Origin of the sequence: Enterococcus sp. AZ109 (assembly GCF_051714625.1) — a bacterium.
Classification (GTDB): domain Bacteria; phylum Bacillota; class Bacilli; order Lactobacillales; family Enterococcaceae; genus Enterococcus_A.
Genome location: NZ_JBIOSF010000001.1, coordinates 1,562,915 through 1,620,585, shown reverse-complemented (window position 1 = coordinate 1,620,585; position 57,671 = coordinate 1,562,915). Strand labels below are relative to the sequence as shown.

General features: G+C 40.9%; 53 protein-coding genes and 1 pseudogene (2 of these 54 running past the window's edge). 42 read left to right on the top strand and 12 right to left on the bottom strand.

Features of this window, described 5'->3' with window-relative positions; genetic code table 11:
- Positions 1–1,229 carry the 3' portion of a signal recognition particle-docking protein FtsY gene (gene ftsY, locus IGI42_RS07630; RefSeq protein WP_438715237.1) on the top strand. 85 nt of this gene lie to the left of the window's left edge, so only the last 1,229 of its 1,314 coding nucleotides appear in the window; the start codon falls outside the window, past its left edge; its stop codon occupies positions 1,227–1,229.
- 42 nt (positions 1,230–1,271) lie between these two features.
- On the opposite strand, the gene IGI42_RS07625 is transcribed toward ftsY, so the two are convergent.
- The gene (locus tag IGI42_RS07625) at positions 1,272–1,577 is read right to left on the bottom strand and encodes an AzlD domain-containing protein (protein ID WP_438715236.1); all 306 of its coding nucleotides are present in this window, start codon (positions 1,575–1,577) and stop codon (positions 1,272–1,274) included.
- The gene (locus IGI42_RS07620; protein ID WP_438715235.1) at positions 1,570–2,331 is read right to left on the bottom strand and encodes an AzlC family ABC transporter permease; all 762 of its coding nucleotides are present in this window, start codon (positions 2,329–2,331) and stop codon (positions 1,570–1,572) included. The genes IGI42_RS07625 and IGI42_RS07620 overlap by 8 nt, the downstream gene beginning before the upstream one ends.
- Positions 2,332–2,439: 108 nt before the next feature.
- On the opposite strand from IGI42_RS07620, the gene IGI42_RS07615 reads away from it, so the two are divergent.
- From IGI42_RS07615 to IGI42_RS07550, 14 genes are all read left to right on the top strand, one after another.
- Complete coding sequence (locus IGI42_RS07615) at positions 2,440–3,315, top strand: LysR family transcriptional regulator (protein ID WP_438715234.1); 876 nt, start codon at positions 2,440–2,442, stop codon at positions 3,313–3,315.
- A gap of 100 nt (positions 3,316–3,415) precedes the next feature.
- Complete coding sequence (gene gshAB / locus IGI42_RS07610) at positions 3,416–5,677, top strand: bifunctional glutamate--cysteine ligase GshA/glutathione synthetase GshB (protein WP_438715233.1); 2,262 nt, start codon at positions 3,416–3,418, stop codon at positions 5,675–5,677.
- 371 nt (positions 5,678–6,048) lie between these two features.
- Complete coding sequence (locus IGI42_RS07605) at positions 6,049–7,734, top strand: transposase (RefSeq protein WP_438715232.1); 1,686 nt, start codon at positions 6,049–6,051, stop codon at positions 7,732–7,734.
- Positions 7,735–8,219: 485 nt separating this feature from the next.
- Positions 8,220–8,699: a helix-turn-helix domain-containing protein gene (locus tag IGI42_RS07600; protein WP_438715231.1), complete on the top strand. Its 480-nt coding sequence runs from the start codon at positions 8,220–8,222 to the stop codon at positions 8,697–8,699.
- On the top strand, positions 8,683–9,588 hold the full coding sequence (locus tag IGI42_RS07595) for an ABC transporter ATP-binding protein (RefSeq protein ID WP_438715230.1): 906 nt from the start codon (positions 8,683–8,685) through the stop codon (positions 9,586–9,588). The genes IGI42_RS07600 and IGI42_RS07595 overlap by 17 nt, the downstream gene beginning before the upstream one ends.
- A gap of 1 nt (position 9,589) precedes the next feature.
- On the top strand, positions 9,590–10,375 hold the full coding sequence (locus IGI42_RS07590) for a hypothetical protein (protein WP_438715229.1): 786 nt from the start codon (positions 9,590–9,592) through the stop codon (positions 10,373–10,375).
- A gap of 99 nt (positions 10,376–10,474) precedes the next feature.
- The gene (locus IGI42_RS07585) at positions 10,475–10,633 is read left to right on the top strand and encodes a hypothetical protein (RefSeq protein ID WP_438715228.1); all 159 of its coding nucleotides are present in this window, start codon (positions 10,475–10,477) and stop codon (positions 10,631–10,633) included.
- Between the two features lie 99 nt (positions 10,634–10,732).
- Positions 10,733–11,179, top strand: coding sequence for a hypothetical protein (locus IGI42_RS07580; RefSeq protein ID WP_438715227.1), 447 nt, complete (start codon positions 10,733–10,735; stop codon positions 11,177–11,179).
- Positions 11,176–11,505, top strand: a complete 330-nt coding sequence (locus IGI42_RS07575) for a hypothetical protein (protein WP_438715226.1) — start codon at positions 11,176–11,178, stop codon at positions 11,503–11,505. Before IGI42_RS07580 ends, IGI42_RS07575 begins: the two co-directional genes overlap by 4 nt.
- Positions 11,506–11,539: 34 nt before the next feature.
- Positions 11,540–11,749, top strand: a complete 210-nt coding sequence (locus IGI42_RS07570) for a hypothetical protein (protein WP_438715225.1) — start codon at positions 11,540–11,542, stop codon at positions 11,747–11,749.
- Positions 11,750–11,759: 10 nt separating this feature from the next.
- Positions 11,760–12,116, top strand: coding sequence for a hypothetical protein (locus tag IGI42_RS07565; protein ID WP_438715224.1), 357 nt, complete (start codon positions 11,760–11,762; stop codon positions 12,114–12,116).
- Positions 12,117–12,246: 130 nt separating this feature from the next.
- A complete protein-coding gene (locus IGI42_RS07560) occupies positions 12,247–12,621 on the top strand; it encodes a GntR family transcriptional regulator (protein WP_438715223.1) in 375 nt (124 codons plus the stop codon).
- Positions 12,621–13,472, top strand: coding sequence for an ABC transporter ATP-binding protein (locus IGI42_RS07555; protein ID WP_438715222.1), 852 nt, complete (start codon positions 12,621–12,623; stop codon positions 13,470–13,472). The genes IGI42_RS07560 and IGI42_RS07555 overlap by 1 nt, the downstream gene beginning before the upstream one ends.
- Entirely contained in the window at positions 13,469–14,125 is a 657-nt protein-coding gene (locus tag IGI42_RS07550; protein ID WP_438715221.1) for an ABC-2 transporter permease, read from the top strand. Before IGI42_RS07555 ends, IGI42_RS07550 begins: the two co-directional genes overlap by 4 nt.
- A 43-nt stretch (positions 14,126–14,168) precedes the next feature.
- Here IGI42_RS07550 and IGI42_RS07545 read toward each other — a convergent pair whose 3' ends face one another.
- A complete protein-coding gene (locus IGI42_RS07545) occupies positions 14,169–14,729 on the bottom strand; it encodes a TIGR00730 family Rossman fold protein (protein WP_438715220.1) in 561 nt (186 codons plus the stop codon).
- A 77-nt stretch (positions 14,730–14,806) separates the two neighbouring features.
- Here IGI42_RS07545 and IGI42_RS07540 point away from each other — a divergent pair.
- A pseudogene (locus tag IGI42_RS07540) lies at positions 14,807–15,094 on the top strand (MazG nucleotide pyrophosphohydrolase domain-containing protein).
- Positions 15,095–15,170: 76 nt separating this feature from the next.
- Here the strand turns inward: IGI42_RS07540 and IGI42_RS07535 are convergent.
- Positions 15,171–15,578 carry a hypothetical protein gene (locus tag IGI42_RS07535; protein ID WP_438715219.1) on the bottom strand — a complete coding sequence of 136 codons (408 nt, stop codon included), beginning with the start codon at positions 15,576–15,578 and terminating at the stop codon, positions 15,171–15,173.
- A 115-nt stretch (positions 15,579–15,693) separates the two neighbouring features.
- Here IGI42_RS07535 and IGI42_RS07530 point away from each other — a divergent pair, with 115 nt between their 5' ends.
- The 16 genes from IGI42_RS07530 (at position 15,694) to IGI42_RS07455 (ending at position 37,608) form a co-directional block, all read left to right on the top strand.
- Entirely contained in the window at positions 15,694–16,593 is a 900-nt protein-coding gene (locus IGI42_RS07530) for a metallophosphoesterase (RefSeq protein WP_438715218.1), read from the top strand.
- 16 nt (positions 16,594–16,609) lie between these two features.
- Positions 16,610–17,962: a hypothetical protein gene (locus tag IGI42_RS07525; RefSeq protein WP_438715217.1), complete on the top strand. Its 1,353-nt coding sequence runs from the start codon at positions 16,610–16,612 to the stop codon at positions 17,960–17,962.
- Entirely contained in the window at positions 17,946–18,395 is a 450-nt protein-coding gene (locus tag IGI42_RS07520; RefSeq protein ID WP_438715216.1) for a YaiI/YqxD family protein, read from the top strand. Before IGI42_RS07525 ends, IGI42_RS07520 begins: the two co-directional genes overlap by 17 nt.
- Positions 18,396–18,484: 89 nt before the next feature.
- The gene (locus tag IGI42_RS07515) at positions 18,485–19,549 is read left to right on the top strand and encodes a D-alanine--D-alanine ligase (RefSeq protein ID WP_438715215.1); all 1,065 of its coding nucleotides are present in this window, start codon (positions 18,485–18,487) and stop codon (positions 19,547–19,549) included.
- A 148-nt stretch (positions 19,550–19,697) separates the two neighbouring features.
- Positions 19,698–21,053 (top strand): UDP-N-acetylmuramoyl-tripeptide--D-alanyl-D-alanine ligase, encoded by a 1,356-nt coding sequence (locus IGI42_RS07510; protein WP_438715214.1) that lies wholly within the window; start codon positions 19,698–19,700, stop codon positions 21,051–21,053.
- A gap of 270 nt (positions 21,054–21,323) precedes the next feature.
- Complete coding sequence (cshA, locus tag IGI42_RS07505) at positions 21,324–22,862, top strand: degradosome RNA helicase CshA (protein WP_438715213.1); 1,539 nt, start codon at positions 21,324–21,326, stop codon at positions 22,860–22,862.
- 467 nt (positions 22,863–23,329) lie between these two features.
- On the top strand, positions 23,330–23,680 hold the full coding sequence (acpS, locus tag IGI42_RS07500; protein ID WP_438715212.1) for a holo-ACP synthase: 351 nt from the start codon (positions 23,330–23,332) through the stop codon (positions 23,678–23,680).
- Positions 23,681–23,696: 16 nt separating this feature from the next.
- A complete protein-coding gene (gene alr / locus IGI42_RS07495) occupies positions 23,697–24,818 on the top strand; it encodes an alanine racemase (protein ID WP_438715211.1) in 1,122 nt (373 codons plus the stop codon).
- Between the two features lie 11 nt (positions 24,819–24,829).
- A complete protein-coding gene (locus tag IGI42_RS07490; RefSeq protein ID WP_438715210.1) occupies positions 24,830–25,210 on the top strand; it encodes a type II toxin-antitoxin system PemK/MazF family toxin in 381 nt (126 codons plus the stop codon).
- 441 nt (positions 25,211–25,651) lie between these two features.
- Positions 25,652–27,112, top strand: a complete 1,461-nt coding sequence (locus IGI42_RS07485) for a helix-turn-helix domain-containing protein (protein WP_438715209.1) — start codon at positions 25,652–25,654, stop codon at positions 27,110–27,112.
- Between the two features lie 326 nt (positions 27,113–27,438).
- Positions 27,439–29,181, top strand: a complete 1,743-nt coding sequence (locus tag IGI42_RS07480; protein WP_438715208.1) for an ABC transporter ATP-binding protein — start codon at positions 27,439–27,441, stop codon at positions 29,179–29,181.
- Positions 29,168–31,051 (top strand): ABC transporter ATP-binding protein, encoded by a 1,884-nt coding sequence (locus IGI42_RS07475; RefSeq protein WP_438715207.1) that lies wholly within the window; start codon positions 29,168–29,170, stop codon positions 31,049–31,051. Before IGI42_RS07480 ends, IGI42_RS07475 begins: the two co-directional genes overlap by 14 nt.
- Before the next feature lie 138 nt (positions 31,052–31,189).
- Complete coding sequence (locus IGI42_RS07470) at positions 31,190–32,134, top strand: NADP-dependent oxidoreductase (RefSeq protein WP_438715206.1); 945 nt, start codon at positions 31,190–31,192, stop codon at positions 32,132–32,134.
- Entirely contained in the window at positions 32,131–32,454 is a 324-nt protein-coding gene (locus IGI42_RS07465) for a hypothetical protein (protein ID WP_438715205.1), read from the top strand. The genes IGI42_RS07470 and IGI42_RS07465 overlap by 4 nt, the downstream gene beginning before the upstream one ends.
- A gap of 158 nt (positions 32,455–32,612) precedes the next feature.
- Entirely contained in the window at positions 32,613–35,360 is a 2,748-nt protein-coding gene (locus tag IGI42_RS07460) for a YhgE/Pip family protein (RefSeq protein ID WP_438715204.1), read from the top strand.
- A gap of 424 nt (positions 35,361–35,784) precedes the next feature.
- Positions 35,785–37,608: an amino acid permease gene (locus IGI42_RS07455; protein ID WP_438715203.1), complete on the top strand. Its 1,824-nt coding sequence runs from the start codon at positions 35,785–35,787 to the stop codon at positions 37,606–37,608.
- Between the two features lie 48 nt (positions 37,609–37,656).
- Here the strand turns inward: IGI42_RS07455 and IGI42_RS07450 are convergent, their stop codons facing one another.
- The 5 genes from IGI42_RS07450 to IGI42_RS07430 all read right to left on the bottom strand — a co-directional run bounded on the left by IGI42_RS07450 (position 37,657) and on the right by IGI42_RS07430 (position 42,215).
- Complete coding sequence (locus IGI42_RS07450; RefSeq protein WP_438715202.1) at positions 37,657–38,319, bottom strand: ABC transporter permease; 663 nt, start codon at positions 38,317–38,319, stop codon at positions 37,657–37,659.
- Positions 38,320–38,324: 5 nt separating this feature from the next.
- Positions 38,325–39,239: an osmoprotectant ABC transporter substrate-binding protein gene (locus tag IGI42_RS07445; RefSeq protein ID WP_438715200.1), complete on the bottom strand. Its 915-nt coding sequence runs from the start codon at positions 39,237–39,239 to the stop codon at positions 38,325–38,327.
- 3 nt (positions 39,240–39,242) lie between these two features.
- Complete coding sequence (locus tag IGI42_RS07440; protein WP_438715199.1) at positions 39,243–39,881, bottom strand: ABC transporter permease; 639 nt, start codon at positions 39,879–39,881, stop codon at positions 39,243–39,245.
- A 2-nt stretch (positions 39,882–39,883) separates the two neighbouring features.
- Entirely contained in the window at positions 39,884–41,062 is a 1,179-nt protein-coding gene (locus IGI42_RS07435; protein ID WP_438715198.1) for a betaine/proline/choline family ABC transporter ATP-binding protein, read from the bottom strand.
- A gap of 265 nt (positions 41,063–41,327) precedes the next feature.
- Positions 41,328–42,215, bottom strand: coding sequence for a VOC family protein (locus IGI42_RS07430; protein WP_438715197.1), 888 nt, complete (start codon positions 42,213–42,215; stop codon positions 41,328–41,330).
- A gap of 163 nt (positions 42,216–42,378) precedes the next feature.
- Between IGI42_RS07430 and queA the strand changes: the two genes are divergently transcribed.
- A complete protein-coding gene (queA, locus tag IGI42_RS07425) occupies positions 42,379–43,410 on the top strand; it encodes a tRNA preQ1(34) S-adenosylmethionine ribosyltransferase-isomerase QueA (protein WP_438715196.1) in 1,032 nt (343 codons plus the stop codon).
- A gap of 298 nt (positions 43,411–43,708) precedes the next feature.
- Complete coding sequence (locus IGI42_RS07420) at positions 43,709–44,662, top strand: tocopherol cyclase family protein (protein ID WP_438715195.1); 954 nt, start codon at positions 43,709–43,711, stop codon at positions 44,660–44,662.
- Between the two features lie 116 nt (positions 44,663–44,778).
- Here IGI42_RS07420 and IGI42_RS07415 read toward each other — a convergent pair whose 3' ends face one another.
- Entirely contained in the window at positions 44,779–45,987 is a 1,209-nt protein-coding gene (locus tag IGI42_RS07415) for a helix-turn-helix transcriptional regulator (RefSeq protein WP_438715194.1), read from the bottom strand.
- Positions 45,988–46,143: 156 nt separating this feature from the next.
- Here IGI42_RS07415 and baiCD point away from each other — a divergent pair, with 156 nt between their 5' ends.
- The 4 genes from baiCD (at position 46,144) to IGI42_RS07395 (ending at position 52,923) form a co-directional block, all read left to right on the top strand.
- On the top strand, positions 46,144–48,072 hold the full coding sequence (gene baiCD, locus IGI42_RS07410; protein WP_438715193.1) for a bile acid Fe-S flavoenzyme BaiCD: 1,929 nt from the start codon (positions 46,144–46,146) through the stop codon (positions 48,070–48,072).
- Between the two features lie 18 nt (positions 48,073–48,090).
- Positions 48,091–48,849: an SDR family NAD(P)-dependent oxidoreductase gene (locus IGI42_RS07405; RefSeq protein ID WP_438715192.1), complete on the top strand. Its 759-nt coding sequence runs from the start codon at positions 48,091–48,093 to the stop codon at positions 48,847–48,849.
- 347 nt (positions 48,850–49,196) lie between these two features.
- Entirely contained in the window at positions 49,197–49,715 is a 519-nt protein-coding gene (locus tag IGI42_RS07400; protein WP_438715191.1) for a helix-turn-helix transcriptional regulator, read from the top strand.
- A gap of 565 nt (positions 49,716–50,280) precedes the next feature.
- A complete protein-coding gene (locus tag IGI42_RS07395) occupies positions 50,281–52,923 on the top strand; it encodes a cation-translocating P-type ATPase (RefSeq protein ID WP_438715190.1) in 2,643 nt (880 codons plus the stop codon).
- A gap of 137 nt (positions 52,924–53,060) precedes the next feature.
- Here IGI42_RS07395 and IGI42_RS07390 read toward each other — a convergent pair whose 3' ends face one another.
- Both IGI42_RS07390 and IGI42_RS07385 read right to left on the bottom strand, forming a co-directional pair.
- On the bottom strand, positions 53,061–53,621 hold the full coding sequence (locus IGI42_RS07390) for a DUF2922 domain-containing protein (protein ID WP_438715189.1): 561 nt from the start codon (positions 53,619–53,621) through the stop codon (positions 53,061–53,063).
- Between the two features lie 59 nt (positions 53,622–53,680).
- On the bottom strand, positions 53,681–54,064 hold the full coding sequence (locus IGI42_RS07385; RefSeq protein ID WP_438715188.1) for a hypothetical protein: 384 nt from the start codon (positions 54,062–54,064) through the stop codon (positions 53,681–53,683).
- Positions 54,065–54,833: 769 nt separating this feature from the next.
- On the opposite strand from IGI42_RS07385, the gene IGI42_RS07380 reads away from it, so the two are divergent.
- The 4 genes in view from IGI42_RS07380 to IGI42_RS07365 are tightly spaced (at most 28 nt apart) and all read left to right on the top strand, a layout consistent with a single transcriptional unit that may run on beyond the window.
- Positions 54,834–55,139: a PTS sugar transporter subunit IIB gene (locus IGI42_RS07380; protein WP_438715187.1), complete on the top strand. Its 306-nt coding sequence runs from the start codon at positions 54,834–54,836 to the stop codon at positions 55,137–55,139.
- A gap of 3 nt (positions 55,140–55,142) precedes the next feature.
- The gene (locus tag IGI42_RS07375) at positions 55,143–56,411 is read left to right on the top strand and encodes a PTS sugar transporter subunit IIC (protein WP_438715185.1); all 1,269 of its coding nucleotides are present in this window, start codon (positions 55,143–55,145) and stop codon (positions 56,409–56,411) included.
- A gap of 28 nt (positions 56,412–56,439) precedes the next feature.
- A complete protein-coding gene (locus tag IGI42_RS07370; RefSeq protein ID WP_438715184.1) occupies positions 56,440–56,781 on the top strand; it encodes a PTS lactose/cellobiose transporter subunit IIA in 342 nt (113 codons plus the stop codon).
- A 13-nt stretch (positions 56,782–56,794) separates the two neighbouring features.
- A protein-coding gene (locus IGI42_RS07365) for a glycoside hydrolase family 1 protein (RefSeq protein ID WP_438715183.1) crosses the window boundary here: on the top strand, positions 56,795–57,671 show its 5' portion. The gene runs 566 nt beyond the window's last position; only the first 877 of its 1,443 coding nucleotides appear in the window; it begins with the start codon at positions 56,795–56,797; its stop codon lies beyond the right edge, outside the window.

Genomic DNA, 57,671 nt, shown 5'->3' with positions numbered 1-57,671 from the left:
AACCTGAAGCTGAGGATACGGATCATTCAGCTGTTGAGGGTCAAACTGCAATGGCTCCTGAAGAAACATCAGCGGATGACCAAGCAGATAGTGAAGAAGCTGGCGAACCATCGGGATCCCTAGAAATTGAAGAAACAGCTCCAATTGAAGAAGTACCTAAAGAGTCCGTGATTGAAGAAGCGACTCAACCAGAAGAAGTACAATCGGTAGAAATTTTACCAGAATCAGAATTGGAAGCCCCAGTTGCTACAGAAGATGTAATGGAAGAAATTTCAGCACCTGCTGAAACGACTGCTCAAGAAAAGTATGACAAAGGGCTAGAGAAAACACGTAAATCCTTTGGTGATCGCATGAATGAATTATTTGCTCGTTTCCGTCGAGTGGATGAGGAATTCTTTGAAGAGTTGGAAGAAACCTTGATTGGTGCCGATGTCGGGTTTGACACGGCGATCAAATTAACCGAATCTTTGCGTCAAGAAGTAAAACTGAAAAATGCTAAGAAACAATCGCAAATTCAAAATGTGATTATTGAAAAATTAGTAGATATTTATGAAGCTGAAGGTGTTGATGAGAACAATCAATTGAACCTGCAGCCTGAGGGATTATCCATCATTCTATTTGTTGGCGTTAATGGTACTGGAAAAACAACGAGTATCGGAAAATTGGCGAATCAATACAAAAATGAAGGCAAAAGAGTGTTATTGGCAGCAGCAGATACTTTCCGGGCTGGAGCAATCGATCAGCTAGTTGTCTGGGGACAACGTTCTGGAGTAGAGGTCGTTCGTGGCAAAGCCGGCGGTGATCCAGCAGCAGTCGTCTATGATGCAGTAGACAAAGCTAAAAACGAAAACTATGATATTTTGTTGATTGACACAGCTGGACGTTTGCAAAACAAAGTTAACTTAATGAACGAATTGAAGAAAATCAAACGTGTGATTCAACGGGAATATCCGACTGCTCCTCATGAAGTGTTGTTGGTAGTAGATGCAACGACGGGTCAAAATGCTTTATCACAGGCGCGGCAGTTTAAAGAAACCACGGATATAACTGGTTTAGTGCTAACTAAGCTGGATGGTACAGCTAAAGGTGGGATCGTCTTAGCGATTCGCAATGAGTTGCACTTGCCAGTGAAATTAGTCGGTCTGGGTGAAAAAATTGATGACCTGGCAGTCTTTGATCCAAACGACTTTGCTATTGGTTTATTCAAAGGACTATTAAAAGAAGAATAAAAAATAAAGCTTATTCGAACATTTCTAGTTCGAATAAGCTTTTTACATTACTAAGGTTTCAATCAAAAGGACTGTGAGGCAACAGACGATCGCTACTTGAAAAAGATTGCCACGATGCCAAGCGGTTAAACTGCCAGTCAACAAAGCAATTAACCCAGCCCATGGAACTTGTGTAACTTCTAAAATAGCTGGAAACGTCATCACTGCCAACGTAACATAAGGTACATAATGCAGAAATGATTGTACAAAAATATTTTTAATCGGCTTACGGAGAATGGTCAGCGGCAACAGACGAATGCTGTAAGTAACGATAGACATTACCAAAATATAGAGATAAATGTTAGGCATGGATGTTCTCCTCCTTGTTAATAGGGAACAATAGAGCAGCAATAGTGCAGATAACAATTGTCAAGATAATCGTCCGTGTTCCGCTAGATATTGTGGCAAAGAGCGGTACATTCGTTGCGATATAACTAGCAGTAAAGCTAATAAGCACCATCACCCCGATGACTTTACTTTTACGAGTAGGAGGAATGATCACGGCCAAAAACATGCCATATAAAGCGACACTTAATGCACTAACCAGCTGAAGGGGCAAGATGTTTCCAGATACTACGCCAATTGCAGTACCAACTGCCCAACAAGGAGCTGCTGCTGCGACAGCACCATACATATAATAAGGATTCAAGTAACCCGAACGAGAAATCACCAGTCCGAAAAGCTCATCTGTGACATCGAAACTAATAAAAAAGCGATGAATAAACGGCATCTCTGGTGATAGACGTTGGCTAAGGGCACAACCCATCAGTAAATAGCGGGCATTAGTAATTAAAGTTACTAAAGCCAGTTCCAAATAAGAGCTTTTGGCTGCAATAACGACTAAGGCAGCATATTGACCAGCAGAGGCATTGTTCAGCAAACTCATTAAAAAACCTTGAAACGCCGACATCCCAGCATTTCTAACTGTGATACCTAACGAAAAAGCTACCGCAAAATAACCGATCCCAATCGGAATCCCATCTTTGAATCCAGATCTAAAAACGCGCCAGTTAGTAACCGTTTGCAATTCTTTTGCTGGAGGCGCCCAGTCTCTTTCTCTCATCCCGTTAACATCCTTCGTGTCTTTTTTTCGTATTATAGCAAGCCCTTTTACATTAGTAAAACAAATGATTATAATGAACCCATAAGAAAACGTAATGGGGGTGTTGGAATGATTTCTCGCTATATGGTTTTTTGCCAAGTAATTGAAGCAGGCAGCTTCACACAGGCAGCTGAAGACTTGGGTTATTCTCAAAGTGCGATCAGTCAAATTATTAAGGCATTGGAACAAGAACTAGGGACGCTTTTGATTCAGCGTAGAAAAGATGGACTAGCTCTGACAAACGATGGGCATCAATACTTTCCCTATCTACAGGCAATTGCGGTCGCTGAAAAAGCTTTACAGCAGAAAAGACGGGAAATAAATGGCTTAACAGACAGTACCATCCGCATTGGAACCTTTACTAGTGTCAGTCGTACGTTTTTGCCACCATTAATCAAAGCTTTTAAACAACAATACCCCGAAGTGAATTTTGTGATTCGTCAAGGAGAGTATACGAGTATTGCGGAATGGGTACGCAACAATCAGGTTGATTTAGGCTTTGTACATACCACAGCAGTTGAGGACATTGAAATGCAAATATTATATCAGGATGAAATGCAGGCCGTCTTTGCTAAAGGTCATCCTTTGGCAAAAAATAGCACCGTTTCGTTATCACAACTAACCAAAGAGCCGCTAATTCTATTAGATGAAGGAACTTATAGTGTGACCTTAGCTGCCTTCACCGCCAGTGGATTGACTCCGAAAATTGAATATGAGGTATACGATGACTATTCAATCATCGAAATGATTCGCCAGGGATTAGGCTTTTCCATCATGTATCAAAGGGTTCTTGCTGGAATGGAGGAGGAATTAGTGATTCGTCCAATCCAAGAACACCCAGTGCGGACAGTGGCCTTAGCATGGCGGAATTGGGACACGCTTTCTTATGCCTCCCGTACTTTTGCCGAGTTTATTTTGCAGGCTTCAGCTGAAAGAATTAAGTGAGAATCTTTAATTTAAAAAAAGTGGGGAAACAATTTAAGCATTTCCATTCTTTTTCCCCTAAATATTCTATATAATAAGCGTGATGAGGAGGGCTGCACAAATGAGAATCAAAGAAATGATGCGCCAAGAAAAAGTAAAGCCGTGGTTATTACAAGCACGTTTTGGAATAGAGAAAGAAAGTCAGCGAGTGGCTATAGACGGTCAGTTGGCCAAGACCGATCATCCTAGTAAGCTTGGGAATCGTAGCTTTCATCCATATATTCAAACCGATTTTTCGGAAACACAATTAGAGTTAATCACGCCGGTTAGTGATTCTGTGGAGGAAGTTCTAGCTACGTTGACTGCAGTTCATGATGTAGCTCAACGTAGTATGTCAGAAAATGAAATGATGTGGCCATTATCCATGCCGCCAGCTTTGCCTGAAAAAGAAGAGGATATCGTCATCGCTAAATTGGAACGTCATGAAGATGTATTATACCGTCGTTTCTTAGCACGTGAATACGGCAAACGTAAGCAGATGGTCAGTGGGATCCACTTTAACTTTGAATACGGTTGGGACTTAGTAAAGGAGCTGCATCAGGCACAGGATGAATATAGCTGCATTGAAGCCTTTAAAACCGAGCTCTATATGAAAATTGCGCGCAATTTCTTGCGTTATCGCTGGTTGTTAACGTATTTGTTTGGGGCGACTCCTCTTAGTGAAGAGAATTACTTTGTTGATGAAGATCGACCAAATGAACCCGTTCGCAGTATTCGTACCAGTCCGTTTGGTTATGTAAATAAACCAGATGTGAAAGTATCGTATGCCTCTTTGGATCAATATAGCAAAGATTTGGCTGAGAACGTTGCTCAGGGACGCCTATCCGAAGAAAAAGAATTCTATGCACCGATTCGTATGCGCGGCGGAAAAAAAGTGGCGGATTTATTCCACACAGGTATCCGCTATGTAGAGTTGCGTAATATTGACTTGAATCCTTTTGAACGTATTGGGATTAATCAAGAAGCGGTTGAGTTCATTCATTTGTTTATGCTGTACTTGCTGTGGACGGATGAAAAATCTCCGGCAGATGAATGGGTAGAAACAGGAAATAAAATTAATGATGAGGTCTCTTTGGAACATCCTTATCACCAAACAGCTTATATCGAAGAAGGTCGTCGTATTTTTGCCGAAATGCAGGAAATGGTGGAAGAATTAGACCTGCCAGTTGATAATCAGTTAACTAACTATCAAGAATGGTTGGAAAAACCAGAATTAACCTTGGCTGCTCGCTTATTAAAGGCAGATGAAGCAGAAGGTCAAGCGGTTTTAGGACAGCAATTAGGTCGGAAGTATTACAACATAGCCTACGCTCATCCTTACCAATTAGCTGGTTTTGCGGAAATGGAATTATCCACGCAAAATATGTTGTTCGATGCAATCCAAATGGGCTTGGAGTTTGATGTAATGGACCGCAGCGATCAGTTTGTCTTCTTGAAGCATGGAGAGCATAAAGAATATGTGAAAAATGGCAATATGACTAGTAAAGATACCTACATCTCCCCTTTACTGATGGAAAACAAAACGGTGACCAAAATGGTCTTGGATCAAGCTGGGTTCCGCGTACCTCTAGGCGAAACCTTCACCTCTATCGAAAAGGCCCGTAGAGCGTATCCACGTTATGCACAACAAGCCTTTGTAATTAAGCCGAAGTCTACCAATTATGGCTTGGGTATTACTATCTTTAAAGAAGGAGCTTCGTTGGAAGATTACATCGCTGGTTTGAAGATCGCCTTTAAAGAAGATGACTCCGTATTGATCGAGGAATTTATGGAAGGAACTGAGTATCGTTTCTTCGTTATCGACCATCAAGTAAAAGCTGTTCTCTTGCGCATCCCTGCTAATGTTGTAGGAGATGGGGTGAAAACGATCAAGGAACTAGTAGAAGAAAAGAACCAAGATCCATTGCGGGGCACGCATCACCGCTCACCGTTGGAACTGATTCAACTAGGAGATTTGGAAAAATTGATGCTGAAGGAGCAAGGTTTCACAATAAACAGTGTGCCGCCTGCTGAGCAACAGGTTTTCTTACGAGAAAATTCTAATATTTCCACTGGTGGTGACTCCATTGATATTACCGATGAGATGCACGAAAGTTATAAAGAAATTGCCATCGCTGCTGTGGAAGCCTTGGGAGCTGAAATTAGTGGAATTGATTTAATTATTCCTGATAAAGACAAGCCTTACAAAGATGAAAAAGATTACGGAATTATTGAAGCTAACTTCAATCCAGCAATGCACATGCATATCTATCCTTACGCTGGAAAAGGCCGTCGTTTAACACTAGAAGTCTTGCATCTATTGTTCCCAGAATTAAATAAATAAATCTAAGCTCTATGTATCTTTAAGATATGTAGAGCTTTTTTGCCAGTCATGCTTTTTGCAGTATGTTAGGGGCGAATGAAATTCACTAATTATGCACCTAAACATTGATTCGTAACGTTTAGCAAGATGGTATGCGTACGACAATAGAACTCATTTTTCCCGGTCTTGGAAAAATGAAACCCGAAAAAGGAGCTAGCTGCCAGTCATGCTTTTTGCAGTATGTTAGGGGCGAATGAAATTCACTAATTATGCACCTAAACATTGATTCGTAACGTTTAGCAAGATGGTATGATTCACACCCCAAAAGTAAAGATGCGACGCTTCCTAACGTAGTATAATAGAGCTAAGAAATGTAGACAGGGGGCTTCATCATGGCTTTTAGACTAAATTCTTCACAACAACTCTCGTTAAATGATCGATTCCAACAAGCACCCGAGCGGACACAGAAGTTCGTCCTTAAATCTTGGGCCAAGGGATTCGGAGATATTGTTTTTCCTGCCATTTGCGAAGAACGTTTTGCCGTTTTGTATAGTTCAGATCCTGCTTCTTGTCCTAACACACCCGTCAATATTTTAGTTGGCTCATTGTTGTTAAAAGAATTACTACAAATGACGGATGAAGAATTGCTGGAAGCCATTGTTTGTGGCGACCTGCGCTTTCAATACGCGCTGCACACTACTAGTTTTGACGAACAGCCAGTTAGTAAAAATAGTTTCAATCGTTTCCGAAATCGCCTGTATCTTCACCTATTAGAAACCGGCGAAGATTTACTCCAACAAGAAATGGAAGCACTCGCCGAAGTCTTTCTTCAATTTCTTGAGATTGAACCAACAATGAAACGAATGGACAGTCTGATGGTTTCCGCCAATTGTCGCAGAATGTCTCGTCTAGAATTAATGTATCGATGCGTACAAAACCTTGTCAAAGCCATCGAATCTATGAGCGATAGGGATTGTCCAAAAGACCAAATGCACTATCTTGATCCTACCGATGCCAATCAAGTCTTTTACCATGATACTGATCGAGACACCCCGGAAAAACTAGACCAGTTGATTCAAGACGCGGTCTCGTTAAAAGAAGAATTAAACGAAAACTATCACCAGTTACCCGATTACCAACTGTTGTGTCAGGTTCTTGAAGAACAAACTTTCACAGATGATGCTGGTCAAACACAACAAAAACCAGGTCAAGAAATTACGGCATCAAGTATCCAAAATCCTTATGATCCAGAGGCCACCTATCGAAAAAAAGCTGGCAAGCATCATTTTGGCTACGTAGGAAATGTCGTGGAAACTGTTGGTGATAACGGCTCTATCATTTCCCAATATGACTATGCGCGTAATATCAAAGGTGATCAGATCTTTTGTAAAGAAGTTCTAGAGAAACTCGGAGAGGTTCAACAGCGCACAACGCTTATTTCTGACGGAGCATTTGGTAGTGTTCACAATCAACAACAAGCTTCAAAACAAAACATCTGGTTTGTCCCAACAAATCTCTCGGGCCTTCTCCCAGACACGATAAAAGGAGAATTCCAAATCAATGAAGACGGGACAATGTGTTGTCCAGCTGGGCACCTATCCTACAAAAGAAGTTTCCATAAAGACCATAAAGTTTATTGCGGTTGGTTTGATAAAGCGACCTGTGAAGCTTGCCCGCTCTTGGAAACCTGTAAACCAAAATTGCAAAAACAAGCAGCTACAGTAAGACTAACAAAAGAAAAGATTTCACGAGCGCAACATCTAAAATTTATGGAAAGCGAAGAGTTTCAAAAACTCGCTCACTTTAGAAATGGTATTGAAGGTGTTCCGTCGATTTTGCGTCGTCGTTATCATGTAGACCAGATACCCGTCAGGGGATTCTTGCGCACAAAAATCTGGTTTTCATTTAAGATAGGTGCCATTAACATAAAAAATTTGATAAAAGGAATAACGGATAAGGAAAAACCAGCTCTTTTAGAATCATCTTATAGAATGAAGAATTTTTCCCAGCTCTTTATCACGTTTGTCGGATATATCCCCAAACTGATAAGGTTACAAAAACCGACTTTTGGGGCGTGAATCATGGTATGCGTACGAAGATAAAGACATTTTTTACGGTCCACAAAAAATGACTTCCTTATTTAGAGTTAGCTGCCAGTCATGCTTTTTGTAGTTTAGGAAAAGCTAGAAAGATATTTAGCAAATAATTACTCAAAAATGATAAGAGAAGTTTAGCAAGATGGTATGCGTACGAAGATAAAGACATTTTTTACGGTCCACAAAAATGACTTCCTTATTTAGAGTTAGCTGCCAGTCTTGCTTTTTGCAGTTTAGGGAAAGCTAGAAAGATATTTAGCAAGTAATTACTCATAAACGATACGAGAAGTTTAGCAAGATGGTATGCGTACGAAGATAAAGACATTTTTTACGGTCCACAAAAAATGACTTCCTTTATTTAGAGTTAGCTGCCAGTCTACGAAACTGTGACGAACATTTTATGTTTGTTTTGCTTGGTTGTTCGCAGCAAGTTTCCTGCTAAAATGAAAGCAGGAGGTAGGAAAGATATGGAAAATCAGAAAGAGATTACAATTCAGAAGAATTTACGTTTTTTGCGAACACAGCATAATTACACCTTAGAACAAGCTGCTGAAAAGATCGGAGTGACTCGTCAGGCGATGGCCAAATGGGAGAGCGGGGATTCAATGCCTGATTTAATCAATACCCTAGCTTTGGCTAAGCTGTATAAAGTCACAGTGGATGACTTAATGAGCTTTGATGAGGAAGCCTCAGCGACTAAAATCCCACCTAAAGGTAAGCACATGTTTGGTGTGTTGAAGGTACAAGAGCGCGGACAAATCGTCATACCGAAAGAAGCACGTGATATTTTCAACATTAAGAAAGGAGACAACTTTGTTTTGTTAGGAGATGAAGATCCAGAATCGTTTGGTTTAGCATTAGTTCCTGCTGATTTATTTTTGGGTTTTTCAGAACGAATGAAGGAGGAGATCAAAGAAAGGCGGCAACAGGATGGTAACGATTCTTGAAACAGAGGACTTAACTAAAGCTTACGGCAATTTTAGAGCGTTGGATCAAGTAACAGTTCGTTTAGAGCAAGGTGAGATATATGGTTTGATTGGCCGCAACGGTGCAGGAAAAACGACTTTCATGCGGTTGATTGCGGGATTAAGCTTTCCTACAAAGGGGAAAATTAGACTTTTTGGTCAAATGGTTGGCAAGAAGCCTGCTGCGAATCAAAAAATTGGAGTCATGATTGAGAATCCAGCTTTCATCCACCAGTTAACCGCCAAAGAAGTTCTGTGTTACTTTGCTAAAATGAGAGGCTTGGTTTACAGCGATGTGCAGCTTAATGAGCTATTAACGAAGGTTCACCTAGCCGATACTGGCAAAAAGAAAGCCCAGCAGTTTTCATTAGGTATGAAGCAACGTCTGGGAATTGCGATTGCATTATTAGGCGATCCAGCATTTTTGGTTTTGGATGAGCCAATTAATGGGCTAGACCCTCAAGGAGTAGTGGAGATTCGGGAGCTCTTGCGCTTGTTAGCCACCGAGGGAAAAACGATTCTTTTATCTAGTCACAATCTGCCGGAGCTCTATCAAGTGGCGACTCAGTATATTATTTTAAATCAAGGCAAGGTAGTGAAACAACTAAGCTTATCAGAATTGGAAAAGCAAACTCGGCAATATTTGCGAGTGGCTACCAACCAACCGCAGCGGCTGGCTCAAGTTCTCTCAGAAACAGCAATGATTGGAAATTATGAGATTACCCGTAATGGCGAAGCTAAGCTGTTTCAAGTTAAATCAAAAGAAAAGCTCTTAAAACAGCTGATCGCTGGTGATGTTTGGCCAACTACTTTTGTGGAGCAGGAAGAAAGCTTGGAAAATTATTACTTTTCCTTGATTGGAGGTAGTTAAGATGATGGATTTATTAAGAGCCGATTGGTTCAAGGCTAGGCGTTCTCGCATGTTGTATATGCTCTTCCTGCTGGCTTGCTTCAGTAGCGGGGTGATGTTTTTTATGGCTTATTATGCTGGAAAAACAGAGGATTCCAGCGGTGTAATTAATTTAGCCTCTTTTTTCTCTGATCCTCAGATGGTTTCTTTATTAGGTTGTGTTTTGGCAGGAATTTATGTTTGCCGCGATTTTGAAGAGAAAGTCATGGAGCAGGCCATTGCTAGCAGGAAACGGCGGGGGGAAATCGTTTTAGAGAAAGCGATCATTCTGCTGCTTTTTGTCAATTTATTGTATGTGCCTTACGTTTTAGGGAGTCTTGTCTTAACAACTACGTCGATTGATTTTTCGGCTTATTTACCTACAGTTCTTTTACAGCTGCCAGCAGAAAACCAAAGTCTGGCTGTTGATAGTCAGACAATTACCGGAATAATCAAACTGTTGAGCTTAACCGTGTTCACTATGGCGGCTCAATTAATGATTGCTCTGCCTCTAGTCTTTTTGTTGAAACGACCGGCATCCGTATTGGCGGCATCTTATGGCATATTACTGCTGCTAGGACCGATTGCTTTATTAAACGAAACCACACAAAAGCTTTTATCCTATACACCCTATAGCAAAGACTTGGATCAAATGACTCTTGCCATTAGTAATCACTATTTTTTTCAGCGATTAGCAATTAACTTTGTTTTTATTTTAGTTATGATCTTAATCAGCTATGGGCTCTTTCGAAAAAAAGAGGTAAGATAAAGGTCATTTAAGATCATTTTCCAACCGTTCAGGACATTTATAACAATTTAAGGAGATAGTTTGTTATCCTTTGTCTAATAATGGGTGAGGTGAAATGAAATGAAGGATCAAACAATTAGTTATTTGGTGTTTATGGCACTATTGTTAAATGTTTTCATCCCTCAACCATACTGCTGGATAACGTTAGCTGCCGTAGTGGCGGTGGGAATTGTTTTACTGTGTCTAGCTTTGAAAAATAAAAAGAAATCAAACGTGTAAAAGCAGGTGCCTTCAAGTCAATTGAGCAACTGCTTTTTTTCTTCTTTTCAACTTCAGAAATCATAGGTAGAATAAAGAGGAGGAACGGGGGCGTTTAAGGTGGAAGAAGAAATCAACGCAGTTCTAACTGCTAAAGATACAAAGGAATCATTGCAGCGCTTTAGACAATTGGAGGCTCGCTGTGAAAACAGCAATGAGATGTATCAATATTGGCATCTGTATTTAGCTGGTTTGAAGGGGAAGACTTCCTGTAACCGAGCAAGAAGTTTCAAATTATTGATGAAAACAGTCAAATGGGATCAACAACAGCAGCTAGACCAGCATTTAACGACTATATTAACTATTCTGGAGGATGAAAAGTCGATCACGGTTCGACAATGTATTCCTTATTTGAAGGAATTGCTTACGTTACGTCCTGACTTGGAACCGTTGGTGCTAGATAAATTAGTACAATTAAAGTTAGATAAATACAAGGAAAGTATGCAATGTCTAATTAAGCGTGATATCCAAAATCTATTGAAAGCAGTGAGAGGGTATTCTGTATGACAATATTGTTTAAAGTTGTACTTGGCCTAACAATTGGTTGCTTGGTAGGTATTATTGCAGGAGTTACTCTCAGAAATACTAAATACAAACAAAACCAGGAAACACAACCGTTGAAAGAGCTGCTTAGTAAAATCAACCCATACATTAATAGTGTAACCTTTATTTTGTTAGGAATTGGTTTAATTTGGACGGTTTACTATTTGATTTTAGGAATTGTCGACACCGCGCAAACCGAATATGCTACCAATGTTTCACAGTTAATTGTTTCCGTTTTGACCGTTTTTTCTATCATTGTGGCTTTTTATCAATTTATTCGCGAACGTTAAGAAGGAAGGATAACGATGATTTTTATATTCGGCTGTGTTTTTACTAATTTGGCCATTAGCCGCTTTGCCAGCACTTTATCAAAACAAACAGCAAACTGGCACTTATTTCGTGGGACATTCTCGCTTTTTCGTAATCAAAGAACAACACTATGGCAACGGACTAAATATGAAAAATAAATATGCTTCTGTGGTAAATATAGTATTAGCTGTTTGGCTGATAATTGTGGGCTTAGCTGCGGGATAAGGAGGGAAAAATGATACAGAATATCAATTACTTTACTCGTATAGTTTTTTTAACGTTAGTGATATTTTTGATGGTATGGAGTAGAGGGGAATTCACGATTTATAGTACTGCAGGTTTGAGTCTGTTGCTGTTTTTTTACATGCTGAGTTATGTGTTTGAACAGAAGTGGCGGATGAATCGGTATTGGCAGTTGGGAATTTATTGTGTTTACTGGTTTCTGACGGGAACCTTTTGTTCTTTAGTTCTGGCGAAAAATCCCGCCTCATTGCAAATGCTGGTCTTGTACTTTGGCCTTAGTTTTATCGGTTCAGCTATTTGGTGTGCCGCATTGACTAAGCTGTTCAGGCAGCGTTTTCGAGAAAATTAGATAAATAAATTTGAGTGTCAGCAAGCTGCGGACACTTTTTTTGGTGTGAACATTTGATGGCTAAAAATACAGCTCAGATTGACAACTGATGTATACTGTTATACACTGTTTATGAAGAGAGGGATGTTCAGTGAAACTTATTATTCAGCATTCGTCAATGACACCAATTTATGAGCAGCTAGTGGAACAAATCAAAGCAGCTATTATTCAAGGCGCATTAAAAGAGAATGATCCGCTGCCGTCTGTCCGTTCGTTAGCTAAGGAGTTGAAGATTAGTGCTTTAACTGTTAAGAAGTCTTATGACGCATTAGAACAGGAGGGGCTGATTGCCACAGTTCATGGCAAAGGCAGTTTTGTCCGAGCAGTCAATCCAACGTTGAAGCGTGAAGAGCAGCTGAAAGCAATCCAAGAAGAGTTAGAGACGATTGTCAATAAAGCGCGTTTAGCCGGAATCAGTGATGAAGACCTGCAGGAATTACTAACCATTGTATTGGAGGAATCATGATGCTTACACTAAAAAATGTTCAAAAAACTTATCCGGACTTTAGTTTAAACTGTTCATTGCAGATCGAAGCTGGACAAATTGTTGGTTTGGTGGGGCGCAACGGTGCCGGGAAAAGTACAACCTTTAAGATTGCCTTGGGGCTGATTTCTTGTGAACAGGGAGAAATCACACTCTTTGATAAACCGTTAGAAAAGGTAACTGAGGATGACCGACAAAAGCTGGGGGTATCTTTAGCTGAAGCTGGTTTTAGCGAATACTTGACGATTCAAGACATTGTGCCGATGCTGGATACCTTCTACGAATTGTTTGAAAAGGACTTCTTTGTTAAAAAATGTACTGAATTTCAATTACCTATGAACAAAGCGATTAAAGATTTTTCCACAGGAATGAAAGCACGGCTAAAAGTTTTAATTGCCATTAGTCATCAGGCTTCGCTACTTATTTTGGATGAGCCGACAGCCGGACTGGATGTGATTGCCCGGGAAGAAATTTTGAGTCTGCTGCAAGAGTATCTGGAGCAAGATGAGCGCCGCAGTATCCTGATCAGTTCCCATATTTCAAAGGATTTAGAACAGTTATGCGACTCGCTTTATTTTATTGACCGAGGTCGTATTGTCCTTCACGAAGATACGGATGTACTGCTGGGAGAATACGGCATTCTAAAAATGACAGAAGAGCAATACAGTAAAATCGACAAAGAACACGTGATGGCTCAACAAAAAACTAGCTTCGGTTATCAATGCTTAACCAAACAACGGCAATTCTATTTGGAGAACTATCCAGAAATCGTAGTGGAGAAAACCAGTATTGATGAGATTATTTTGATGATTATGGGGAGGGAAAACCAATGAAAGGATTGTACATTAAAGACCTGCGTTTACTAATGAAGCAAAAAGCTTTCTTATTAGTGTTTATCTTTTTAACTATCTTCAATTCGTTTCAGCTTGATAACAATGCGGTTGTTCCTAGTTTAATGATCTTCTTTCTATCGACATTGGCTTTTACCACGGTTACCTACGATGAGATGGACCATGGATTAACCTTTTTGTTCACATTGCCGATTTCACGAAAGAAGTATGTTGCTGGTAAATATTTGTTGTCAACGGCTATCATTGTCCTAGCTATGCTGCTATCGATCGGGATTGTGCTGGTTATGAATGCAATTAAAAATCAGGTTGTCAATTTTGAACTGTTCAGTTTTACTTTTGGTTTTGTTTTCTTACTTGGGCTTTTATACATGAGTTTAATGCTGCCGATTTATTTCAAATTTGGTGCCGAGAAAAGTCGCTTAATTTTAATTTTAGTCATGGGCGTGATCTTTTTCTTCGTCTTTGCAGGAAGCTACTTGATGCAGAAAATAAACGTTGACATCACGGTTCCACTAAACACAATTATGACTCAACCTTTATGGCTGCTTACAAGTATTAGTATTGTGATCACAGCAGCTGCTGTAGTAATTTCTTACTTGTTATCAGCGAAGATTGTAAAGAAAAAAGAGCTGTAAGTCTTGAAGAGCCGCCCTCATCGCGAGAGCGGCTCTTTTTAGGTTAATACTTTCTGGTTTGAGGCGGCTCGTAAGCTGCGATGAATTCTTCAATTTCCTGAATGGAATGAGCAAAGAGAATTTTTTTACGGTCATTAGCAGATAGGAAGTTTGCTGCCACCATTTTGTCAAAAAAGTCTTGTAGCAGATGATAATAATCATTGGTATCATAAAAGATGCAAGGACTGTCATTTTGACCGACACGTGCTAAGGAAATAGCTTCGCTGATTTCTTCCAAGGTACCAGGACCACCCGGCAAGGCAATACAAACATCTGCGGCTGCGAGCATCTGGTTTTTACGTTCAGCCATGGTTTCAACGACAATCAGTTCGTCCAAATTTGGATGGGCTAATTCACGTTGTTGTAGGAAGGTAGGAATCACGCCAATGACGCTGCCGCCTTTAGCTAAAACGGTATCAGCCATCACCCCCATCAATCCCGCTTTGCCGCCGCCATAAATCAGCCGGTGGTTATTTTCAACAATCCATGTACCTAAAGTTTGAGCGTTTTCGCTATAGACTGGCTCATTACCAACGCTTGCTCCACAATACACAGCTATATTCATAAATATCCTCATTTCTTTTTATTCAGTATTATAGCAGAAGGAAAAAACAAAATGGGCATAAATACTATCAGCAATGGATCAGTGATTTTTAAAAAGAACGAAATTAGTATCAGTATCCGCCTTTTATTCGGGCAAACTTCTTGACGGAAGAAGTCGGGGAAATAGCACAGGCGATCCGCACGATTGAGATCGGTCGTAGTCGACCTGATGAACGGACACCAACGGATCAAGAACAGTGGGATAAGTTGACCGAGGAGCTGGGAGATGTGTTAGGCAATCTGTTTATTCTGGCTGACAAGTACGATAGTTCACTGGAAGCCATTATGGAATGTCATCAAAAGAAATTACTGGAGTGCTATCAGTAAAAGGTGTAAGGAAGTTGTTTGCGTAAAAAATAAGCTATTGAGGCATCTGGCTTCAATAGCTTATTTTCTGAGGTTTTTAATAGTCAAATTCTTTAATTTCAATCGTTTGTTTGGTTTCTTCGATGACGAGACCGGTTTTTTCTTCCCACCATTGCTTCATTTCTTTTTCATAGGTAGCTGGGAATTGCCGAACCAAATCTAATAAGGGAGCGCCTTGAAGGGTAGCATAAGGGAAGTTCAGCGTTAAGTTGTACTTTAATTCGTGCAGCAGACTATAGTACTGAAACATCATATAGTACATTTCTTCTAAATCCTCTTGGGCTAAAACGCGCGGTGCACGATCCAACATAAAGCCAAGACTACGCATCATAAATAGAAAGCCTGGCAATTGCTCTGGGCAAATATCATCGACTTCCTTCAAAATGTCAATATGCAGATCAAGCGCTTGCAATAAATCTTCTTTTAATTGTTTGTAGGTAATCATAGGCGATCCTCCTTTACTTAGTACCTTTAGTATAGCATAATCTTTACGCAGGCTATCTACGAGTTTGGGATTTTTTTGATCCGCATTTAGGAGTAAAATAAAGGGAGATGATTGGATGGGGCGACTGGCGATTATTAGTGATCTTCATGCCGATATTAATCATTTAGCTGAAGCAGAATTGGCTATTTTGTTGGAAACTTTACGAGAACGCAAGATTACTCGACTGCACTTTGCTGGGGATAGTGCCAATCAAATTCAACAGACGCTAGAGATCAATGATTATTTTCGTAAACATGGAATTGAAACAACCTTTAATTTAGGCAATCATGAAATGGGCAGTATTGCGGGCGAAGAAATGATTGAACATTATCCGGACAGTCATTTTTTGAATCTACGCTATTTGCCGTTGAATGAATCAACAGTGCTGTTAGGTGTAAATGGCTGGTATGATTACCAATTTTCTGATTTGAAGGATAAAGAAAAAATTATATCTATGAAAAAATTATATTGGTACGACCGGATTATTCAACGTTCAGGGGATGATCCAGCTGTGAATCAACGTATTTTACAACAGTTGGATCGAGTATTAAAGGAGTTAAGTGAGAAAAATTACCGAGTTATTCTAGCAACTCATTTTGTGCCCCAAGGACAGTTCATCGTGCGTTTAGAAGGACGCTACGAGATCTGGAATAAATTGAACGCCTTTTTAGGTGCAGCATCTTTAGGGAAATTGTTGGACCAATATGATAATATTTCAGATGTTGTATTTGGGCACACTCACCGCCGTTTTGGCGAGCAGCAGATTCATCAGACACGCTATCATTGTCGACCATTGGGCTATTATTACGAGTGGCGCTTAACGCGTAAATTTGTTTTAGAAAATCAGCTAGTGGAAGAGTACAATCCCATGAAACTACGGGGAGTGCTGCGCAGACATCAGGAAGATTTTCAAGCATACAAACGACAACATTTAAAACAAGAATTCCAACAGGCGATGACGGTGATCGCTTATTAAGAAAAGAGGAAATTGGATGGAAAAGATAAAATCTGTGTGGCGAAGCTTCACGCAAGCGACCCCTTTTATTTTGTCCAACACACTAATTATCGTTCCCTATTTGTTGTACATTCATTTAATCAATAGTTCTAAAACAGCAAGTATCTTACCGTTTGTCTTGTTCTATACATTTCGTATGACGGGAGTCTTCTTAATCCGCAGCTTGGAACGTGCAATTGAAAAATACACGTTATTGATTGTGGCGTTGCTTTTAGGAGGCATTGGGTCATTGCTGAGCCTGCTGGGGGCGGTAGCTTTTCCTTTCTTTTTGCTGGGGAGTATTTTTTTAGGCTTAAGTGCCGCCCTATTTCCGCCGGCAAATGTTAGTGTGAATTACTTTGAAAAAGAACAGGGACAATCGAATGCGGGGAAGAAAAATTATTTATTCGGACTACTGCTCATCATTCCTTTGTTTTTAGGTCTGAGCTTGCCTATTGCGGATCAGTTAGTCATTGTTCCTGGGTTATATACACTGTATTTCGTATTTGCATATTCAACGATTCGCCGCTACTCTCATTACGAATTAGATTTCAAAGATCTTTCGGAAAATGTCTTTTCTATGAAAGAATTAGTTTGGTTTGGTCTGTTCTTTGTCGCTATTTTTCTTTTGCGTAGTGGACGTTTGCTGTTCAATGAAGTATATTTGAATGCGGCGATTCTTGTGTTTAGTCTGATTTTCATTCTTTCAGTCTACTGGGTGAAAGTAAAAAAACGAACGTGGCGCTTGCCTTTGTGGGTAAATACATTGACCTTTTATAACGGCATGTGCGGGAATTTTCTAATTTTATTCGGTACGTTTTATACTGCAGCGGTTTATGGGAAAGAAGCACTTTCCTTGTACCTGTTTTTACCGTATTCCCTTGGACTAGTCGCTGCCTTAGTTTTCGGTGGGAAAATGTGCCAAAAAGCTAAGAATCCGCTAAATACGCAATTGTTGGGGATGGGTATCGGCTTAACAATTTTGTTTTATCAGCCGGCTTTTCCCGTGGCTATTGGCATTATGTCTTTTTTCAAGAGCAGCACAAGCAGCTGGTTGAATCGCTGGTATTATCAGCAAGAAACCATTGACAGCGACCGACGGATCATTACTAAGTATGCTACGTCGAATAAAGGGAGTATTACCCATCAATTCATTCTGATGGCTTTGCTTTTGGTTGTGTTAAATGCTGCACAGTTTCCAACAAATGAACTATTTATTTTGCCAAGTCTGCACCAGACCAATCAAGCATTGATCGGCGTAATGAATGTTGTGAAAAATAGTTCTAGCGTATTTATGTTAATATGGCTAGCGGTCATTGGAAGGATGGGTCGACATGCGATTAATCATTGATGGAGATGGCTCTCCGGTAAAGGATACGACAATTGAGGTTGCCAAGCAGTTTGGGCTGGAGGTAGTAATTGTCACTAGCATTGACCATTACTCGACCAAAGAGTATCCTGAATTTGTAAGATTCGTTTATGTGGATCGGGGAATGGATGCGGCAGATTACAAAATTGTTTCCCTGATTCAACCCAAAGATATTTTAATTACGCAGGATTATGGATTGGCTTCATTGACCATTCATAAAGCGGCACATGTCTTGCATCAATCGGGAATGGAGTACACCATGAACAATATTGATGCCTTATTGGGGCAACGTTATATTAGCGGTAAAATGCGACAAGCAAAACAAAGAACCAAAGGACCAAAACCTTATACTGAAGCAGATCGTGAGCAATTTCGCCAAGTCTTGCTTGGGCTAATCAAGAATAAAAATCATTAAGCTTTGTAACATTTGTAAAAAAATTTTTGGGCTTTTCGGTTTTTATGCTAAAATATGGGGGAATCTTAAAAGTAATGGGGGATAAGTACTTGAAGATTATTTTATTATATGGTGGAAAAAGTCCAGAACATGACGTATCCATCTTATCAGCATTTTCAGTAATTTCAGCCGTTTATTTCGATTATTACCAAGTGCAGCTTGTGTACATTGATAAGACGGGTCAATGGGTGAAAGGGCCGTTATTAACACAAGCCCCTGAGTCTGATGAAGCGCTTCGTTTAACTTGGGATCCAACGGGTAGTACCGTAGAAGGCTTTACTGGGCACGTGATTGCATCTGGTGATATTAAAGAAGACGATGCGATTGTTTTTCCCGTGTTGCATGGACCAAATGGCGAAGATGGAACAATCCAAGGATTTTTGGAAGTCCTAGATATGCCATATGTAGGAGCAGGTGTTTTAGCCAGCTCTAGTGCTATGGACAAGATTATGACTAAGTACATCTTGCAGGCAGCAGGCATTCCACAAGTACCTTATGTACCGGTACTGAAAAACGAATGGAAAGAAAATCCGAAGCAGGTTTTCGACAAGTGTGAAGGCACACTGCTGTATCCGATGTTTATTAAGCCAGCCAACATGGGTTCTAGTGTTGGAATTACGCGAGCTGAGAACCGTGAAGAACTGCAAAATGCGTTGAAGGAAGCCTATCGATATGATTCCCGCGCAGTTGTTGAACAAGGGATTGAAGCACGAGAAATTGAGATTGCGATTCTAGGTAATGCGGATGTACGCACGACTTTACCTGGAGAAGTTGTAAAAGAAGTCGCATTTTATGATTACAATGCCAAATATATTGATAACTCAATTACGATGGCTATTCCAGCAGAAGTTCCGGAAGAAGTTAGTAATAAAGCAAGAGAGTATGCAAAATTGGCCTATACAATGCTTGGAGGATCAGGCTTAACTCGCTGTGATTTCTTTTTAACTAACAAAAATGAATTATTCTTAAATGAATTAAATACCATGCCAGGCTTCACTGAGTTTAGCATGTACCCATTACTGTGGGAGAACATGGGCTTGAAGTATGGCGACTTGATTGAGGAATTAATTCAACTAGGTTTAAATCGATACAAGCAACAAGCTAGTTTTGAGTAAGAAACAGATGCAGGGGAAGAAGTAACCGAGGACAATTCAATATTGGCTGTCAATTTGCTTCTTTTATTAACGCTTAGTAGAGAAAGAGTCTGGAGCGATAAACATAGCCAGACTCTTTTTTTAGATAGGAATGGGAGGAACACACACCATGAAATTAACGACATCAATCATCAACAAAGCTGTTCAAGGGGAGTTGCTAGGGACAGAAGAAGTGACAGTCACAGGCGTTGAATTTGATTCGCGTAAAATCAAAGCTGGTGATTTATTTGTGCCGCTTCAGGGCAATGCCGATGGTCATTTGTTTGTTCAAAAGGCAATCGAAAATGGGGCAGTTGCAACGTTTTGGAGCAATGAAGCTATTCAGCCACCGGAAAATATCGTGGTCATTAACGTCTCAGACACGTTGAAAGCTTTTCAAGCATTAGCTAGTTATTATTTGCTAGAAGAAAACCCAGACGTTATTGCGATTACCGGCTCCAATGGCAAAACAACGACTAAAGATATGACGGAAGCTGTCTTGCACCAAAAATTCAAAACCTATAAAACACAAGGAAACTACAATAATGATATAGGTTTGCCTTACACAATCTTACATATGCCAGAAGGAACAGAAAAACTGATTTTAGAAATGGGCATGGATCATGCAGGGGAAATCAGAGTTCTTTCGGAGCTAGCTGAACCGGACGTGGCGGCGATCACGATCATCGGGGAAGCTCATATTGAAAATCTAGGTTCGCGGGCTGGAATTGCGGATGCGAAACTAGAGATAACCAATGGTTTAATTGACGATGGATTATTATTGATTCCAGCCGATGAACCTTTGTTGGCTGAGCGCACAGAAAAGTTGTCACAAAAGCAGCAGACGTTTGGTATTCAAGTGGGTGACATTTCTGCAACGATTATGTCGGAATCAAGAGAAGCCACTTTATTTACGGTTGATGGCAAAGCCTACCAAATTCCTATGCCTGGGAAGTACAATGTGAAAAACGCATTGATTGCCTTAGCAATTGGGCGTTGGTATGGTTTGAGTGATGAAGAAATTTATCAAGGCTTAACCTATGTTGAGATTACGAAAAATCGGACTCAGTGGTTGAAAGCGGCCAACGGTGCAGACATTTTAAGCGATGTATATAATGCCAATCCAACTGCGATGGGGTTAGTCTTGGATACTTTTGCTAAACTACCTACCAACGGTCGTCGTTTAGCCGTTTTGGCAGACATGTTAGAGCTTGGCCCGGAGGCAGCTTCATTGCATCGTAATATGGTAGATCATTTGAACGATCAAGAATTTGCGGCTGTTTATTTGTATGGAGAACAAATGAAGAACTTAGCCGAAGTTATTGCTGTGCGCTATCCACGGTTGGCAGTTCAATCATTTGCTGCGAATGAAAAAATAGCAATGATAGAAGCAATTAAGCGTGAGTTGCAACCAGAAGATAGCATTGTATTAAAGGGAAGTAACGGCATGGGATTGTTGGAAGTTATTGACGCTTTGCAAGCTTAAAAATTGAAACTTGCAGAAAGTAGTTTCATATGCTATAATAAGCTGTTGCCGAGAAATGAAGTAATGATTGAATGAGTCATCCAATAGATTATATAGAGCCCCATAAACCGGGCTTTTTTTTGAGAGATGTTCCTTCCGCCTGACTTCAAGGAGCGGTTTTTCGGTGGTATCACAATAAGCGGCAACTAGGGACGGTTGCAGATTATTGATGGATACAAAGACCTGCACGCTCCACCTGACATAAGTCAACATATACTAGGAGGATATCATTTGAAATTCAAAGAATTACATTTAGCACCAGAACTATTAGCAGCAATCGAACGCGCGGGCTTTGAAGAAGCGACCCCGATTCAAGAACAGACTATTCCTTTAGCGTTAGATGGAAAAGACGTCATTGGACAAGCACAAACAGGAACAGGTAAAACAGCTGCTTTCGGTTTGCCTATGCTGGACAAGATTGACACTAAAAATCAAATTCTGCAGGGCCTTGTCATTGCGCCTACTCGTGAATTAGCTATCCAAACGCAAGAAGAATTGTTCCGTCTAGGTCGTGACAAAAAGATTCGTGTTCAAGCTGTTTATGGTGGTGCTGATATTGGTCGCCAAATCCGCGGCTTGAAAGACCGTCCGCATATCGTAGTGGGTACACCAGGACGTATGTTGGATCATATTAACCGTCACACCCTGAAATTAGAAACTGTCGAAACTTTAGTATTAGATGAAGCTGATGAAATGCTGAACATGGGCTTTTTAGAAGACATCGAAAAAATTATCAGCAAAGTCCCAGCAAATCGTCAGACACTATTATTCTCTGCTACGATGCCTGACGCAATTAAAAAAATCGGTGTCAAATTCATGAACAAGCCAGAACATGTAAAAATCAAAACAACAGAAATGACTGCTGATTTGATTGACCAATACTATGTGAAGGCAAAAGACTTCGAAAAATTTGATGTAATGACTCGTCTATTCGACGTGCAAACACCGGATTTAGCGATCGTCTTTGGTCGTACCAAACGTCGTGTTGACGAATTAGCGCGTGGCTTAGAAGCTCGTGGTTACAAAGCTGAAGGAATCCATGGTGATTTGTCTCAGCAAAAACGGATGAGCGTTTTACGTTCATTCAAAAAAGGTGATTTAGATATTCTAGTTGCCACAGACGTTGCTGCTCGGGGATTAGACATCTCTGGCGTAACTCACGTGTACAACTACGATATCCCACAAGATCCTGAAAGCTATGTCCATCGTATTGGACGTACAGGCCGTGCTGGTAAAGGCGGAATGTCTGTAACCTTTGTTACACCAAACGAAATGGGCTACTTGCATGTCATTGAAAACTTAACTAAAAAACGTATGACTCCATTGCGTCCGCCAACCGAAAAAGAAGCCTTCAAGGGTCAATTAGGTGCGGCAATTGATCAAGTTCATTCACAATTGGATGAAAGTGCTGAAAGCTTGGATAAATACACTGAATCAGCTGCTGAGTTGTTAAAAACTTATTCTCCAGAAGAATTAGCTGCTTTGTTGTTGAAAACAGTAGCGAAAGATCCTTCTGACGCTGCGCCAGTTAAAATTACACCAGAACGCCCATTGCCTTCTAACAAAAAAGGTGGCTTCAATCGAGGCGGCGGCGGTGGTAAACGTGGCGGCGGTAGCAACCGCAATCGCGGCAAAGACGGGAATCGTGACCGCAACAGCAGTCGTGGCGAACGCTCGAACAAAAACAAAAACTACAGTGGGTCTAAACGGACCAACAACCGTAGTAGTGATAAAAAACGTGGGTTTGTCATTCGTTCGAATAATGACTAAATAGAAAAAGAGCAATCTGATTTTGAATCAGGTTGCTCTTTTTTATTTGTGACAATGTACCAATTAAGAATGTGATAGTGTACAGCATCGACTCGCTAAATCTATGATTGAGTACCTAAATAATCTTCTGCTGATGTCGAAAATTTGAATGTGAATTATCCGCATACAATGAAATATTCATTTATAATAGAAATAAATCTCGAGAATATTCGGAATGATAATTCATATTTCGTTATTTTTGTGCTATTCTATTTAGTGTTAAGAAAGGTAATTTGAGTGATAATGAAAATAAACTGATTTTTTGGATAGCTTAAGGTGTTATTAATCGTTCGATAAATTGGCTTTTTCAGTAGGTGTTAGGCGAATTTCTTAAGCAAATATTCTTTTTTTTTGTTCTTTAAAAAAATAATTAGATTTCGAGGTAGACTTTGGTAAAATGGTAATGATATAAAAGAAGGGGTGGGAAAATGATCAGAGGGATTGGTATTGATGCGGTAGAACTAGATCGTATGGCAAAAATTATCGAAACAAAACCGCAATTTGCTGTCCGGGTATTAACGGAAAAAGAACTAGCACTTTTTACTAGCCATTCTCCTCATCGCAAGGTAGAATTTTTAGCAGGAAGGTATGCGTGTAAAGAAGCATTTTCTAAGGCTTGGGGAACTGGAATCGGGGAACTAAGTTTTCAAGAAATGGAGATTCTGCGTGATGAAACCGGCGCACCTTTTTTTAGTCAATCACCATTTAGCGGTAAGGTTTTCGTTACCTTAACACATACAGATACTATAGCTATGGCTCAAGTATTATTAGAAGAATAGAAAGAAGGATTTTTACGTGGTTGTTACGTACCATCGACCAACACGAGCACTTATACATAAAAGAGCAATTGAAGAGAACATAAGACAAGAAATACAGCGTCTGCCAAAAGGGACTGAATTATTTGCGGTGGTAAAGGCGCAGGGATATGGTCATGGCGCTGTTGCGACTGCACAGACCGCATTAGCTGCTGGTGCGACCGGATTTTGTGTTGCAACCTTGGATGAGGCAATTGAGCTAAGAGAAGTAGGGATTGTTGAACCAATCTTAATTTTGAGTGTTGTTTTTCCTAGCTATTTATCTTTAGTGTTGGATTATGATTTGTCCATCACTGTGGCAACTAGAGACTGGTTGTCTGAAGCCCAAGAGATGTTGACCGAAATAGGATCAGATGTCCCTTTGAAGCTGCATATCAAAGCAGATACGGGTATGGGACGCATCGGTTTCTTGACTCCGGAGGAAGTAAAAGCCGCTGCACAGTTTATTAAAAATTCACCTAATATGGTGTGGGAAGGTCTGTTTACTCATTTTTCGACAGCCGATGAAGCGGATACTGCTTATTGGGAATTACAAAACCAGCGCTTTAACAATATAATGGCGGTGCTGGATGAAAAGCCGCATTATGTGCATACTAGTAACAGTGCTACTGCACTATGGCACAAAGATTTTCCAGGTAATATGGTTCGTTATGGTGTAGCGATGTATGGCCTGAATCCTTCGGGACACGCTTTACCTGAAACGTATCCATTAACACCAGCTTTAGAGCTTGTTTCTGAGTTAATCCAAGTAAAAGAATTGGCCAAAGGTGAAGGTATAGGTTATGGGGAAACTTATATCACGTCTGATAATGAATGGATCGGCACCGTGCCGATTGGTTACGCTGATGGCTGGTTAAGAAAAATGCAAGGTTTTTCCGTTTTGGTAGATGGCAATTATTGTGAGATTGTTGGGCGCGTATGTATGGATCAGTTGATGATTCGCTTACCTAAAGAGTATAGCGTTGGAACTCAAGTGACATTAATCGGGAAAAATGGTTCTGCTGAAGTTACAATGCAGGATGTGGCAGACCATTTAGATACGATCCATTACGAAGTAGCTTGTATGATTTCAGAAAGAGTGCCACGAATTTATAAGGAGTAGGAGGAAGTGTCATGGTTAAGCGTGGTGATATTTATTTTGCAGATTTATCCCCAGTAATTGGTTCGGAACAAGGCGGTATTCGTCCGGTTTTAGTCATTCAGAACAACTTGGGAAATCATTTTAGCCCCACAATCATTGTAGCGGCAATCACAGCAAAAATGGCTAAGCCGAAATTACCAACACACATAGGGATTCACGCAAATAAAACAGGTATTGAGAGAGACTCAGTGATTTTATTGGAACAAATCCGTACCATTGACAAGTCGAGATTAAAAGAAAAGGTTTGTCATTTGGATAAGGGAATGATGAGATCAGTGGATGAAGCATTGCGAGTAAGCGTGGGAATCGAGATTGCTTCGTCCGTCGTAGCAACTCAAACAAATTATACATAAGGTGTCTCTTTCAAGACTTAAAAATAAATACATGATTAGGTAGACAATAAGCTAGCTTTTCTGGTATTCTTACTTGTTAGATACTCTCAAGTTTCACAAAGCAGCTGTATACAACAAGGCAAGAGTTCTTTGATAAAGCAGTCAATTAAAGTTATTAGTAGTTAGAGCGAAGCTTTTGTTTACAGATGGTTTAATTCATAGAGAGTGAAGCAGTAAATCTTGGGATTTATTTATCACTCTCTTATTTTTGACAATTTGTGGATGGATTAGTCTAAAAAAGATTGTTTAACCATTATTTGATTTGAATTATTTGTTTTCTGAACTTATTTAAATGCTAATATGAGAAGGAATCAAGTGTAGTAAGGTATAATGATTACGAGAACTTCCTAGCAGCACGTTTGAAAACAAGTCAAAGTAATGATAAGCAGAGGAGGGCTTCCCGTGAAGCACCTATTAAAAACGACGATTCAACGCCGATTATCTATCATTGGAATATTAAGGGATTTCTTTGATTGGCAAGACCCTCAACTGCTGGCTGATTTGTTGGATTGCTCCACCAAAACCATTTTGTCTGATGTTGAAGCAATCAATCATGACTGGCAAGATAAAATTGGCATTGAGTATTCAAGGACGAAAGGGGTTCGTCTAGATGACAGCTTACACAATAAAATTCGCCCTTTAGCCGCAGATATCATGGAAGAATCTGAAAGCTTTCAGTTTTTAGAGCGCGTTTTTTTTCGCCCAAATGAAGATGCAGACTATTGGATTAATGAACTGTTTATTAGTGAAGCTACTTTTTATCGGATGGTTCGTCAGATTGATGATGTGATGGAGAAGCGGGGATTACGCTTAGAGCGCAAGCCTTTTCGGATCACGGCCGAGGATGAACGCTGGGTCCGCATTTTTTATGTCCATCTTTTCCTTGAAAAATATGGGTTGAGTGAATGGCCTTTTAGCTTAGAAAAAAATCGGGTGGTTAATTTTGTTCGTCAGTCTAGTCGAACCTTTGATATTTTGATGAACGATCGTGATACGATGGAATATAGTTTTCTGCTATCGATTATCATTATTCGCTGCTCGCAAGGGTTAATGATCGATGACCAGAAAGTCGAGGAACCTAATGAAGAAATCTTGGTTAAGTTGCAGGAATTATACAATCTTGCGGAAGAAACGGTGGAGAACTCGGAGTATGTAGTGACCAAAACTTGGTATCAAGAAGTGATTCATAGTTTGTTTTTTGATTACTTCATCACAGATAAGCAGCACACGTATGATGACGTGTGTACCGGGATTGAAAAATTTTTGGAACAATTGGTGACAACCTTCAAAATTCCGTTGGAAGAGCTTAATCAAAAGCATATTACCCAGAAAATGTTACGAATTTACCGCGGGTTTTATATCTACCCGTATTCCCGTTCAATGCTTTTTAATGAAGCTGCTTTTTTCAGCCGCGCTGCTCAGCATTATTATCCTCACTTTGCTAAAATGGTTCAGCAACAATTGATTGATTTAGAACAGGAAATGAACTTTCCTTGGTTTAGTCAATTCTATTTTTTAGTCTTGCGTTGCTTGTTTACTGAATGGGGGCAACTGGCACATTACTTAGATGTTCTATCCCCTAAAGTGAGGATCATGATCGTCAGTGATTCTGGACGCCGCCATGGTGAGATGCTGTCAGAATTAATTCAAAGTCGGTTTTATTATCGAGTAGAAATTAGGGTGTACGATGAGTCAATTCTGGAATTAACCCCAGAGAAGATTGATGCCTTTGGCGCCTATGACCTAGTCATTTCCAACTATAGTCTAAAAAATTATCCTTATCAAAATTTGCAAATTATCGATGACTTTTTAACCGAAGTCGATTTTTCAATTGTTAATTCAGTGATTAAGCAGATTCGTTAATAAATGAGAGGGGAAAAGGGAGGCGTGCCTCTCTTTTTCTATTGATTAAAAAGGAGTAGTTACTACCGCCAACATTTCTGTTGCAGCAATGTTGGCTTTGTCAGGCTTCACAGACTAGCTTTGTCGCCTTCAGCGACAATTGGGCAGGACAGATTTGCCCAATTCCAGTTTTAAGGCTGTAAAACTCAACTATTGCCTTAGCAGAGTTAATGTGAGAACAGTTCATAAAAAGCGTAAGCAAGTTTGCGAAGCCTTTCTTAAGCAAGTAGTTAGAATTACCTGCCAGAAACTCATATACTGGTAGTGAAGTGAAAGGACGTGAATGTATGCTGAAGAAGCTGCTGGCAAATGTCGGCGAATACAAAAAAGATAGTTTGTTAACCCCACTATTTACGATGGGGGAAGTATTAATGGATGTCATCATGCCGCTAATTATGGCTAGCCTGATTGACCAAGGAATTCAAAAAAGTGATCAGTCGCTGATTTTACGTTATGGTGGATTGCTGTTTCTTTGTGCCTTATTTGCATTGTTTATGGGGACTTTAGGAGGACGAACAGCTGCGATTGCATCGGCGGGTTTTGCAAAAAATCTGCGTCATCGTTTGTTTGAAAAAGTGCAAGGCTTCTCTTTCTCCAATATTGACCGTTTCTCCAGCTCGAGTTTGATTACTCGTATGACCACTGATGTAACCAATATTCAGAACGCTTACCAAATGATTATTCGAATCCTAGTGCGTTCACCCTTGATTTTGATCTTTTCTTTGATCATGGCATTCCATATCAATCGGAGTCTATCAATGATTTATTTGATTATTGTACCGTTACTTGGAATTGGTTTAGGTCTGATCATTCACTTTGCCTATCCGATTTTTATGAAGGTTTTCCGTACGTATGACCGTCTAAATAATGTCGTTCAAGAGAATCTTCAAGGGATTCGCGTAGTGAAATCTTACATTCGTGAAGAACATGAAGAAGAAAAATTTGGTGAAGTTTCTCAAGCTGTTTACAATAATTTCGCCAAAGCACAACGGATTGTAGCATTCAATATGCCCGTTATGCAAATTGCAATTTATACTTGTATGTTGTTAATTTCTTGGTTAGGTGCGGAATTGATCGTTGAACAGAGCTCGTTAACGACGGGTGAACTGGTTAGTATGTTCAATTACACCATGCAAATCCTTATGAGCTTAATGATGATGTCGATGACTTTTGTCCAATTAATGATCGCTCGAACGTCAGCTGAACGGGTGATCGCTGTCATTGATGAAGAAAGTGATCTGCAAAATGGGGAGAACCCATTAACAGAAATACCTGATGGCTCAGTAGTATTTGAAGATGTGTGCTTCAGCTATCAGGATGATATGGATAAACTGGTGCTGGAAAATGTCGATCTGGCGATTAAGTCTGGCGAAATGGTTGGAATTGTCGGAGGCACCGGGAGTTCTAAATCCAGCTTGGTCCAGTTGATTCCTCGATTATATGACGTGACGCATGGTCAGGTTAAAGTTGGTGGACATGATGTTCGCCAGTACGATCTAGAAGCATTGCGGGATCAAGTAGGTATGGTGCTGCAAAACAATGTCTTGTTTAGTGGGACTATCAACGAAAATCTGCGTTGGGGAAATGAACAAGCCACGGACGAAGAAATTCAAGCCGCCGCTCAGATTGCTCAAGCCGATCCTTTTATTCAAGAGTTTCCTAAAAAATACGAGACAATGATTTCTCAAGGCGGGAACAACGTCTCGGGTGGTCAGAAGCAGCGTTTGACAATTGCCCGTGCCTTGTTGAAGAAACCAAAGATTTTGATTCTAGATGATTCCACCAGTGCGGTAGATACGAAAACCGATCGCGCGATTCGTGAGGGCTTGAAAAAAGCGATTCCGGGTACAACAACGTTTATTATTTCACAGCGTGTTAGTTCTATTCAGGACGCAGATCGAATCATTGTCTTAGATGACGGTAAAATTAATGGGATAGGAACCCATGATGAATTACTGGCAAACAACCAGATTTATCAAGAAGTCTTTAATTCTCAACAGAAAGGATTTGGTGAACATGATTCCGAATAATCGAAAATTTGCTAAATCCAGTCCCACAAAGACTTTAAAGCGTCTGTTGAAAATTATGCTGGAAAAATATAAGCTTCAGCTCTTTATCGTTTTTGTTGCGATCTTAGTTAGTGCCTTTGCCAATGTTCGCGGTTCTTTATTCCTGCAAGTGGTAATTGATGACTATATTACGCCGATGCTGGGGCAGTCAAATCCAGATTTTAGCGGCCTATTAAAGGCCATTATGACAATGGGTTTGATCTACGCCGTGGGAATTGTGGGAACATTGTTTTACAACTTAGTGATGGTAAAAGTTTCTGAAGGCACACAAAAGACTATTCGTGACAACATGTTTACTCACATGGAGAGCTTGCCGTTGCGATACTTTGATGCCAATTCAGACGGTGATATCATGAGTCACTTCACCAATGATACGGATACGTTAAGACAGATGATTTCTCAGAGTATTCCCAATCTGTTGATGGCGTTTGTTACCTTTGTTTCTGTTTTTATTGCGATGTTTTCTATTAGTATTCCGTTGGCTCTTTTCGTGATGTTCTCGGTCTCGTTAATGTTTGTGATGCTGCGCTTTATCTCAAAACGTAGCGGTCGCTATTTTGGCGATCAGCAACGGGATCTGGGTAAGGTGAACGGCTATGTGGAAGAAATGATGCATGGACAAAAAGTCGTGAAAGTCTTTAATCATGAGAAGAAGGCGATTGCGGAATTTGATGCGATCAATGAAAATTTGCGGGAAAGTGCGGCTAAAGCCAATGGAACAGCCAACATGCTGATGCCAATTATGATGAACCTATTGAACATTCAATATGTATTAGTTGCGATTGTCGGCGGTTTGTTTGCAGTGTATGGTGTATCGGCATTAACTGTTGGTATGATCGCTTCGTTCTTACAATTGAGTCGTTCATTGAATGGACCAATCAGTCAAATTTCTCAACAAATCAACTTTGTTATTATGGCTCTAGCCGGTGCTGATCGAATTTTCCAATTACTAGATGAAGAACCCGAAGTAGACGATGGCTATGTAACGCTGGTGAATGTTACCGAAGAAAATGGCCAGTTGGTAGAATCAAAACAACGGACTGGACTGTGGGCATGGAAACATCCGCATGAGGATGGCAGTACGACTTATACTCGCTTGACTGGTGATGTTCGCTTTGAAGATGTGAACTTCGGCTATGATGCAAATAATATGGTCCTACACGACATTAACCTTTATGCAGAACCTGGACAAAAGGTCGCCTTTGTTGGGGCGACAGGTGCAGGAAAAACGACGATTACGAATTTGATCAACCGCTTTTACGATATTCAAGACGGGAAAATCCGTTACGATGGGATCAACGTGAAAAAGATCAAAAAGAATTCGTTACGTCACTCATTAGGGATTGTTCTGCAGGATACGCATTTGTTTACAGGGTCAATTAAAGAAAATATTCGTTATGGTCGTTTAGATGCGACAGATGAAGAAGTATATGAGGCCGCTAAATTGTCTAATGCGGACATGTTTATCCAGCATTTACCAGAAAAATACGAGACAGTGATCACTGGTGATGGGGATGGCTTGTCTCAAGGTCAGCGTCAACTGTTGGCGATTGCCAGAGCAGCGATTGCTGATCCGCCGGTAATGATTATGGATGAAGCAACATCTAGTATCGATACTCGGACCGAAAGTATCGTTCAAACTGGGATGGATCGCTTGATGGAAGGGCGTACGGTATTTGTAATTGCCCATCGCTTGTCTACCATCCAAAACTCAGATGTCATCATGGTAATGGATCACGGACGAATCATCGAACGGGGCGACCATGATAGCTTGCTAGAAGAGCATGGCATGTATTATCAGCTATACACTGGTAAAGTTGAGTTGGATTAAGGCTAGATAGTTTCAAAGCTAGTCATTTTGTATTATTGTTAAGATAGGTAAAGCGGCGAGGTTTCGTGTAAACCTGGCCGCTTTTTTATGTTTGGTTTTCAAAACAGTAAGTTTTTTTTATAGAAAGGATGAGGGAAGATGAAACGATTTGCAATGAAGGAGTATGGTCCAGCAAGAGAGGTCCTGACGGAAATTGATGCCGCACCTCGTGAAATGGATGAGACCCACGTTCGGGTGAAAATCATGGCTTTTGGTGTGAATCCGTATGATGTTCTACTTCGTCAGGGGAAAATGAGCAGCTTTCGTACCTTGAAGTTTCCTTACGTTTTAGGCAATGACGGTGCTGGAATTGTAACGGAAGTCGGATCGCAGGTGGAACATGTAGCGTTGGGGGATCAGGTAATTTTGCATGCAGTTGGCGGGACTTATGGCGAAGAAATCGTTGTTCCGGGTGGGAAAGTTGCTAAAAAGGTTGCGACTGTCAGTTGGGCTGAAGCAGCAGGTGCGGTTACGCCGTGGTTGACTGCATATAACGTAGTTACCCATACACTAGGGGATAAAATTGGCGGAACGATTTTAGTTCAAGGGGCCTCTGGAGCAGTCGGTTCGTTACTAGTACGTCTTTTAAAATATCAAGGAAAAACGGTGTATGCTACAGCTTCGAAAAAGAACGAAGAATTAGTTCGTTCATTAGGCGTGGATGAATTTGCGGCGTATGATCAAGAAGATGTTGGTGTGCGCTTTGAAGAACAGATTGATACTGTGATTGATGCAACCAAGGGAAGCCGAACCGCTGAATCTGGTTTAAAAGCGATGAAAGCTGGCGGTAATTATGTCGTATTGAATGATCTTCCAGAAGATCAATCCAAAGCAGGTAATTATCAGCATTATGCACCATCTAAAGAATATTCAGATTTAGAAGCGCTAGAAGCCTTTAATCAATTATACGAAACGGCGGATCTCCATATTACTATCGCTCAAAAGTATCCTTTTACATTAGAAAGTGTCGTTGAAGCACATGAAGCATTAGAAGGTCATCCGCCTGCTGGTAAGTTCATCGTTGAAAGGGAAGAAAGCAAATGAATCAGAAAAAATGGGAAGTAGTACGGGCTAATTACTCAGCGGAGAAAGAATATATTGAGGATGGCTACTACCGTTTGAGACCAACGGAGGAAGGTTACCAATTGGCTTTCCTTGTTCCAGGAATGTGTGGGGAAACGTTGATCCATCCTGAAATAACCATTGAAATGATTGATGGTGTAGCTACACCGATTCGGTTAATCGATATGGAGAGTACGCCTACGCTGCGTCTAAGTGTGAAAGACGGCGATGGCAAAGAAATTAAGCAACAGACTGAGGCGTTGTTAAACAAGTTTATCGCTGCTAAAAAACTAGTGCTTTAAGCTTTTCTTTACCTTTGATGATTGGAAAGGGATACATTTGTGACAGATCGTCATATGTGTCGTAAAAGTTGATTCCACGCGGTTTCAATAATTGAAAAGAATCAAATTTCCGTGCTAAAGTAAGTGAGTGAAAAAATATAACTAGTGGGTGAAATGAAATGAAACCATTCCAATCAATCAAACATACGTTACAATTATACGCCCTCGATTGGAAGCGAATCGCCAAAAATCCGATTGCAGTTGTGCTGATGCTCGCTTTGATGGTTATTCCCTCCCTTTATGCTTGGTTTAATATTAAAGCGCTGTGGGACCCGTATTCCAATACCGGAGAGCTGCCAATTGCTGTGTATAGTGCGGATGCTGGAGCGTCTTTTCAAGGTAAAGATATTGAGATTGGCGATCAGGTAATTGATAACCTTCATAAAAACAAGCAATTGGGTTGGCAATTCGTCGATTCCAAGGATGAAGTTGTTGAAGGAGTGAAATCAGGAAAATACTACGCAGGGATTTATTTACCTAAAGAATTTTCCGAAGATTTATTAAGCTTTACTTCTGGCGACATTAAGAAACCAAAAATTGAGTATTACTTGAATCAAAAGATTAATGCCATTGCACCAAAAATTACGGATAAGGGAGCCGGCTCCATTCAGCAGGAAATTACGGATGAATTTATCAAAACCGCCAGCTCTACTCTGCTGACAGCCTTTAACGAGATAGGCTACAATATCGATGAAAATCTGGTAAGCATCAACAAGGTGAAGGATTTGATTCTCACCACCAATGATAATTTGGATGAGATCGATCAATACACACAGGAAATTGTAGCGGTCCAAGGCAAACTGCCAGAATTGAAGGAAAAGCTGGCGCAAGCCAATCAGCTGCAAAGTTATTTACCGCAAATTGATGAGTTAGGTCAAAAGCTAGTCACCTTAAATCAAAAATTTCCTGAATTGAAACAGCAGGCTAGTATCATTTTAACTTTGCAACAAAAAATTCCTGAAATTCAACAAGCGGGTCAGCAGCTAGCAACAGTCGACGCTGATTTTGCTTCGATTCAACAAACCTTAACGGATGGGATTGATGAAGCGAAACAAGGGCTGCAAATCATCCAGCAGGTGCAACAAATTCTGCCCGATGTTCAACAACTGGGAAATCAAGCGGATGATTTAGCCACCACTACTAAAAATGGTGCGGAGCAATTGAAAGATGCGGTGCCAAGTATTGCTAACAGTGTCCAAATAACGTTGAGCTCAATTGGACAGGTGGCAACTACGACTTCTTCTATAGCGGATGCAATTAACCAGGCGATTACTGATAATGAGTTGTCCGAGGCTGAACGTGCTAATTTGGAGCAGTTGATCCAAGACTTCATGGATAATGTTAATCGTCAGAAAGATGCGAATACTTCAGTTATTGGTTTCATGCAACAATTGAAGGCACAGGCAGACTCAAATGGTTTAACTGATGCTAGCCAAGCCTTATCAGCGATTATTGACGACTTGAACAGAATTAATTCAGCTCTGGATACCTTGAATCAACGTTTGGGCAGCTTGAAGCAAGCAGTTCATGATAATGATATTGAAGGTTTGCAAGAATACTTAAAAGATTACTTTGGAGAAATTCAACAAGCCGCAAATGAGGTGGCTGATTTAGCTAATGGTATCGATGTACAACAAGTATCTAATACAGTCACATCGGTCCTAGACAAGGTCATCAGCACCATCACGACTGCTCAAGGCGTCTTGAACCAAGCCCAACAAATCGATTTTGCTTCCTTGTTAGCAAACACCCAACAAACCGTTGCCAATGCCATTCCAATTTTGGAAAAGTATCAACAACAAATGCCGGCAATCGGTCAAGAAGTTCATGATGCTAATGTCTTATTAAATGGACATATGGATATGATCGTCAATGGTATTAACACGGGCGCGAGTCTTTACAACAACGAGTTGCCCGTTGTAGAACAGCGTTTGGGCCAAGCTTCTGACTTTATGCAAAATGATTGGCCAGGAGTCAAAAATGATATTAATCAAGGATTAAACATTGCCAATGAAAAAATGCCCGAAGTAGAATCGGCGTTAAATATGGCGACAGATCTAATCCAAAATGACTGGCCAACTTTACGCAGTGGGATTCAAAAAGCGGCTGAAGCGATTAACCAAGGAAACGAAACGATTGATTTAGGCGAAATCGTGAAATTGCTGAAATTAGATGCGCAAAAGGAAAGTAATTTCTTCGCAGAACCCGTCGATCTACAAACGAATACTATGTATCCCATTGAAAATAACGGATCAGCAAGTGCACCATTTTATACTGCGCTCTGTCTGTGGGTAGGTGCCGTTTTGTTTTCAAGTGTAACGACGACTGATTTTTATCTAGATAAAAAAGATCGTGGCAAATACACGAAACGAGAACAATTTGGTGCACGTTTACTCACTTATATGACGATGGGAATAGGCCAAGCGTTGGTGGTTTCTTTAGGGAACTATTTCTTACTAGGAGTTTATGTAAAGAATCCATTTTGGAGTGTCCTATTTGCTCTGTTAGTGGTAGTAGCCTTCACGATGATGGTTTACGTTCTCGTCGCATTGTTTGGGACTGTCGGTAAGGGGATGGCCATTATCATACTGGTCTTGTCTATCTCTGGTGGTGGCGGAAACTACCCCATTCAAGTGTCTGGGAAATTCTTCCAAGCGGTGAATCCTTGGCTGCCCTTTACCCATGCAGTCAATCTATTGCGGGAAAGCGCCGGTGGGATCTACTGGCCTAATGCACAAACAGACATATTGATTATGCTGTTTATCATTGTTTTGTTCGGCGTTATTGGAACATGGGCTTACCCAATCATCCAACCAAAAACAGCGAAGCTAACGAAAGTTTCCCATGAAAGTAAAATCTTCCATTAAGCGAAAGCAGGAGATCACTTTGTTGTGAATTTCCTGCTTTTTTAATTTGATAAATAATTGCAAACGGGTTACTCTTGAGCCCTCTTTTTTGTTTAGCTAGCTTTTAGCAGATTCTAATCAAAACGGGTGTTGACTTTTATTTCAAAGGCGAGTAGTATGGCGATTGCTTGCAGTTATTTGGCGGAAATGATGAAAAAGTATTTCGATTTTTGACGAGTGTTTTGTTCAGTGTTTCGCTAAATTTGTCTAAGCCGAGCAGTTTAGTTGGACGCTTTAGAAAATGGGAATACACTAAGTAGTGAAATAGATAATTAGGGGAAAAATTTAAAACATCCAGTCTAGAAGAATGGTACGTGTACGAAAATCAAAACTAATTTTTCTAGAAAAGTTATTACCTTAAGATCGAGTTAGGAGCTGAAACAAAGTGAATTATTTAAAACGGTTGTTGGTAGGGCGACCTTTAAAATCATCAGAAAATGATGAACAGAGCTTGTCGCGGTTTGCGGCGTTGGCATTATTATCGTCAGATGCCTTGTCATCAGTGGCGTATGGAACGGAACAAATCGTGGTTGTATTAATGACCCTATCGGCTGCGGCAATCTGGTACTCGCTGCCAATTGCAGCGGTGGTCTTAGTATTACTCGCTTCACTGATTTTTTCTTATCGGCAAATCATTCACGCCTATCCTCATGGCGGCGGAGCTTATGTTGTCAGTAGTGAAAATTTAGGGAAAAGTGCGGGACTGATTTCGGGTGGTTCACTGCTGGTTGACTATATGCTAACCGTGGCAGTGTCTGTGTCAGCAGGAGCTGAGGCGATTGCATCAGCGATCCCAGCGTTATATAACCATCGGGTATTGATTGCAGTGGTGATTGTGCTGTTGTTAATGCTGATGAACTTGCGGGGATTGCGAGAATCGGCTGGATTTTTGATGCTGCCTGTTTATTTGTTCATTGCCATTATGACTGTGTTAATTATTGTCGGGTTAGTCAAAATTGTCACTGGAGTTACGCCGATACAGGCGACTGCTCAGGCGGGATCGTTTGTCCCAGGGATCAGTATAGCACTCTTGCTGCGGGCCTTTTCTTCCGGGTCTTCCTCTTTAACTGGGGTAGAAGCAATCAGTAATGCGGTGCCGTTTTTCAAGAAACCACGGGCTAAAAATGCTGCAGGAACCTTAGCAATGATGGGCATTATCCTAGCTTTCTTCTTTACGGGGATTACTTTTTTGAACTATTGGTATGGGATTGTTCCTTCTGAACAGGTGACGGTCTTGTCTCAAGTAGGAGAAGCCGTTTTCGGTAAAGGGATCATGTATTATATTATGCAGTTTGCTACAGCGTTAATCTTAGCCGTGGCAGCCAATACGGGTTTTTCGGCTTTTCCAGTATTAGCGTATAATCTAGCTAAAGATAAATTTTTACCACATCGATACCAAGATCGCGGGGATCGGCTCGGTTATTCTAACGGAATCATCACGTTGGCATTAGGTTCGATTGTCTTGTTGATGATCTTTCAAGGGTCAACCGAACGTTTGATTCCGCTATATTCCGTGGGGGTATTTATTCCCTTTACTTTGTCTCAAACAGGGATGGTGAAAAAGTGGTACAGTGAGGGCGGTCCTTGGTTAAGAAGATCAATTGCCAACATTATTGGTGCTCTGATTTCCTTCTCAATTGTAGTGATCTTGTTTATTTACCGCTTGAATGATATTTGGCCGTTTTTCATCATTATGCCGATCTTGATTTTTGTCTTTTACAAAATCAATCAACACTATAAAAATGTGGCTGAGCAGTTGCGGTTAGCTGAAGAGGTCGAGCTCCATGAATACGATGGGAATGCGGTAATTGTGTTAGTCGGAAACGTGACTCAGGTGAATATTGGCGCGCTCAATTATGCTCGGTCTATCGGGGATTATGTGATCGCCATGCATGTTTCATTGGATGAAAATTCTGAAAAGGAAAAGGAAATCCAGCGGGAATTTAAAGAGAAATTCCCTGACGTACGCTTTTCAGTCGTTCGTTCGCCGTATCGTTCGATTGTCAATCCAGTCGCTCGCTATGTGGATCGAGTAAGTAAGAATTCGAAAAAATACAATTATACGACAACCGTTTTGATACCAGAATTTGTACCTAACAAAGCTTGGAAGCTGTCGCTCCATAACCAGACAGCTTTGCGATTACGATTGCGTTTGTCTTATCGAGACGATATTGTGATTAGTACCTATAATTATCATTTGAAGAAATAAAAGAATCAGGAACGGGAATCTATAAAAGATTTCCCGTTCCTGATTTCTTTATTTACTCGTTTTTGTCGCTGGATCTAAGCGTTTTTCCACTAAGCCTAACAACCAGTCGGTAATGATGGCCATTAAAGCGGTGGGCAAAGCACCTGCTAAGATAATTGCGGTTCCGTCAGTGGCATTGGTTCCGCGGATGATAATATCACCGAGGCCGCCGGCACCAACGAAGGCGCCAATCGCAGTGATCCCAATCGCAACCACGAGGGCATTTCGAATCCCGGCCATAATGACTGAAACTGATAAAGGCAGTTCAATCATATACAAGCGTTGGAAGGAAGTCATTCCCATACCCTTGCCGACATCTAGGGCGTTACGATCGACTTGCCGCATCCCGGTATAGGTGTTTTTAATAATTGGCAGTAATGAGTAAAGAAAGACAGTTAAGATAACGACATTTGCACCTAAGCCTAAGCCTAGCATTAGAATTGAAATCATCGCTAGCGAAGGGATTGTTTGGATAATGTTCGCAATCCGAATCACCCAGTTGGCTAGCTTGTAATGTTTGGAAATAAAGATCCCCACTGGAATTCCCACAATTGCCGCAAACAGCACGCCATAAATTGAAATCAAGAAGTGGCGATAGAATTGTGAGAAGACATAAGTGCCATTCACTTGAAAATACTCAATGAATTGTTGAAATGTATTCATGTTTTCCATTACGCTCACTCTCCTTCAAAGTAGTTGTGCTCTTCTAAAAATTCTTTGGCTACCACTGAAGGTTCCACCAAATCATTGTCGGCACGATAGTTTAATTTTTGCATTTGTTCTGTATCTATGGTTCCGGCTAGTTTTCCTAAGATTTCACGGAGTTCGGGATTTTTATCGAGAACTTCATTGGATGCTACAGATGCGGCATCGTAAGGGGGGAAGAAGTGCAGGTCATCTTCCAACATCACTAAGTCGTAGCTGGCAATTCGTCCGTCGGTGGAATACCCGAGAACAATATCCATCCGCCCAGCATCGACTGCATCGTAAACTAACCCGATTTGCATTGGTAAAATTGAAGAAAACTCAAAGCCATACATTTCCTTAAAGCCGTCGTAGCCATCGCCTTCACGAGTGATCCAAGCAGTATCGACCCCTGCAGTTAATTCACCGGCAACATCCTGCAAATCGCTGACCTTCGTTAAGTTGTATTTTTCAGCCGTGTCTTTTCGTACTAAGAAAACATAAGTATTGTCAAAACCAAATGATGGGAACCAAGTTTGCTGGTAACGTTTTTGAAACTCCTTACTAACCAACTCGAAGGCTTTATCTGGATCATTTTCAGCAGGTAATCCTAGGGTAGCTGTTACGTCTGTCCCCGTATAACGAGCTGCTGAAATGGACGCATTACCGTTCATCATGGCTTGATGATTAATCGTAGTAGTCGCTAAATTATTAATGACCGTCGTATTTAAATCTGTATAATGTTCCACCATCTCGGCCACGATCCCACCTAAAATTTGAGCTTCGGTGGTTACGCCGCCGGTAATTCCCACTGTATCTTCATTGTCATTAGAGGATAATCCAGGGAAGGAACAACTGCTTAGAACAAATAAGGCAAGTCCTAAAATAAGTAATTTGGCTTTTTTCATGAACTATTCCACCTCCTTTCGCAGTGCTTTTGGGGTTAATTTATCTTCCAATAAGCCCAACAAGAAGTCCGATAATAATGCGATAATAATGACAGGAATAGTTCCGGCAAAAATCAATGGCGGTTGGAAATTGTTCAAGCCACTAAAGATCAAATCGCCTAACCCTCCGGCACCGATGTAAGAAGCTAATGTTGCCCAAGCAACTACATAAACCGCTCCTAAACGAATCCCCGCCATAATGGTAGGAATAGCAATTGGAACTTCAACTGAAATAATTGACTGCATATTGGTCATGCCCATACCTTGAGCTACATCGCGGTAGTTGCTGTCCACATTTCGCATCCCAATATAAGTATTCCGTAAAATTGGCAATAAAGAATAAATGAATAGCGCGATAATCGCTGGGACTTTCCCAACCCCAAAGAATGGGATCATTAGAGCCAACAAGGCTAATGAAGGAACCGTTTGCAGGACACTGGCAATTCCAATGATGACATTTGCTACTCGAGGTAAGCGGGTAAGCAAGATGCCTAGCGGAACTGCAAACAAAATCCCAAGAATCAAGGCAAAGGCTGAGATATAAATATGTTCAGCGCTTTTGGTGAGGATTTGTCCGCCGTATTCGTTAATGAATTGCTGCATACTTACGCCTCCCCATTCGTACCAGTAATCGCTCCATTGGCACTAATCACTGTATCTTCCTCACCCCAAAGGGCATCGTAAACGATATCTACCAAAGAAACCCGTGTTAAAATACCGACTAAATGTTTATTATCATCTACTACTGGCACATATTTCACACCGCGTTTCAAAATACGTTGTAAGCTATCTCGTAACAAGGCTGATTCTTTTACATAGAAAACCTTGGTGTTTAAAACATCACCCACGCTAGTTGCTGTTCCACGGCGACGTTCCATTTCAATTGTTTCCACGTCTACAAAGCCTTTTAAGGTGTTGCTGTCGTCAACGACTAATAGCGTATCTACTCGTTTTTCTCGCATTAGACGTACCGCGCTTTGCAAGCTCTTTTCCGGTGTAATGGAAACGGCAGTGTGCATCATAATTTCACCAACTGTAGTGGTATCGGATTTTGCCTGCAACAGGCGATCTTCTCCTAATAGTTCCTCAACGAAATCATTGGCAGGCTCGCGTAGAATGTTTTCAGGCGTATCAAACTGGATCACGTGGCCGCTGTCCATAATGGCTATGCGGTTTGCTAATTTTAGCGCTTCATCCATATCATGGGTAACAAAGACGATGGTTTTTCCTAAGCGTTCTTGTAGATCCTTTACCAAATCCTGTAATGAATCCCGGGTAATCGGATCTAAGGCACCAAAGGGTTCATCCATTAGGATAATGTCTTGGTCAGCGGCTAAGGCACGCACAACACCAATCCGTTGTTGCTGTCCGCCTGATAGTTCATGGGGGTAGCGATCTAACATGTCTCTAGGCAACTCGACTAAATCAATCATACGTTCAGCGGTCTTGTCGCGTTTATTTTGATCTACTTTCAAAAGCTTTTGTACGAGGGTAATATTTTCACGAATGGTCATATGGGGCATTAATCCGATGTTTTGAATCACATAACCAATTTGGCGCCGCAATTCAACTGGATTAATCTGTTGAATGTCCTCACCGTCGATTTTGACGGTACCTTCTGTGGGGTCAATCATGCGATTAATCATCCGCATAGTGGTTGTTTTTCCGCTTCCGCTGGTTCCAATTAAGCAAATGAATTCACCTTTATTGAAAGAAAGGTTGATGTTTTCCACAGCCATTTTATTGCCAGGGTATATTTTTGACACGTTATCAAATTCAATCATAATACTCCACCTTTATGTCCTTTTAGTTATTACTGATATAACTAGTATGCAATAAATAAAGAGAAAAAACAAATTAGGATCGAAAAATATCGTTTGAAGTTGCGATTTGTAATCGGAAAAACACATTAAAAAATAACAAATGAATCTAATTTTTGTCGAGATGATAATTTATAGCGAAGGCTAATTGGGCAAAAGTTATCGGGAAGGTGCATTGGAAAATAAAAAAACAATTACCCATTAAATATGGATAATTGTAGAATGTTGACTAACTTTCGGGGTAAAGGTGATTTTCGATCTCTTTGCGCTGGTCTGCTAAAAAGGGTGGCAAAGCAAAGCTTTCTCCTAGATGGGCTAACTCTTCGTCGATGGTAAAGCCTGGTCCCATCGTAGCAAACTCAACTCGAATGCCGCCAGGTTCACGAATGTACAGACTTTTGAAATAGCCGCGGGAAACGATTTTTTCAATCTGCCAATGCTGTTCTTGGGCTTTTCGGTGTAAGTCGCTTAGCGCTTGGTCGTCTTTCACTGCAAAGGCTACATGGTCAATGCTACCTCGACCCATGTGAGTTTTGTCAGTGGATTCCGAAGCGGAAATTTTCACGAATTCCTGTGGGCTTAGCTGAATCAGACCATTGCTAGTTTGCCAGCCTAGCAGTTGTTGGAAAAATTCACTGGTTTTGACTGGATCAGGTACATGGAAATGAATCGAGCGCAAACCTAGTAATTGTTTAGCGCCAGGAACTTCTGATGCCGCTTGATGATCGTCTGCCAAAGGTGGCTGATCTGTTTCGGTAAAAATCAGCTCTACCCCATCTGGGTCGTGAAAAATCAGCTGCCGCTCTTTTTCAGTAAACGGAATGTCTGCTTGTTGAAGTCGTTCCTTCCAATAAGTGACGCTTCCTTGTGGCAGATTCCATTCTACTTCGGCTAAATAATGATTGTTGTCGTAACGGTGGCCTAGTTTAGGTACCACAAAAAAAGTAATCACTGAACCAGGAGAGCCTTGATAATCGCCATAATAATAATGCAGCATGCGGTGGTTGTCTTGATTAACCGTATTTTTAACAAAGCGCAGCCCCAGTAATTTCGTATAAAAAGTTACATTTTCTTCTCGATGTCTAGTTAATAGTGAAACATGATGATAATAGGTCATGAACCTCACTCCTTACTTTTTATAAGTATAACCCGTTTTAATTAAAAGACAAAGGAACCTGCTTTCCATTAATCAGCCTCCGTGTTAGAATAGCCAAGGATGAGCTGCAAGAGAATATGCAGCAAGTAAATGAACTATATAATAGAAATAAAGGAAGAAAATTATGTTAACAACTGAAGATTTTGATTTTGATTTACCAGAAGAATTGATCGCCCAAACCCCACTGTCCCAACGCGATAGCTCCCGATTATTAATCTTAGATCGTCAAACCGGTGCGATTGAAGACAAGCATTTCCATGATATTATTGATGAACTAGCTCCTGGGGATGCCTTAGTGATGAACGATACCCGGGTCTTGCCTGCGCGTTTATATGGTGAAAAGCCCGAAACGGGGGGCCATTTAGAAGTTCTGCTATTAAATAATACGCAAGCAGACGAATGGGAAACCCTAATTAAACCCGCTCGCCGGGCAAAAGTCGGCACCAAGATTGTCTTTGGCGATGGTCGCTTGAAGGCTGTCGTAAAAGAAGAATTGGAGCATGGTGGCCGGATTGTCGAATTTCACTATGAAGGCATTTTCTTGGAAAACCTAGAATCATTAGGAGAGATGCCTTTACCTCCTTACATCAAGGAGCGCTTAGAAGATCCGGATCGTTACCAGACGGTTTATGCCAAGGAAAATGGCTCAGCTGCCGCACCGACTGCTGGCTTGCACTTCACGCCAGAATTGTTGCAAGCGATTGAAGCAAAAGGTATTAAGCTAGTTTATCTAACGTTGCATGTCGGTCTAGGTACTTTCCGTCCAGTTAGTGTGGATAATATCGCCGAGCACGAGATGCACAGTGAATTTTATCGTCTAACTCAAGAGGCTGCTGACCAGTTGAATGCGATACGAGAAAATGGTGGCAAGATCGTTGCTGTGGGCACCACTTCGATCCGCACCTTAGAAACAATCGGTACCAAATTTAATGGTGAAATTAAAGCGGATAGCGGTTGGACTGATATCTTTATTACCCCAGGCTATGAATTCAAAATCGTCCAAGCCTTTTCAACTAATTTCCATCTGCCAAAATCAACCTTAGTGATGCTGGTGAGTGCGTTTGCGGGTCGTGAAGAGACCTTAGCCGCTTACCATCATGCGATTGAAGAGCGCTACCGCTTCTTTAGTTTCGGCGATGCCATGTTTGTGAAGTAGGTTACTGACGTTCAGGAATTAAGATAGCTAGACCGAGGTTGTGACAGAAGTGTTCAGCTCCGAGAAATAAGCCGCATAATCCGAAAATAGCTTCTCATATTTTTGCGATTATGCGGCTTATTTCGTAAAAGAGCTACTTCAGTCACACCGATTATTCGGTTTTCAGTGGCTGTGACGTTTTATGTCAAAGCCACGGTCTTTTTTTTGTGCTTCAAAAAAGCCGATCCTTCGCTACTTTTCCCGCAGTTCCGTATAATAAACTTATACGAAAACGTTTAGTTGAAAGGATGAAAGTGGCATGGCAATAACCACCGATATTTATTATCACGGAGAAAAAAAGCAGCAGTCTTTCTTTGAAGGCTGGTACCTAAAGCACCAAATAGACCAACATACCTATGCATTTATTCCAGGAATTTCGCTTGAGAAGGACGGAAGCAGACAACCCTTTATCCAAATCATCCACGACGAAAATTCCCATATGATTCAGTTTGACGAAAGTGAATTTTTTGCTGAAGCAGACCGTTTTTATGTGCGGATTGGAAATAATGTGTTTAGCGAAGAGGGGATTTTGCTGGATATTCAGGATGAGCAGGAAAACTTGTCTATTTCTGGTCAAATTACTTACGGTCCATGGGCTCCCATCCAACGCAGCAAATTTTCGCCAAGCATTATGGGGCCTTTTTCTTACTTAAGCTTTATGGAATGTTACCATGGGATTTTAAGTATGACTCATTCGCTTCAGGGTAACCTTAACTGGAATGGGCAAGCAATCGATTTCTCTAGCGGAACCGGTTATATTGAAAAAGATTGGGGAACCTCATTTCCTAAAGCCTACATTTGGTCGCAATCCAATGAATTTCAACAGCAGGATGTTCAGTTTTTCTTTTCACTGGCCGATATTCCCTTTGTTGGGTTTGAGTTTCTAGGCTTGATTTGCGTGGTGGTCATCGATGGGAAGGAATACCGAATTGCGACTTATCATGGTGGGAAAGTGGAGTCCATCACTCGAGAAAAAGGTCAATTAGTTATTCGGCTTAAACAAAAAAATTTAGTGTTAGAACTAGCGGTTGATAGTCAAGCTGGGCACGAGTTGATGGCTCCCAGCCAAGGGGCGATGAACCGAATTATACGTGAAAATGCCAACACAAATTTGAGCATCCGTTTGTATGAACGAGGTAAAACAATATTTGAGGGTGAAGGTCGCATGGCAGGGTTTGAAGAAGTGGGGCAGGTTAGTTCTTTTAACTATTAATGAAGAACTATATGCTGCAAGGAAGTCGAACCTAATCGTAAATAGAAATACTGCTGATTTATCTGCTGTGGTATTTGTAAGACAATTATTTAAAACGTAGAACCGCCTCTTAGGTTCTACGTTTTTTCTTTCTCCTCTAAACGATACTCCCGTGGTGTAACACCTAAATATTCTTTAAAGTGCCGATTAAAGCTCCGCAAAGAATCATATCCTACGTAGGCAGCGATATAAGCAATTTCTAATTTTGTAGCCTTGATTAAGGAAGTAGCATAAGCCATACGGATGTTGACAAGTAGTTCAGCAAAGCTGATAGACAGATCCGCCTGTAGAGTTTGCTTAATGGTATGAGGACTTAAGAACAGACGCTTGGCGGCATCATCCAGCCGAATGTTTTCCTTAAAATGCTCCGCCACAAACAAAATAATTCGCCAAACTGTGTCGGCCTTATCATGAATGGTGGTTTCCTGCGGCAAATTATTTTTCCGATAAGCTTCAGGGGTAGTTCCTTTAAGTTTCTTAAACACACGGTAGAAGGTAGCAGATGACTGATACCCCACATAGCGCTGAATATAAGCAATCGATAATTCGCTAAAAGGCATCATAGCACAGGCATTGCGAATTCGAATCTCGTGCAAATTTCCCATGAAGTTTGTCCCGGTTTTTTGATAGAGCTGATGGTTCAACTGGGCCACCGATAGCTGGAATTTTTCGGCAACTGTTTTAGCTGTTAACGCCTGATTAAAGTACAGATGCATATACTGTAAAGCTTGCCAGATCGGTGTTTGTTCTGGAGCTAACTTTTCCGCCTGTTGAGAAGCTCGTTCGAAATACAAAGAAAGCTTGGTCAATTCTGCGATAATCAAATTGTCGCAATAAATATCTTGCTGCTCCTTTTCTTCCAGAATCTCACTGAAAGATTGCTGCACCTTGGCTTGGTTAGCTGGAGCGATCGTCACGATCGGCGGTAAATTTTCCAAGATATAATAGCTGCTGTAACGCTTCGACAAATCTACATCCACGTACATCAAAACCGAAAGCGGGAAGCGGCAATAAACATACTCAACGGTTTCAGCATGCTTTTCAAGTCCGTGAATATGAAAAGAAAACAAGCGAATCAACGATCCAGTTTCAAAGGGATACTTTCGGCCATTCACGTTTAAATACCCTTGCCCGTTAAGAATATAGATCATTTCAATATAATCGTGAGCATGTAATTCTTCGGAATGAACTAAGCATTTTTTAGCGGACTCAAAAGAGACAGGATGAATGTTTTGTTGATGATACTCAGCTAAAGAATACGTGTGAATATTTTTGTAATCGCGCATGCTGTAGCCTCCTCTCAAACCAAGAATACCATAAATGATAACGCTTTTTTATATAATGACTAGTATTTTGAAAATGAAACCTCATTTTTTGTCCAGAATTACAACAATAGATGTGAGAAAATATTGTTGAATAATTCACAAACTAGGAGGGGTACTATGTTTCCAACATTATTTTCGCCGGTCACTATTCGACAATTGACCTTAAAAAATCGCGCCATCATGCCCGCAATGGGAACCAAATTTCCCAAAGACAATGCCGTCACGCAGCAATTGATTGATTTTCATATAGCTCGGGTTAAAGGTGGTTCAGCCTTAAATATGGTAGAAGTTACCGGCGTACATGCCGGATCGATTCCAAGTCACTATCTATCTTTGGCAGAGGATCGCTTTATTCCTGGAATGAAGGAGTTAACTGCTGCGATTCACGAATACGGTGGGAAAGCTGGTGTTCAATTGTGGCAAGGGAGTATTGCCGTGGCTGCTGACCCAACGTCCCAAGTAATCGTAGCTAGCGACATGCCAGTGTCTCCGGAATTTACCATCCCAGGAGCCAGCAAGGAATTGATTTTAGAATTAATTGACTGTTACCGTGAAGCCGCTCGCCGTGCGGTGGAAGCCGACTTTGATTGTGTTGAAATCCATTTAGGCCATAACTATATTTTGCATTCCTTCTTATCTGGCGGAATCAATCGACGGACCGATGAATACGGCGGAAGTTTGGAAAATCGGGCACGCTTCCCATTAGCCGTGATTGAAGCGGTTCGTTCGGCATTACCTGATACGATGCCTTTGTTTATGCGGATTGATGCGCACGATGACTATTTAGAAAATGGGTTAACGATTGAAGAGGTAATCCAATTTGTCAAATGGGCGAAGGAACGCGGTGTGGATGTAGCCGATGTATCCCGGGGCAACATTATTTCCAGCGGTCTTAAATACGAAGTTCCACCGATCGATATTCCATTTGGTTTCAATATTGACAATGCAGCTCGTATTAAAGAAGAAACTGGCATTATCACAATGGGTGTTGGTCGGGTGAATTATCCAGCATTGGCGGAAGAGATTTTAGCTGCCGATAAGGTGGATCTAATTGGCATTGGTCGAGCTCAGCTATCTGATCCTGAATTTCTAAACAAGGCTCAGGCTGGAAAACTGGAGGATATTGTTTATTGTGTCGGCTGTAATCAAGGTTGCTATGATGCCTGTGAAAGAGCCGATATTCCTCATATTACCTGTTTGAGAAATCCAGCGGTGGGTAAAGAACGGGAATACCAGCTGCTTCCGACAGATGAGAAGAAAAAAGTATTGGTAGCTGGCGGTGGAATGGCCGGCATGGAAGTCGCAACGACCTTGCAGGAACGGGGATTTGACGTGACAGTAGCTGAGGCAGCTAGCCAATTAGGAGGACAATTCCTGCTGGCCGGGATGGCACCACGTAAACAGGAAATGAAAGATGCGGCAGTATCCAAGGGTGAACAGATGCAGCGTGCCGGCGTTGAAGTTCGACTGGACACGCCAGTAACAACCGATCTGTTAGCTGAACTTAAACCAGATGTAGTCATTAATGCAATTGGCGCGCAGCCGTTGATGCCAGCAATTCCAGGCATTGAAGGTAAAAATGTGTACAACTATGTAGAAATTCTACAAAACAAACCGCATTTAGCCGGTAAAACGGTCGTCATTGGTGGTGGATTGGTAGGCCTAGAAGTTGCCGAAACAGTGGCTGAAACGGGTGGTGAAGTTACCGTGATTGAAATGACGGATACGATTGCCAAGGACTTAGGCTCAACCAGAAAAATTACAGTTATGGAGCATTTGTATGCGGATAATGTAGTGACTATGACGGAAACGACCTGTTTAGCGATTACTGACGAAGGCGTACAGGTTATGAAAGACGGTGCTGAAGAAACATTGGTGAGCGACCATGTAGTAGTAGCGATTGGTTCTAAGAGTCGCAGCTTTGACGAAATCGCTGATTACTGTCAGGCACAAGGCTTAGACTATTACGTGATCGGCGATGCCTTGAAACCTCGTCGTGCATTGGAAGCAACTGCAGAAGGTGCGGAATTAGCACGCAGTATTTAATAGAAGGGAGAATAAAGAATGGAAAGAAAAATTGCAATTGTTAGTGGGGCAGCTACAGGAATCGGACGGGCAAGTGCTGTTCGCTTAGCGGAAGATGGTTTTGCGTTAGTGTTGGCAGATTGGAATGAAGCAGAGGGGGAAACAACCTTAGGACTATGTAAAGAAGTCCATGAAGCTGTCGACTTTGTTTTAACCGATATGGGTAAAGAAGCGGAAGTAGAAGCGCTGGTCAAATTTACCATGGACAAATATAGCAAAATCGATTTCTTCTTTAACAATCAAGGCGTTCTCCATATGCCAAAGGATTTTGATGATTTAACAGAAGAAGACATGGATTATGTCCTGCACTCTAACTTCAAAGCTTGTTTCTTTGGGATGAAGCATGTATTGAAGGTGATGAAAAACCAAGGTTATGGTCATATCTTGAATACTGGATCTTCTTCTGGCATTCGACCAGAGACTGGTTTTGGCGTATATTCTGCTACCAAACATGGTGTAGTCGGTATGAGTAAAGTAGCTGCTATGGAATATGCCCGTTACGATGTACGGGTGAACTGTCTATGCCCTGGGGGATTCATTACACCAATGACCATGAAGGTTGGGCAATATATGCAAGAACACCAATATCAACAGCCAAAACCATCGGTTGCTTTATTGGGTCCCGCTAAAATGGGCGACACCAGCGAAATTGTCGGAATGGTTTCATTGCTAGCTTCAGAAAATTCCAGCTATATGACTGGTGCGGTGATTAGTGTCGATGGTGGAAATACGTTGTAATCAGAAAAGGCAACGTAAACTTGTTCAGCTTTGGGAGCAAGACGGCGTTGACATTGCTATCCAGCTTTATCAGACGTAAAAATTTAATACTTTAAGGAAGACTGCTGAGGGTAAAGTTTCAGCAGTCTTTTAAATTTTTATGGCAAAACAATTGCCGCATTTAGGATAGTTTGCCTTTTGGTAAAAGGGGCAAGAATTCTAACCAAATACAAGAAAGTCGTGAATAATTCTCCTGAAATCCTGTATTATCAATAAGTAGAAAGGATTTACTCTCGACATTTTGCTCAAAAAGAAATAGATTGGGTAGAGGAACTCGTTTCATAATACTATATTGTAGGTGAAGATAAGTGGAAATCAACCAAATGATCAAAGACAACAGAACAAAGCATAAGTTAACGCAAGAGCAGCTGGCAGAAAAAATATTTGTTTCCAAGAAGACCATCTCCAACTGGGAAACAGGCAGAACCACTCCAGATATCGACAGCTTGATTCGTTTGGCACGATTGTTCGACTTATCTTTAGACAATATACTATTGGAGGAATCAGCCATCGTGAAAGACATTCGTAGAAAAACCTTACTTAGCAGAACCGTCGTATTGTTCGTCATTCCCGTAGTAGCCAATCTGTTTTTACTTTTTCGCCAATTTTTGCTTTTGTATCAGAGTCAGAATTCGTTTCCCAACCTATTTCTTATCGCTTGCTGCTTATTTACTAACTTAATCCCATTGACCTATTTCTATGTGAAAAGAAGTGAGAAGAAGTACAAGAATCGCTATCTTCCTTATATCGTTGCAGGGGTTGGTTGGGCATTGTTATTCATTTTCATCTGGCTGGCTACAGGTTTATTGTTGAGCTTCTACCGATAACTAACAATAAAAAAAGCCAGGCTCTCGATAAGCCTGGCTTGGTGTTAACTCGGAAGGATTTATTAATCGGATGTTGCTTTTATTCTTTACTGCAAATACATGTAAAGTATCTATTTGAATTTCTTGATGATAAACATAAATCTTGCTTATATTACTTTTTTCACACTATTCAGTTTTACGAAATCGCTATTTCTTACGTATCTGTATTACTTTATCTTGATTCTTTTACTCAACTGCTGATACGCATTCACTATTTATAAAGGAAATACTCTACACATACTTCTTTTACTGCTTCATTGGTGAATCTTGTACTACTTACAACTTTATTGTTTATATTTCTTCTACTAACTATCGAGAAATTCTCCGATTAACAAATGTCCTCCTTCCTTACACCCATATAATAGCATATATTTATCTTTTTGGAAAGCGTTTACACTAAATTATTTTAAAAAATTGGTTTGTTTATTTTTGACCATTTTTCAAGTTGAATCCTTTGAGTTATCGTTAAAAATCATGTTATAGTAAATAGAGAGAGTAGTTTTTTATAACATGAAGGAGGAATAGGATGGAACCATACAAGAAAACGATTGAAGAGATAAAGATGGAATTCACTACTGATTTTGATAACGGTCTTTCCGTACAAGAGGCTGAAGAAAGACTTAAAAATAACGGAAAAAATAAGTTTGAGGAGGCCAAAAAAGAATCGGTTGCCAAAAAGTTTTTCCGTAGCTTGTCCGACTTCACGACCATTATTTTACTAGTAGCTGCAGTCATTTCGTTGTATACAGCAATTGCCACAGATCACGGGGATTATTTTGAAAGTTTCTTAATTATAGCTATTGTTGTAATCAATGCCGTATTGTCGATTGTCCAAGAAGGAAACGCAGAAAAAGCCCTATCTTCTTTACAAGATATGAACAAACAGACCTCGCAAGTCTTACGTAATGGAAAAGTAGAAGAAATTGATGCAGAAGAACTTGTACCAGGAGATGTTGTTCTATTGGAATCGGGCGCATTGATCACGGCGGATGCCCGCATCGTCGAAGATTCCCAACTAAGAGTAGAAGAATCGGGACTAACAGGTGAAAGTGAACCGGTTATGAAAGACGCCATGTATGAAACCCAAGAAGATGATTCTTTGGGTGATCGTCTAAACATGATTTATAAAGGATCAACCGTGGTAAATGGCCGAGGTAAAGCAGTTGTTACCGCAACCGGCATGCAGACTGAGATGGGGAAAATCGCAGATCTGCTAAATCAAGATCACGCCCAAAAAACCCCATTACAGAAACGTCTAAATCAACTAGGAAAACGCATCAGTATCATCGCTTTAATGGCAGCAGCACTAGTCTTCGTTATTGGTGAATTACAAGGAGAACCAGTCCTTGAGATGTTCATCACCTCAGTATCACTAGCGGTTGCCGCTGTACCTGAAACACTAACAGTTATTGTCACCTTGACCCTTGCTTACGGGGTTCAAAAAATGGCCAAGAAAAATGCCATCATTCGAAAATTACCCGCCGTTGAAACATTAGGCTCTGCCGATGTCATTTTGTCTGATAAGACCGGTACTTTAACCCAAAATAGAATGCGTGTCCGTCGCGTATGGACTCGCGGAGATTCCGTGGTTGATACCGAAGAAGGAATGACTGACGAAGCGATGGAAGTGCTAAGTATCGCCGCTCTTAACAGTGATGTTATTGTAGAAAAAGAAGACAACGAATTAGTCATTAAAGGAAATCCAACGGAAGCTGCGATTGTTCGAGCTGTTGAAGAAAACTATCATACTAAAGCAGAGCTGGAAGAAAAATACCCTCGGATTGGTGAAATTCCTTTCGATTCTGATCGGAAAATGATGACGACCGTACATAAACGCGGGAAGAAATACATGTCAGTTACCAAAGGTGCTTTCGATGTTCTGTTGCCTAAATTCCACTATGGTGATGTCGATCAAGCCGCTGTAGTAAATGATCGTTTTGGTAAAAAAGCTTTACGGGTGATCGCTGTCGGTTATGCCATTCATGAGGAAGAACCAAAAGAGATTACTTCTGAAGCGTTGGAAAAAAATCTGCATTTGTTAGGGCTAATCGGGATGATCGATCCACCACGTCCTGAATCTAAATCAGCCATTGCGCGAGCGAAAAAAGCCGGAATCAAGACGGTTATGATCACCGGAGACCATGTGGTTACTGCTGGAGCCATTGCCAAAGAATTAGGTATTATGGCATCCCGCAAGGAAGCTATTTCCGGCGCTCAGCTTAAAAAAATGTCTGACGAAGAGTTGGATGAACAAGTCCGAGATTTATCCGTTTATGCCCGAGTAACACCAGAAGACAAGATTCGAATTGTAAAAGCTTGGCAGAGAAGTGGTGCCGTAGTTGCTATGACTGGTGATGGGGTCAATGATGCTCCCGCACTAAAAGCCAGTGATGTCGGAGCTGCTATGGGAATCACTGGTACCGATGTAGCCAAAGGTGCTGCTGATATGGTTTTAACCGATGACAACTTTGCGACGATTGTCGATGCAGTAGCTCGTGGCCGTTCGGTCTATCAGAACATTCGTAAAGCAATTAACTTCCTATTAAGCTGTAACATTTCAGAGATATTCATCGTGTTGATTGCCATGCTGTTAGGCTGGGGTGCCCCATTTACCGCTGTTCAGCTATTGTATGTAAACGTGGTGGCTGACGGACTGCCCGGTTTTGCCTTAGGTCGTGAACCTGCTGAAAAAGGGATCATGGACGAAAAACCAATTCCTCATGATGAAGGAATTTTCGCTCGTGGCTTATGGCAAAAGATTGCGTTGAATGCCGGTATCTTTACCATCGTAACCTTAATCGGCTTTTACGTGGGTGCTTTTGTCAACAATGTCAGCCATTGGGTGGCACCAAGTATTGAAGTTGGTCAAACCGTAGCCTTTCTAGTGTTGGCTTACTCATCGATTCTGCATGTCTTTAATGTCCGCAGCAGTAAATCGATTTTCCAAGTAAACTTATTAACGAACAAATCATTGGCACAAATGGCCTTCCTAGCCATTGCTATTACTACGGTGATTGCGTTAGTACCAGTGACACAAGGGTTGTTCAACCTGGTGTCCATCGGATTGACCCATTGGATGGTAGCCATTGTCTTATCACTTGTTCCAATTATCATTAATGAATTAATCAAATTCCACAAAGCACCGGAAATTGATCCAGAAGAAATTTAAACCAATTGGCAAGGGAATCTAATAAAGCTTCTCTTGCTTTTTTTCGATTGTCAATGAACGAAGCAACCATCTGCAAAGTGCCCAACCTTTGCCGGTGGTTTGTTTTGTGTGAAGCGATTCATGCAATTGTGGGCGGCTTAATTGAGATTTTTCTTCTGTTTTTCCTGCGCTTTTCGTCGATTTTTTCTGCGGATCAGTTGTGAGATCAAGTTGTACGGTTTTGGTTTTAGTTTCGTTTCTTCTTCAGGTGTTTCTGCAGGTACCTCTGAAACTTCTTCTTTTGGTTTCTTAAGGGAAACCGGTGGTACGGGTGGCAATTCACGGTAACTGCTTTGTGTTTTCATTTCTTCTAATTTCTGTTGATTATCTACTGCCTCGACTTTCTTTTCTTCCGGTACTTTCACTTGCTCGGCGACTGGCATGCGATTCAATAACGATTGATTCAAAGTAACGGGTTCGCTGGCATCACCGAAAAATTCCTCCTTTTCGAAAATCGGTGTTTCAATCGTTTCGACATATTTCGCACTAACTATTTCTTGAAACAAAGCCACGCCGTCTTTTTCAAACAGATCTAAGGTGGTTAGTAGTTCTAAATTTTCTTTGACTACTTCGGGACTCAAGTCAGTATTCGGGTCTTTCATTATTAAGTTATGTTTCTTTCCAGCATCGTTAAGAAATGTTCCAACTAATTTGATCATTTTGATAACTCCTTTCGTAGGTTTTTAGCATAGAGGGACAGGACAATGTGTTAGCAGTCTCAAGGTACCGCTGTTTCAGACGGACGGAATTGAGCAATGAGTGAGCTAGCGATGGACTTGGCTCTTTCGATGAAATTGCGAATCGGGAAAACCCTTAAGCACAATTTTTTCCATTCGGCAGTGTCAAAATATTCTGCGAAATAATAAAAGAATCGTTTCATAGTTCTGGTCGCTTTAGTTCGTGTAAATAGGTACTTCACTAAATCTTGCAAGACCAATGCAAATTCTTCTGCACCTAGCTGGTAGCGAACCCGTAAAGCCAGCAATAATTTGATGGTAGTGGCACCATCTTGTGTTTCGTCATAGTATTCGCCGATACGCTGTTCAAGTGTTTCGCGAGTGAGATTGAAGATTTGATAGTCAGTAAATGGTTGTTGTGACATAGTAATTCCTACTTTCTAGTTGTTATTTTCAATCGATCGATTTTTTATGATTATATTTTTGATTTTTTATGAGTTGTTTTCTATCTTCGGCCGTTGACTAAAAGATAAATCATTTTTCAAGAAAAGACAAAATCGCTAACGTGCAAAAGACCCCTCTAACGTGCACGTTAAAAATGGGAGAATGTTGATAGATCAATGTTTTTGATTTTTAAGGGTGCACGTTAGAGGGGGGTAAAAAAAGTTAGCGATTTAGTCTCAAAGTAGATAAAAAAGATATCAATACGTTTTTGAAAGACTCTAAAAGGTGTACTGGTGTAATATGTTTTTCCAGTTTTCAACGTTATTTAATCACGGGAGGGTTATTTTGCAGACTTTGACTTGTAAAACGGAAAATCTTCGTTAATTTGAACGTGACATAATGTCTTATTGAAGCGTACTGGGATTGCTTATCAATAGGATCAACGACGATGTATGAGTTCTTCCGAGAACCAGCAGGTGAAATGATCATTGTCTTAACGATGTCGTGAAGGTTTTTGATCTTATGTAAGTAATTCTCCGAATAGCTTGATACTATTTGGCTGTGACATAAAACATCACAGCCACTGAAAACCGCATAATCGGTGTAACTTAAGCAGCTCTTTTTCGGAGCTGAACACTTCTATCATAACCTCTTTTTCGTGCTTTCCTAATCTTAGGAAAAAAGTCAGTTTGTGACGAACCAGCAGACTTCCTATAATGAGAATATAAATAAAGGAAAGTGGTGGAGGAAATGAAAAATATCTTACTGATATGTGGTTCAGGTGCTTCAAGTGGGTTTATGGCAGCAGCAATTAGGAAAGCAGCAAAAAAACGGGGCGTGAGTGTCACTGTGAAAGCTGCCAGCGAGTCCCAGCTGGATGATCGGATTAATGATATCGATTACTTGTTAATTGGTCCGCATTTGTCTTACATGTTAAATGACATTCAAGAGCAGACGAAGGACAAAGCTGTGAAAGCAGCAGTCATTCCTCAGAAGGTTTACGGTGCATTAAACGGTGAGAAAGCCTTAGATTTAATCTTAAGTTTGGAGGACTAGCTAATGGATAAAATTATGCATTTTATGACAGATACGTTTGCTCCAAAAGTAAATAAAGTAGTTAAGAATCCGTGGATCTCAGCGATTCAGGATTCCATCATGATTGCGTTACCGTTAGTATTTGTTGGTTCATTAGTAACGGTGGTTTCCTTGTTAGGCAACATTTTCAGCGGCATGCCGGATTTCTCCATGATCAGCAGCTTCTCATTCGGAATGTATGGGCTGGTGGTAGCCTTCTTGATTCCTTACTATCTAATGGAGAAAAAAGGACATGGTGGTCAGAAGTTAATTTCAGGAGCTACTTCTTTGGTATTATTCATGATGCTTTTGTTCCCAACCATGACTGAAGAGGGTGAGGCGATCTTTATTCTTTCTCGCTTTGGCTCAACTGGGATGTTCTTATCCATTGTAACTGGCTTGTTTGTGTCCTTTGTCATGAATTTAGCGGTTAAAAAATCCTTCTTCAATGAAGATACACCGATTCCCGATTTTGTGGTGGGCTGGTTCAACAGTTTATTGCCAATTACCTTCGTTTTATTGGTCGGTTGGTTGATTACCTTCCAGCTTCAAGTAGATTTTTTCGATGTGATTCTGTTGGTATTTAGTCCGCTGGCAAGTATTGTACGATCTTATCCAGGGTTTGTTTTATCCGTCTTCATTCCGGTATTTTTATATACCTTTGGGATTTCTGGTTGGGTAATGATGCCGGTTATATATCCAGTTTACATGTCAGGATTAGCTGCCAATGCGGAAGCTGTAGCCAACGGTGGTCAGGCTTTGAATATTGCTACCCAAGAGACTTGTTACGCCTTTTCTTCAATGGGAGGAATTGGTACAACCTTGGCACTGTCGGTTATGATGCTGCTATTAAGTAAATCCGCTCAGCTCAAGGCCATCGGAAAAGCGATTATTATCCCGTCGATTTTTAACATTAATGAACCGTTAGTCTTTGGTGCCCCAATTGCTTTCAATCCGTACTTAATGGTACCGATGTGGATTAATAGTATCATTGTTCCCACGATTGCCTATGTAACGATGTCATTAGGATTAGTGAATGTACCTTCTCAAACCTTCTTATTATGGTACATGCCTTATCCGATTACGTCTTATTTAGCAACGCAGGATTGGCGAGCAATTGTCGTATGTGCAGCCATCTTCGCTATCACTTGGTTGATTTTCCTACCGTTCTTCAAAGCTTACGATAATTCATTAGTGAAAGAAGAGGAAAAGGAAGCCTTGGAAGAAGCACAGATGGAAACAGCAGCCCAATAATAAATGAGCAACTAGCAGGAGGTCCCCTATGGAAAAGACAACTTATATAGAAGAAAACGATCAACTGAACCAATTATCCATGAACATTTTAGTTCACGCCGGCAATGCCCGTGATCACTTAGTGCAGGCGTTGGAGAGCTTGGAAAACATGGATTTTGAGAAGGCAAAAAAAGAGGTCAAAGAAGCACGTCAGGAAGTCGTGGTGGCTCATGGCTTGCAGACGGATACGTTGCAGCTGGAAGCATCCGGCGAACAAATTCGCTATTCCACCTTGTTCTGCCATGCCCAAGATACCTTAATGACGGCCCAAAGCGAAATTTTAATTGGGGAACATTTAGTCCGATTATTCGAAGCATTCAGTCAAAAATAGGAGGGAAAATAGCTTGAAAAATTATCAAATGCCAAAGGATTTCTTATGGGGCGGCGCGATTGCCGCCAACCAAGCGGAAGGTGCGTATCAAGTGGATGGCAAAGGTGTAAGTCTAGCCGATTTGCACAAATATTATCCTGATAAAACCAATGACGAAATTGCTGCTGAACAGCACAAAGGCATGTCACTAGCTGATGTGAAGGCGAACATGGTTGATAAGGAAAGCTATTATCCAAAACGTCACGGCATCGACTTTTACCACACGTATGAACAGGATTTAGAATTACTAAGTGAAATGGGCTTTAAGAATTTTCGGACCTCGATCGACTGGACGCGGATTTTCCCGACCGGCGACGAAGAAGCGCCTAATGAAGCCGGACTAGCCTACTACGATCGGTTAATTGATAAGATTGTCTCATTAGGTATGGAGCCGATCATTACCATGCTGCATTACGAAACACCAGTGGCGATCACCTTGAACTATGGTGGCTGGAACAATCGCAAAGTCATTGATTTGTTTGTAAAATATGCGAAGGTTATCCTCGAGCGTTACCAAGACAAGGTGAAGTATTGGATTGTGATCAACCAAGTAAATTTGATTCAATTTGAACCGTTCAATTCGACCGCAATTCCTTACGACACAGTCGATAACTATTTAGAGGCCAGTTACCAAGCGGTACACCATCAATTTGTGGCATGTGCCAAGATCAAGGAATATGCCGAGTCTCTGAATCCTGAACTGATGATTGGGACGATGATGGCAGATTGTACGGCTTACCCGTTCTCTTGCGCACCAGAAGATGTGAATCTGGCTTTGCGTCGTAATCGGATGCAGTACTTCTATACCGATGTGCAATTCCAGGGCGAGTATCCACAGTACGCATTGAACT

Bases quoted from the DNA above. Each gene is read 5' to 3' on its own strand.
- IGI42_RS07545 (WP_438715220.1), bottom strand. From the start codon at position 14,729: ATGAATATAGCTGTGTATTGTGGAGCAAGCGTTGGTAATGAGCCAGTC.
- IGI42_RS07475 (WP_438715207.1), top strand. From the start codon at position 29,168: ATGATTCCGAATAATCGAAAATTTGCTAAATCCAGTCCCACAAAGACT.
- IGI42_RS07510 (WP_438715214.1), top strand. From the start codon at position 19,698: ATGAAATTAACGACATCAATCATCAACAAAGCTGTTCAAGGGGAGTTG.
- IGI42_RS07585 (WP_438715228.1), top strand. From the start codon at position 10,475: ATGAAGGATCAAACAATTAGTTATTTGGTGTTTATGGCACTATTGTTA.
- IGI42_RS07565 (WP_438715224.1), top strand. From the start codon at position 11,760: ATGATACAGAATATCAATTACTTTACTCGTATAGTTTTTTTAACGTTA.
- IGI42_RS07615 (WP_438715234.1), top strand. From the start codon at position 2,440: ATGATTTCTCGCTATATGGTTTTTTGCCAAGTAATTGAAGCAGGCAGC.
- IGI42_RS07550 (WP_438715221.1), top strand. From the start codon at position 13,469: ATGAAAGGATTGTACATTAAAGACCTGCGTTTACTAATGAAGCAAAAA.
- IGI42_RS07440 (WP_438715199.1), bottom strand. From the start codon at position 39,881: ATGCAGCAATTCATTAACGAATACGGCGGACAAATCCTCACCAAAAGC.
- IGI42_RS07525 (WP_438715217.1), top strand. From the start codon at position 16,610: ATGGAAAAGATAAAATCTGTGTGGCGAAGCTTCACGCAAGCGACCCCT.
- IGI42_RS07590 (WP_438715229.1), top strand. From the start codon at position 9,590: ATGATGGATTTATTAAGAGCCGATTGGTTCAAGGCTAGGCGTTCTCGC.
- baiCD (WP_438715193.1), top strand. From the start codon at position 46,144: ATGTTTCCAACATTATTTTCGCCGGTCACTATTCGACAATTGACCTTA.
- IGI42_RS07435 (WP_438715198.1), bottom strand. From the start codon at position 41,062: ATGATTGAATTTGATAACGTGTCAAAAATATACCCTGGCAATAAAATG.
- gshAB (WP_438715233.1), top strand. From the start codon at position 3,416: ATGAGAATCAAAGAAATGATGCGCCAAGAAAAAGTAAAGCCGTGGTTA.
- IGI42_RS07415 (WP_438715194.1), bottom strand. From the start codon at position 45,987: ATGCGCGATTACAAAAATATTCACACGTATTCTTTAGCTGAGTATCAT.
- IGI42_RS07405 (WP_438715192.1), top strand. From the start codon at position 48,091: ATGGAAAGAAAAATTGCAATTGTTAGTGGGGCAGCTACAGGAATCGGA.
- IGI42_RS07460 (WP_438715204.1), top strand. From the start codon at position 32,613: ATGAAACCATTCCAATCAATCAAACATACGTTACAATTATACGCCCTC.
- IGI42_RS07480 (WP_438715208.1), top strand. From the start codon at position 27,439: ATGCTGAAGAAGCTGCTGGCAAATGTCGGCGAATACAAAAAAGATAGT.
- IGI42_RS07555 (WP_438715222.1), top strand. From the start codon at position 12,621: ATGCTTACACTAAAAAATGTTCAAAAAACTTATCCGGACTTTAGTTTA.
- IGI42_RS07535 (WP_438715219.1), bottom strand. From the start codon at position 15,578: ATGATTACCTACAAACAATTAAAAGAAGATTTATTGCAAGCGCTTGAT.
- IGI42_RS07520 (WP_438715216.1), top strand. From the start codon at position 17,946: ATGCGATTAATCATTGATGGAGATGGCTCTCCGGTAAAGGATACGACA.
- IGI42_RS07370 (WP_438715184.1), top strand. From the start codon at position 56,440: ATGGAAAAGACAACTTATATAGAAGAAAACGATCAACTGAACCAATTA.
- IGI42_RS07530 (WP_438715218.1), top strand. From the start codon at position 15,694: ATGGGGCGACTGGCGATTATTAGTGATCTTCATGCCGATATTAATCAT.
- IGI42_RS07390 (WP_438715189.1), bottom strand. From the start codon at position 53,621: ATGATCAAATTAGTTGGAACATTTCTTAACGATGCTGGAAAGAAACAT.
- IGI42_RS07575 (WP_438715226.1), top strand. From the start codon at position 11,176: ATGACAATATTGTTTAAAGTTGTACTTGGCCTAACAATTGGTTGCTTG.
- IGI42_RS07420 (WP_438715195.1), top strand. From the start codon at position 43,709: ATGGCAATAACCACCGATATTTATTATCACGGAGAAAAAAAGCAGCAG.
- acpS (WP_438715212.1), top strand. From the start codon at position 23,330: ATGATCAGAGGGATTGGTATTGATGCGGTAGAACTAGATCGTATGGCA.
- IGI42_RS07375 (WP_438715185.1), top strand. From the start codon at position 55,143: ATGGATAAAATTATGCATTTTATGACAGATACGTTTGCTCCAAAAGTA.
- IGI42_RS07430 (WP_438715197.1), bottom strand. From the start codon at position 42,215: ATGACCTATTATCATCATGTTTCACTATTAACTAGACATCGAGAAGAA.
- IGI42_RS07605 (WP_438715232.1), top strand. From the start codon at position 6,049: ATGGCTTTTAGACTAAATTCTTCACAACAACTCTCGTTAAATGATCGA.
- IGI42_RS07450 (WP_438715202.1), bottom strand. From the start codon at position 38,319: ATGGAAAACATGAATACATTTCAACAATTCATTGAGTATTTTCAAGTG.
- IGI42_RS07395 (WP_438715190.1), top strand. From the start codon at position 50,281: ATGGAACCATACAAGAAAACGATTGAAGAGATAAAGATGGAATTCACT.
- IGI42_RS07625 (WP_438715236.1), bottom strand. From the start codon at position 1,577: ATGCCTAACATTTATCTCTATATTTTGGTAATGTCTATCGTTACTTAC.
- IGI42_RS07470 (WP_438715206.1), top strand. From the start codon at position 31,190: ATGAAACGATTTGCAATGAAGGAGTATGGTCCAGCAAGAGAGGTCCTG.
- IGI42_RS07445 (WP_438715200.1), bottom strand. From the start codon at position 39,239: ATGAAAAAAGCCAAATTACTTATTTTAGGACTTGCCTTATTTGTTCTA.
- IGI42_RS07595 (WP_438715230.1), top strand. From the start codon at position 8,683: ATGGTAACGATTCTTGAAACAGAGGACTTAACTAAAGCTTACGGCAAT.
- IGI42_RS07490 (WP_438715210.1), top strand. From the start codon at position 24,830: ATGGTTAAGCGTGGTGATATTTATTTTGCAGATTTATCCCCAGTAATT.
- IGI42_RS07600 (WP_438715231.1), top strand. From the start codon at position 8,220: ATGGAAAATCAGAAAGAGATTACAATTCAGAAGAATTTACGTTTTTTG.
- IGI42_RS07620 (WP_438715235.1), bottom strand. From the start codon at position 2,331: ATGAGAGAAAGAGACTGGGCGCCTCCAGCAAAAGAATTGCAAACGGTT.
- IGI42_RS07465 (WP_438715205.1), top strand. From the start codon at position 32,131: ATGAATCAGAAAAAATGGGAAGTAGTACGGGCTAATTACTCAGCGGAG.
- IGI42_RS07380 (WP_438715187.1), top strand. From the start codon at position 54,834: ATGAAAAATATCTTACTGATATGTGGTTCAGGTGCTTCAAGTGGGTTT.
- queA (WP_438715196.1), top strand. From the start codon at position 42,379: ATGTTAACAACTGAAGATTTTGATTTTGATTTACCAGAAGAATTGATC.
- IGI42_RS07385 (WP_438715188.1), bottom strand. From the start codon at position 54,064: ATGTCACAACAACCATTTACTGACTATCAAATCTTCAATCTCACTCGC.